Origin of the sequence: Chryseomicrobium aureum (assembly GCF_016909155.1) — a bacterium.
Classification (GTDB): domain Bacteria; phylum Bacillota; class Bacilli; order Bacillales_A; family Planococcaceae; genus Chryseomicrobium; species Chryseomicrobium aureum.
On the sequence record NZ_JAFBFG010000020.1, the window covers coordinates 1 to 56,351 of the forward strand.

Consider the following 56,351-nt stretch of genomic DNA (forward strand, 5'->3'; position numbering starts at 1 on the left):
CCTGAATCGTACAAAGGTATATCCGGAGCCCACTATCAAATATCAGATGTGAAATAGTTCAAAAAGGTCCGGCCAGGGTTTTTGGCCGGATTTTCCTATTACCAAAAGCTCTTGATAGCCTGGGGAATCAATTTTTTAGGCCACGGTCGCAGGAGTCCAAAAATCGGTGAAGTGTGTAGGTTTAAACTACGAACTTTGCTAGTAGCTTCACCTTTTAATACTTGGATTAATAAATGGAATGTCATATTTTCATCGCGTGCTAAGTAATCCTCAATGACATCGACTTCTTCTTCCATCAGCTCATATCCCTTCGTAGAGAAATAAACGACTTCAGATTTTGAAACCTCAGTAGTGGTATGGTTTGCTTGCTCGAGCTCATCTTGCAGAACATTTAGGAATTCTTCTTTTGTAAAAGCAAGGTAAGGTTGAACAAAGCGTAAGCTATCAATCGTTGTTAATTTAACGTGTTGAAAAGAAAGCAAAGTTGGCTCGATGAGGTCATGTGGAAAAACTGCCTCACGTATCGATGCTACAAGTTGATGCCCAGGGCCAAGGATATCTTGGGTAGCGACATTCTTCGTCCATAACTGAACTTGTTGAAGTTTTTGTAAAGCTTTTATTACTTTAGGAGTACCCTCTGCTAAGTCATTGAATTGTCGCTCGATTGTAGCGATACGCTTTTTAGCTTGTTCTATAGATGGTTCTTCATGGAGCACGACTTGATCTGAAAGTGGGTAGTAGCCGTACTGTAGGTCACACTCTTCGCAAGTCACAGTAAAGCTGGTGGCGGACTTTGAGATTTCAAGTTTGATCGGATGTTTACAGGCTACGTAGCGTGCTTGCTCTGGCAGTGCACGGTAAGGTCGTAACACGATTTCCACCCGATGGCGCCAAAATGCCACATCTTCTGGTGGGTTTAAAACACCTAACAGCATCGAGCGGTTTAGAACCTCGACAGCTTCAATCACATCACGCTTTTCACGAGCAAGCTCAATAAAAGGGTTTTGACTGTATGCTGCTTGTGCTTTGGCTTTCCATTGTTTTCGGGATAAAGAAATAAGTTTACCTGTAAACGCATAACGCGTGAGTTGTAACTCTAGATAGCTTTTTAGTTGTGTTTCCGATAATTTATATAAGTTTTTTGTATCAAAATGATGTGTTTGTGTAGTGAGCTGCAGTCCTTGTTTCTGTTTCTTCCACAAAAAATAGTCTGGTTGAATCAAATACGGGTAAGCGTTCGTTTCCCCAACGACTGCTAGTGGAAAGACGCCGACGGGAAGTTGAGTCAGCTTTGCGATTCGATGTTGATCTTCCATGGGGAATGCATGGAGTAACTCTTTGATGGTTGCATTTAATTGGTTTAAAAATGATTTAGATGTAGATGAGGGTAGTTCAGCGCCTATCGGTAGAAGATAGAGATGGTCAAATGGTTGATCTGTGAAGCCTACTTGAGTCAGTGACATAAAAACTCCTCCTCTCTCTTCAGTATAATGAGTTCTAGGACGATGCCCAATTAATTTGCTCTTGTAAGTTTCAAAATTGGGATACGAAACATTGTAACGAGAGGACTTATCTTATAAGATAAGAAAAAGTTTTGAATAATGGGATGGTGATGATGTGAAGTCATTTTGGCTGTCGGAAGACTTGTGGATTATTCGTTTCAATCAATCAGAAACAACGAGTGCCCATATTCGAGCTATTGAAAAAATAATTACTACTCGTTTTCAGGATGTAATTCGTGAAACCATTCCTACAACAACCACCCTCGGTATCTATGTGCATACTACATCACCCAGGACAATGATAAATAAACTCGAACACGAGTGGGAAGCCCTAGCACAAACCGCAATTTTTGATGTGGATCACCAACCGAGAATAATTGATATTCCTGTAGTTTATGGTGGAGAAGAAGGGCCGGACTTGGCATTTGTTGCCGAGCATACGGGACTGAGCGAAGAACAAGTTGTGGAAAAACATACATCTGTTTTATATCCCGTAGAGATGATTGGATTTGCACCCGGATTTCCATACTTGGCGGGATTACCCGAAGAAATTTTTGCTCCGCGCAAAGAAACACCACGTGAAAAAATAGTGGCAGGTAGCGTAGGGATTGCAGGGTCTCAGACAGGTATCTATTCAATTTCTACACCTGGTGGCTGGCAGATCATCGGGCGAACAACAGTAGAATTGTTTTTATCCAATGAAGACCCGCCTAGCCTTCTTCAGCCAGGCGACTTAGTCAGATTTGTGGCGTTAGGGAGGGATGAAGATGCTTGAAGTCATACACCCTGGTCCGTTTACTACTATTCAAGATTTGGGTCGGCACGGCTATCAACGCTACGGTGTTAGCGTGACAGGGGTCATGGATATCCAGTCGCATACTTTAGCCAATTTGCTAGTGGGGAATGAGCCAGATGAAGCAACCTTCGAAATTACTTATTCAGGTGCCAAATTCAAGTTTCATACTTCTGCACTCATCGCTATCGCTGGAGGAAACATGATGCCTTTAGTAAGTGGTGAAGCTATTCAAAGTGGGCGCCCTGTTTATGTCTCAGCAGGTAGTGTGCTGCATTTTTCAAAACTGAAATCAGGCTGTCGTGTATATCTTGCTGTTGCAGGGGGATGGGGTGTCCCCACTGTCTTGCAAAGCAAAAGTACGTTTCTTCGAGCGGGCATGGGTGGTTTTGAAGGAAGAATACTTCAGAAAGGCGATACAATCTCGTATACTACTCAGCAAAGAGAACAATCGCTATCTGTGGAGTGGCATGCAGTATCCGACCACTGGTGGAAACGCGATTTTGTGCGTGTGATGAAAGGACCAGAAATCAATCGGTTTACATCTGAACAAATTCGTCGGTTTACGAGTATACCTTATACAGTTTCTTCTCAGTCGGATAGAATGGGCTATCGACTTACAGGAGAAGCCATTCAGAAGGAAGTGTCTGAAGAGATGATTTCAGAGCCTGTCACATTTGGCACCATTCAATTACCGTCGGACGGACAACCGATTGTTTTAATGGCAGACCGGCAGACTACAGGAGGGTATCCGCGCATTGCGCAGGTCGTACGAGCAGATTTGTGTGTTCTGGCACAGAAGAAACCGGGGGATACTGTCCAGTTTGAATGGGTAGAGTTCGAGCAGGCACGCAAGCTATCCTATGCAGTTCATCATTGGACAAAAGAAGTACAAGCTAGTATTGAGATGAGGAGGAAATCACGTGCGCTCTATTGATATAAATTGTGATATGGGAGAATCTTTTGGGGCTTATCAAATGGGAAATGACCCTGCCATCCTGCCCTATATTTCATCTGCTAATATTGCATGTGGATTTCATGCGGGAGATGCACACGTCATGCGTATAACAGTAGAGCAGGCACTACTAAACAATGTCAGTATTGGAGCGCATCCAGGGCTACCGGATTTACAAGGGTTTGGCAGACGAGCACTCGAGATCTCTCCACAAGAAGCGTTTGATTATACCGTTTATCAAGTCGGTGCTATGCAAGCTATAGCAAAAAGTTGTGGTGCGGTTGTTAAGCATGTGAAAGCACATGGCGCACTTTACAATATGGCCGCACGCAATGAAGAATTAGCAGATGCAATTGTCCGTGCAGTAAAAAGTTGTGATGAACAACTTGTAATTGTCGGACTAGCGGGTAGTGACTGGATTCGAGCAGCCGAAAAGCAGGGCATGAAGTATGCGCAGGAAGTATTTGCAGATCGTAGATATGAAGCTGACGGAAACTTGACCCCACGCTCTCATCCAGATGCGTTGATTACAGATACCAACGAAGCGCTTGAACATGTTGAACGTATGGTCGTGGAAGGGATTGTAAAGACTCGTCTAGGTGAGCGACTTCCCATTCAAGCAGATACGATTTGCATTCATGGAGATGGAGAGCATGCGGTAGAATTCGCAGAAGCGCTCAACAGTCGGTTCAAACAACTTGAGATTGTTGTTCGTCATTTTTAAGTGGGAGATATGAGTAGAAATAAAAAGCGATGACGTCAACTAGCGTCATCGCTTTTCTTGTAACACGAGACTTTAGTGTTTGTAAAACTAATGACGCTTGTCTTGCGAATGTAGTAAATCTTTTTCTGCATCCGATGTTGTTGGTAAAAATGGGTCAGGGCAATAATCTGTTCTCTTCCCGTACCGGACCATTTCATAAATGAGTAAGCCATTATTCGGTTTTCCATTTACCATCCGCATAGGGACGATATCGAACAACACATAGTAAAAACTATAGAAAATATACCGATCCCAAAACGAAGGCCATACTTCAAGGACACCATTCACGAGTAAAAGATTCAGTCCAATGGCGACAAAGCTATTCATAAGGATAGGCGCGCTATAGATAACAATATAAATCCATCTATTTTTATGGGCTAGGTCATCGTATGAAAACCAGCTATAGAGATGATAATACTTTCGAATATCAAACATTCCGAATTTTAGTAAGCGTGGGCCACTTCCAATGGTGATCCGTGGATTTTTTAAGCCAAAGAAAAATCCAACAAGTACATAGGCAAATTCACGAATGAATACAACGATTGGTAGAATAATGAAAGCTGAAATCAACAGAGAGAGAAAATCGGCAAAACCAAATGTAAACATGCAACTCCTCCTTCTTGTCTTGGCAGTATAGCAGGTCTCTGTAAAATTGTAATGTCAAACCCATGAAATGGAAACGCTTACCAAAAATAAGTGTTGACGAGCGCATGAAATCCACGTATAACTAGACTAATCCTTTGATTGTAAGGAAAGTTTACATGGCGTTTATAATGGCTTCATGAAGTAAGCGTACAGTTGAGGTGAGTAGAGGAGGAAGTGAGATGAAAAGAGAAGGAAAACCTTTGGCAGTAATGGTACCGAAAGTGTTACAGCTTTTCTTAAATAGTGCGTTGATCGGTTTGGCGATCACTTTATGCTTTTTGCTCATGCGGTCACTGATTGAATTCATCCAACTCCTATGGACGATGGAATCCTACAACTATAAATTGTTTTTAGCAGATATTTTATTGTTCTTTTTATATTTTGAGTTCATTGCAATGATAGTGAAATATTTTAAAGAGGACTATCATTTCCCTTTACGCTACTTTATCTATATTGGTATTACTGCGATGACACGAGTAATCATCGTTGAACATGATAATCCTGTTCATACATTGCTGAATTCTGTAGTTATCTTCATTTTGATCGGGGGTTATTTCATCATTAATATGACGCCACGTGAAAGACCCGAACCACATCCACCGAAAAAAACCTCCCTGCATCTTAAATGATGTAGGGAGGTTCTTCATTGTGAGAACAATTTACGTAAAGTTTCTTTTAACCACTGCCCAAACGATTGCTTTGAAGCGAACTCTCTTGATCGTTCAATACGCATGGATTAAGCAGACTTTTGAGTAGACTTGAAGATGTTCCATTTAGACAAGCCTTTCACTTTGCTTGTAAATGAAGCTGTTGTGTTTTCAAGACGCTGTTCTGCATGGAAAGCTGTCTCTGATTGTTGTTCTTTTACTGATTCTCCAAATGTATAATAGTTCATCATTTTTATTCCTCCATAATTGTGTGAATTTTTAATTAAACAAGACAATTTGATAAAAACTTTAAAATTAAGCCGTTCGTTTAGATTTGATTGAAAACCACTGTGTCCAAGATGGTTTTTTAGAATGAGCTGCTGTTTGGTTTGTCAAACGCTGCTGTGCTAAAAATTGAACGGAATCTTGGTGTGCTTTCACGGACTGGTGCATTGTGTAAACATTCATCATGAGTAATTCCTCCTAAATTGTTTGAATTATTAATTAAACAAGACAATTTGATTAAAAGCACAGCCGGAAATCAATTTTCCGGTTTGAACATACAGCATAGCTCATCGGAGAGCAGTTGATTTAATTCGTGCTGGTTCAATTCGTAAAAACTCCATGTGCCGCTTGTTTCTTTTAAAAGTAAGTCGGCGTCTAAAAGAATTTTAAGATGGTATGACAGTTTTGATTGTGTCATATCGACGAGAGGTGCAAGATCTCCTACACACATAGCGCCTTTATTCGATAGGATGTTTAAAATCTGCAAACGCTTCTGATCACTAATGGCTTTAAACTTTTTTTCAAAAGTAGCTAATGTATCGGAAGAAAGTGTGTAATATGTCGTTTCTTGCATCGAATTCACCTTCTAGTAATCAATCAAATTTTCTTGATATGTTCATCATACGACCACTAAAACCGTATGTCAACTATTTCATCAAAAAATATTGATTAATTGATAATGGTGAATTTTGAGAAAATTAATTGTTAGAAAATGTCGAAAATAAGTGATGATTTTCATAGGACTACATGCTATTCTGATAAAGTAAAAGGAGGAAGAAACATGCAATCCAGTCAAATTCAATCCAGTCGAGAAACTCTATATTTTATCATTAGTTTGCTTTTTAGTATTTTGATCTACATCGTAGCAATCGTATCAGTGGTAGGAATCGCTATTGCACTTCTTGTTGCAGCATTCATAGTATACATACAATTAATGATGCTCGGTTCTATTCGAGGTAACGGAGTCCGGATTCATCAAAACCAATTCCCAGAAATCTATGCTCGTACCCAACAATTAGCACGCGATATGGGGCTAGCGAAAACACCAGATATTTTCGTGGTTCAATCTGAAGGTGCATTAAATGCATTTGCTACTCGTTTCTTAGGGCGCGATATGGTTGTCTTATACTCGGAAGTTTTTGAACTTGCGCGTGAACAAGGACAAGATGAATTAGATTTCATCATTGCGCATGAGTTGGCACACGTCAAACGTCGTCATGTGTGGAAGAATCTCTTAATTCTTCCTGCAGGTTTCATCCCATTCCTCTCTCAAGCGTATAGTCGTTCATGTGAGTACACATGTGATCGCCATGCAGCGTATATGATTCAAAATCCAGCTGCTGCTAAACGTGCCTTGACGTTGCTTGGCATGGGGAAAGGAATGTACAAAGAAGTAAATGAGGATGCTTACGTCCAGCAGATTGAAACGGAATCAAATGCAATCGTTTGGTTGGCGGAAGTACTTTCTACACACCCTCGCATTCCAAAGCGAGTGCAAGCAATTTCGCAATTTGCACAAACAGGAGAGCGCCCATATTTCCCGAACACAGGAAAAATCATTGGTGGGATGGCGATTATTACAGCTGTTGTTGGCGCGATCTATATTGGTTCTATAGTGTTGTTGACGACGAGTGGGGTATTATTAGGTAGCTTATTCGCCAGTGCTTTGGATACCCCGTTTAGTGAAGGTAGTGGCTATGATGAACCAATTGTCGAATCGGCAGGTCAAACTCCACTGATGTTGGCTGCACAAAATGGAGATATCGAAGCGATGGAATTAGCTATTGCAAGTGGTGATACACTAACAGACACTGACGAAGAAGGTTCAGACGCTTTGATGTATGCCGTATACGGGCAAGAACCAGCTGCTGTAGAATATTTGTTAGAGCAAGGTGCAGACCCTAATACTTCAGACGATTATTCCACTGCTTTAGTCACATCCGTATTCTATGGAGACCGCGAAGTGGCAGAAATGCTACTTGAGTATGGAGCAGATCCAGAACAAACGGGTCCGGATGGTATGACGATTTACGATGTGTATGGAAATGAGACTATAGAAGAAGTATTAGATGAATTATACTAATCAGAGGGCCGTCCAAGTGGGCGGCTTTTTTGTCCCACCTGATTAAACTATGCAGATCCTTATAAATGATGACCATTAATTTCAATAGTTCGACACATGATGTAGGTCTGTCGTCACTAGTTAAATCCCAATAATCTTCTATACTAAAGTAATTAGAGACTATAGAGATGGGGATTTGAGAGCATTATGCACGTTACGGCAAAATTAGTATTAACGAGTTTGTTAGTTTATATAGTTGTTTCGATGTATGGGATTTGGACCTTCATGGCAGAAGCAGACTATACAAAAGCAGATGCAGCATTAGTTTTAGGAACACGTTTAGACGGTGAAGAACCATCCTATGCTTTGCGAGAACGCATTGATCACGCGATTTGGCTCTATGAACATGAACTGGTGGAGCGCATCGTATTCACGGGTGGCCTGACAGAAGGGGGTCTCATTAGTGAGGCGGAAGCGTCTAAACTGTACGCGTTATCTGTAGGGGTTCCAGAAGACGTGATTGTTGTAGAAGACCGATCACTTGTGACACGAGAGAATATGTTGTTCACAAAAGAACTTGCAGAAGAGCTAAATCTTAGTGACTTTCTTTTAGTGAGCGACCCATTCCATATGAAACGTGCGTTAATGATGGCAGACGTGTTTGGATTGGAAGTGATGGCTGCGCCCACACCACAAAGCGTTTACACAAGTTGGGGTGAGCAGTTTCCATTCGTCCTGCGAGAGACACTTGCATACGTGGGAAACCAACTAACCTTCAATAAATCGTTTTAAAGCATTTTCTCTAGGGAAAAGATAGGTATAGACAGCTGCAATTATGCTATGCTGTGAAAGTGAAATAGATTACGAGGAGGAACCCACATGAGTACAGTACAAGTAGGCGATGTTTTTTCAATGGAAGATGAGAACGGACAAGAAGTAGAAATTGAAGTTCTTGGACTCGTTACTGTTGAAGAAGTAAATTATGCAGCCGTTGCATTCTCAGAAGATGTACAAGATGATTCGAAAGAAGACATCGATGTTTTCTTCCTTCGTGTAGAAAGTGAAGAAGAGCTGTATGAAATTGAAGAAGATGCTGAGTTTGAACGTGTATCGAAAGCATTTCAAGATCTTCAAGAACAAGCAGCAGAAGATTTAAACTAAGACTACAAAGGCACCCAGTAACGGGTGCCTTTTTGTGTGCTTAGTGATTTCGTTCTAGTGTAAACCCTATGTTTTTTAAAGCACGTTCAATATTCGCTTCTATCATCACGTTTTTTAATCGAATGCCTAATCGGTTTGTTTGCAAGACGGTTTCAGGGCGTAGTCCAGTAAGGACTGGTTTAACGCCTAAAAGGTTTAATAGGTTCGTGATTTTCATCAAGGAATCCGCTGCTGATTGATCCATTTCAGTGATTCCTGAAAGGTCTACAAGCAAATAATCCAAATTCATTTCTTGGCTGCGTGTAATGTTTCCGATCCAAGTCGTTAAGTAGGTACTGAGAAGTATACCATTCAAACTAGACAATATAAAAGAATTTCCCGGGAAATGACATCTTTAAACTAAGGACTTCTGACGGTTTCATCTCCTCCCTATTCAGTGTACTATTAAGGAAGAAGAAATAAATGAGGGATATCATGACAACGCTTCGTACATTTTCATGTCCTGTCCGCCTCACGAAGTCTGTCCAAGACGCGTTTAAACGATTTGGATGGAGTGAGACGGGGTTTTTATCGGACCAGCAGACATATAGTGTTCTCATCGAAAAGAATAAAGACCCAGAGCAGACCGCAACAAAGGTGCTGCTCTATTTTACGGCGTTTTCACACGCACAAGCAGATCATAAAGTGCCTGTTTTGACTCTACTGCTTGAAGAAAATGTTCTGACAGCTGTCCACTTTATGATGGCACCGAAGAAAGCAAGCCGTGCAACAAATTGGAGAAGAGAAGTCAATTTGACGTTCGTGCCGGATGTGCGCGTCCGAAACCCAATTCCACTAGCCTTTCGGGAATGGCTCGCAGACTTGCCCCATGCAAATGAGCGAACCGCTTATGTGAAGAGGCGAATTGCGGGTTGGGAAGGCTATTTGGCCATCCAAGAACAGCAGTTAGATATTGCGGACATACGAGCGAGCTATGAATCTGTGTCGCTTCAAAAAGATTTCCGAAAACTAACCCTTTATGGTGCTGTAGTGAAAAATGACCAGTGGAAGAATTTGCGGGAAATGGATGTAAAACTTCTAAGTATTGGTCGCGAGATCGGGAAGGTGACGAAAGTCTCACCGCGAGATCGCACGATTGAAGTGACAGTTCTCCCATATATGGAAGATGTACTTCGTCGCACACCCCTCGATCGTTTTGGGACGGATGCGGTATTTACGAATTTCGCATCAGTCAGTCAAATTCGAAGACTGCGTTCAGGGTTCCAACAGCTTGAGAAAGGGCATGCTGAGAACCCCTTGCTCGAACAAATCTTGTTTGAAGAAAGCCCACCTGTTGCACCTTTAAAAGAAATTCCGAAGATTTCCTATTCTCACCCACTGAATGAATTTCAGCGCCGTGCAGTTGAAGGTGCCCTCGCAGCAGAAGACTTGTATGTCATACAAGGCCCACCAGGTACAGGCAAGACGACCGTTATTTCCGAAATTTGTTTGCAGAACGCAAAGGCTGGATTACGAACACTTGTCGCTTCACAATCAAATCTTGCAGTAGATAATGCATTAAGTCGTTTACTAGCAAACAAAGACATTCGTATTTTACGTGTAGGGCGAACGGAGAGTATTGAAGAAGAGGGAAAACGATTTATAGAAGAGAACATCGGAGATTATTGGAGGGAAGTAACGTTAAAAACGGTCACTTCGACAGTGAATGAGCGAAAAGAGCGTCTTGAACAGTTAACTAGTGAACTAGCAGTGATTCGTCCACGCTTCGAAAAGGTCTCTCTAGAAGTCGAACAATGGAAACAAGAAGTGAAAAAGAAAGAGACGGCTGTTGCTGAACATGCCAATCTTACTTTGCAACTTGATGAGTTAAAGCAGAAAGTACAGCAACTCGAAGAAGATCGGATACGGCTATCAGGGTTCGTGCAGATGAAAGATCAAGAAGTGTCTGAACGTATGGCGCAACTTGAAAAATTAAATGAACAAGCAGCAGCATTTCCAGAGATGGTCGACCTTGAACAAGAAATTGCCCAAAAAAATGAGCAGCTCGTTGAATTGGCACGCTTGGTAGAACTAAAGAAAATTCACCAAGAAATTCAGCAAGCTACAACTAGGTTCGCTGAAGTTGAACAACCATTACAGGAACTGCAGGCTGGCCTCGACTCTGTAGAGGAGCACCAACAAACTATACGAAATTTAAAATCTGTGGCATCTTTTCAAGATGTGCTTGAAAGTGACCCGCAGTATGCAACATCTCGTGTGTTGTTTAAATTAAAGGGTATTCAAGGAATTCGAGATTTAATTAAAACGTATCATCCTGTTAAAGAACTAGTAGCACTCTACGAAAAGGCGCTGGATTACTTCATAACACGACTTGGTGAGAAACGGCGACCAATTCGACCAGTACAGGAACCCGTGTACCGAAAAGAAGAGCTGCAAAGTTATTTGGATCAAGGTAGGAATTGGATCAGGCTCGGCGAGTTGCCTAACCAAATTGGGATTGCAGAATACGTTCAGGGGTTATACGGTCGCATGCGTTATATGGCAGCCGTAAAGTCTTATTATGACGAATTAGTAGAACGAGGAGAATCTGAACTGGATCTTTTAAAGCAAGAACTCCTACACATTCACAAATTGCATAATGAACAGCTCTTGAAAGAAACAGCGGGCTTGCAAGAGCAATTTGCCACTTTGAGGAAAGTTCAGGAGGACTGGCAAGAGCAATGGGTTTCTCTAAACGGGGACCACTACCTAGAGAAAGTAGAAGCACTTGAAGATGTCACAATGTTTACAACTGAACGAGAGCTTGAAAAGCTTATAAAAATAAAGCGAACGATGGAAGAATTTGATGCTACCTATCAACAAGCGCAAGAAAACACGGGGACGGCTAAATTAGCGTATGAACAAGCGCAAGTGAATCTAGCTGAGTTTTTGGAGAGCTCATCCCGCTACGATACAGATATTCTCAAACTTGAACAAGAACGAGGGCTTTTGGAGCCTTTACTAGTTACTACACCAGAAGAGCAATTGGAAGCCGTTCAGAAAGAGTGGCTCTCTCTGCAGTTCGAACTTGGAAGGCTTGAAAAAGAGAACGCAGAGGCACCGGTGCACCAACAGCTTCAGTCACAGTGGCAGGAACTCCTCGAAAATGCGTCGGCAGAAGATGTCGATGAGATCCGTAAACTGAACGTCAAATATGCAAACGTTATTGGAACGACTTGTGTAGCGTCTGCGCGTAAAGACTTCGTAGAAAATTATCCATCATTTGATGTAGTCATTATTGATGAAGTTTCCAAAGCAACACCACCAGAGTTGCTGCTTCCGATGTTAAAAGGAAAAAAAGTGATTCTTGTTGGAGATCATCACCAACTACCGCCACTGCTCGGCGATGATACGTTAGAAGAAGTCCTAGGCAAGATGGTAGAAGAACAACCAGAGTTTGCTGGAAAACAAGAAATCGAGAACCTATTAAAAGAGTCTCTATTTGAACGTTTATATAAAAACTTACCGTCTACACATAAAACGATGCTCGCGATCCAGTACCGAATGCATGAATCGATTATGAGAACAATCAGTCCGTTCTATCAATACGAAGAAGACGAACTCCAATGCGGACTTGTGGACTCGGATGCGATGCGAGCCCACGGTCTCGATTTACCATGGGTCACTGCAAACAATCATGTGGTGTGGCTTGATACCCCGAACCAACAAGAGTACTTTGAAGAGCGAGTGAAAGGGGGACGTAGTCTTTGGAATCCTAAAGAGCTCGGCTTGACGAAACAAGCCTTACTCGATTTGAATGAAGCCATTGGTAAGGCAAAAGAAGCCGGAAAGTATCCACACGACTATCAAAAGTCAGTCGGTGTCATCAGCTTCTACGGAGAACAAGTAAAACAGCTCGACCGTCTGATTCAGCAAGAACTACGACTATCCCATCTTCACATTCGAACTGGAACGGTCGATCGCTTCCAAGGGATGGAGATGGAAGTGATTCTGTTAAGCATGGTACGAAACCATCAAGAGTCAAGAGGGGATATTGGATTTGCCAACGACTACCGACGACTAAATGTAGCGCTGTCTCGCGCGAAGGAGCTTCTTGTATTGATTGGAAGCAGTGAGATGTTCACAAAACGTGTGAAACGTGCTGCTACTAAAGAGATGTATTCCCATGTCTATCAAACCGTCCAGGAGCTAGGTGGCCATCGCTTACCGGAGGAGGTGCTGACCCATGTCAGAGTTCCAAACTAAACTGCGCAATCAATTGCTCAGAAATCCAGTCCTCACTTTAAAAGAACAACGCAGTTGGCAATTACCGGTATATACATTTGAAGTTGCGTTTAGTCCGGTACGCAGGTTTCGTTTAGATATTTTGATGCGCATGATCTTGCAAGTCATCGAGACCGTATCTGTTCGACGAGCTAGAGCCATTGCAGACTTACTCTATGTGGAAGAATTGTTTATTGAAGATTTGCTTGAGAAAATGACTCGAAATGGTTTGATTGAGCTAGGGAAAGAAGGGTACGCGTTGACGTCACACGGCTCTCGTCAACTTGCAGCGGGTGTCTTTGAAGAGGAACAAGCAGAAACTTATATGCAACTTGTTTTTAGTCCATTGCATACAAGGTTCTTACCCAATGAAGCAGATGTAGAGTTTGATGAACACACTGGAGACCCCTTTCGATACGCAAAAGAGAACGCAGTGGAAGCAGGCGAGCAGTTTTTACTGACAGGCGTCCAAGAAGCACTCGCAGATAAAGAGGAGCATACAAGAGACTTTGTTGAGACCGTCAATCATCTACTCGATTTTGATGAAGGTGAGCTTCAGTGGGTCACGTGCTATGAATTTCTGGTGCATGATACGAAAGAGAGTATGACCTATGTTCGCATCTGGAACCCACTTGTGGATGGGTGGGATGCGACACTCGAAGAAGTAATCGAACAGCAAGAAGGACTGACATGGAAAAACGCACCCACTTTCTAAGAAAGAGGGGTGCGTTTTTTACAGTCGGTAAATAAACCCTAGATGGCGTCCTGCCTGTCGATTTTGGCGATACGAAAACCCTTGTTCACTAGTGTACGTACAAACAGTTGATTGTATGATGTTCTCTTCAGGAATACCTGCTCGTAGACATTGCTCTCTGACAACAAGGCCATTGTCGATGTGAAACTTATGCGTGGACTCTTTATAGCGAATAAATGCATCTGCGTAGCCAAGTGCTTTATAACGATCTGCTACATCGACATCGACCTCAAAACGCTCCTCACTTAGGGAGGGACCTATGAAGAGGTGAAGGGTGGAAGCATCTTCTCCTTTTTCACATAGCAGATGTTCGAGAAGTGTGGGTACTAGTTCTTTTACAGTACCTTGCCAACCTGAATGGACGCTGGCAATCAATGTTGACTTCGAACTCCAAAGAAGCAATGGGACGCAGTCTGCTGTGAATGTACCTAATACAATAGAAGGTTCATATGTATACAACGCATCTGTATCCGGAATCGCCGTCGCGGTCTCAAGTACACCGCGTCCTTTATCGCTAGTTTTTACTTCATAATAGTGATTGCTGTGTGTTTGATTAGCAAGTACAAAATGATGTAAAGGTATACCAAGTTGATTGGCAAGATTCCTGCGGTTTGCCAATACAGATGCCGGATTCTCACAACTATGCAGAGCCATATTGTTTGCTTCAGGTAACGTGCCGTCGCGCAGTGTGATGCCGTAATAAACAGAACTAGTGGGTCGGTTTAATTCGTACAAAGACTCATTCCTTTCTAATTCATAAATAAGAAATCGTTCATCGTTATAAATTCATAGCTTAAATCGACAAATAAAAAGTAATTTGCTGTTAACGGGAAACTAAACGTACGTACATATTCACGTGTCTCAATATCGGAATACAAATCGGATAAGCGTCCTTGATTTGTTCGCTGCATGCGCATCATATTTTCTAAAAAGTACGGTCGGAACGCCCAGTTGGAACCACGCACATTTTCTTCGTATCTCCATGAGCCATCCTTCAAACGGAAGTTTGAGGAAACCTGTTTGCCACTCGCATCACAAATATAGAGACGGAAAGTTTCCTTATCAAAAAGCTCCTGCGCTTCTTGGAGTAATTGATCTGCATACACTTCATCTTGCCACTTCGATAGTTTTTTCAATTTGTGATGACAGGCTTCTGTGAATTTCAATCGCTGTGTGATTAGTTCTTTTTCTCGTTCGACAAAAGACTGAATTTGTGAAGGCAAAGAGACGTTGAGTTGAATAGATTCTTGCTGTTCGCAACTTGGTTTCCCTAAATAAAAGCCTTGGTAGTAGTGACCGTTGTTTTTCCACGCAAAGTACAGTTGATTGGCATCTTCAATCATTTCATAGGATAGTACCGCACCGATTCGTCGGGCAAGAACCGATAGCGTATGCAATATGTCTTGGAAGTTTTCGAGATTGGCAGAGCGAGTCAAACTGGTGTCGATTTTTAAGATGTCCGGCCGAAGAGCGCGAATACGATCAATGTTTGAACTGGCACCACCTATATGGTCAATCGCTAAGCGGATTCCGTAAGTTTTATAATAGCGCAAGAGATGATTAAGGCTTTCGAACTCTTCCTCAATGTCATGTTCTGTTACCTCTAATACGAATCGCTTTAATGCAAACCCCTTCTTTTCCTGCACGTGTAGAAAGGCAAGAAATGTCTCATCTTCCTCATCAATCAATTGCTGCGCGGACCGGTTGATCGATAGGTAACCAGGCAAGTCATTCTCTAAAAGATAATCAACAGCCAAACCGATTAAATGGTCATCCAGTTCATTTTTAAACTCTGTTGGAATGTCGCTATCTAGAAAAAAATCTCCGAGAGACGTCCAGTGGTCATCTTCTCTGTAACGGCCAAGTAGTTCGTAGCCGGCAATTTCATGGGTAATTGCACTGACGATTGGTTGAAGGGCTGGGCGGACACGATCTAGTTGGTCCATAATTTGAAGTGCATCCACTAAAATATCCTCCTCACATCTCTAGTAATTTTAGTATTATACCATTTTCACTAGCTAGGAAGAATGCAAAGAATTCGGAAAATGGGTACACTAGAAAAAACGAGTAGAAAAGAGTGGGTGAACAGATGAAGATTACAACAATCGGTATGTGGGGTGGTTATCCTGAAAAAGGTGAAGCGACCTCTTCTTTTTTAGTTGAACAGGATGGCTTTAGTTTAATCGTTGATTGTGGGAGTGCTGTATTGTCTACATTATTAACTATGAAAGACGTGCATGAATTGGATGCATTTCTCATTAGTCACTACCATCCCGACCATATCGCAGACGTAGGCGTATTACAACATGCTGCAATGATTCATAAACAATTAGGAAATCTTCACCACCCGATTCCGATTTATGCACACGCACAGGATTCTGTAGAGTTTTCAAAGCTCAGCTACAAAGGTGTGACAACAGGTATGGAGCTTGAGGCGTATGCAAGCTACTCCATTGGCCCCTTTAAAGTCTCCACTTGCCCCACTGTGCATCCGGTCTATTGTTTAGCTTTTCGTATCGAAGCGGCTGGAAAGGCTGTCGTCTTCACGGCAGATACCGAATGGACAGATGCACTTGTGACGTTCTCACAAGGAGCGAATGTATTAGTTAGTGAATCGAATGTCTACCCGCAGTATGCCGGAAAGATACAAGGTCATTTGACAGGACAACAAGCTGGCTTACTAGCGGCACAGTCGGGTGTTGAACGTTTGGTACTAACACACTTGCCTCAATACGGAGATAGAGAAATTCTTGTTGCCGAAGCGAAAAAAGAATTTTCTGGTCCGGTCGAACTCGCGTATACAAAACAGCAAATTTTATTATAGAAAGGAGTTTACCATGACAACTGCATTGATTTTAGGCGGTACACAATTTGTCGGGAAGCGTCTTGTGAAGCTACTAGTGGAAGATGGGGTGAATGTCACCATCGCAACGAGAGGACGCATGACAGATGACTTTGGAGACTCAGTAAAGCGATTGGTGCTGGACCGCACTGATGATAAAACGATAAAACATGCACTTGAAGATAAGGAATATGATTATGTTTTTGATCACACGTGCTATTCACCGATAGAAGTGCGAGAAGTTTTAGAGGCACTTGGAACGAGAATTGGAAAGTATATTTTCATCTCTTCAGTAGCAGTCTATAATGCGGGTGTGAATCTTAAAGAATCCGACTTTGATCCACGTCACTTTGACATTTACTATAAATCTCGCCATGAATATGCTGGTATGGAAGGGTACCAAGAAGCCAAACGAGCAGCGGAGGCAGTCCTTTATCAACAAGCACCTTGTCCGGTTGTAACAGTGCGTTTTCCGTATGTGGTTGGGGAAGATGATTACACGGAGCGCTTTGCATTTCATGTTCGGGCTGTAGAAGAGGGGAAAGCGATAGGGACGAAAAATCCAGACGCTCGTTTCGGGTTTATTGATTCTGCGGAAGCAGCTGAGTTTTTAAAAGCCTGTGCGCTTTCCGATTATGAAGGCCCGATAAATGCGGGGACAGATGATTCCATCTCATTGCAAGAACTGTTGGAGTATATATCCCGACATCTTGGTAAGAACTATTCGTTCGCGGAAGACTCATTACACAATCAAAGTCCTTATGATTTAGGATTTGATTTGGCTCAGACGACAAAGCATGCATCTAGAAAAGGGTTTTCGTTTTCTTCTTTGCAAGAAGTTTTAGAAAAGCAAATTGAGATTCACCAGACAGATGTCAGAGAAAGTGATGACAGAGGTCACTAGGTGTTGGCGTTTATTTCCTCTAAACTAGAGAGAAGGAGATGACGGTTATGGATACAACACATACATTTACTAAAAGAGAAGAGTTCGTGAATGCACTTATTCATGGATTAGGTATGCTACTTAGCATCTCGGCACTTGTCGTGTTAATTGTTGCAGGTGCAAAAACGGGGAGTGCTTGGCATGTCGTGAGTTTCACAATTTTTGGCGTGTCGATGTTGATTTTGTATTCGGCCTCTACATTGGTCCATAGTTTTCCACAAGGAAAAGCGAAAGACTGGTTTGAATGGCTAGATCATTCATCAATCTATTGGTTTATTGCAGGAACCTACACACCTTTTTTATTCTTAGCAGTAAAAGGTCCTTTAGCATGGGTATTGTTTGGCATCGTGTGGGGTCTGGCAATTGGAGGAACGTTATTTAAATTGTATTTTGTAAAACGGTTCGTCAAATTGTCTACCTTCTTATATGTTGTGATGGGTTGGTTGATTGTGTTTGCTTGGAACCCACTCACAGCCGCAATGACACAAGAAGGTCTCTTCTTATTAATTGCTGGGGGAGTGCTTTATACAGTAGGTGCTATTTTTTATGTGTGGAGAGGGTTTTTATACCACCATGCAGTGTGGCATGTCTTTGTACTTGCAGCAAGTGTCTGTCATTTCTTTTCTGTCTACAGTCTGCTCTAACTAACTTTTATAAGTTTCAAGAGGACTTCCCCATGGGAGTTCTCTTTTTTGTATATACATTATGTCTAATTTTCTTTTACAGTCACATTATGCGAAGGTTAGACAAAAAAACAAAACTTTACAGCGAATCAATAGCCAAAAATCAAAAACGGTTGTATAATCATTGTACAAGTATTGTATAAAGAGGAGGGGCCATCATGAGCAAGAAAATAGCAGTAGTCGGTGCTGGACCAGGTGGTCTTGCGGCGGCTATGTTACTCGCTTCTAAAGGGTTTCAAGTAGTTGTATATGAAAAGAATGAGGTTGTGGGAGGTCGCAACGCTGCCATCGAGATGGACGGTTTCCGCTTTGATATGGGTCCGACATTTTTAAGTATGATTCATATCGTAGATGAATTGTTTGAAGCGGCAGGCCGTAATATGCACGATTATATGGACTTAATCGAACTTCCTGAAATGTATCAATTAACGTTCGACGGGAAGAGAACGCTCGATATGACACGTGACCGAGAAAAAATGAAAGAACGCATTGAAGCTACGTATCCTGGAAATAGCGAAGGATATGATCAATTTTTATATGAGAGTGGGAAGAAATTAGCCGCTTTAACGCCTATTCTTCAATCACGTATGGATAAACTGATTCATTATATGCGTCCATCTGTTGTGAAAGCATTGCCAGAGCTTGAAATTGGAAAAACGCTCTATGATGTACTGAGTCGTTATTTCAATCATGAAGAGCTCAAACTTGCTTTTACATTCCAATCAAAATATCTAGGGATGTCACCATGGGAGTGTCCAGGTGCATTTTCAATCCTTTCCTATATGGAACATGCATATGGTATCTATCACCCAATCGGTGGTGTGAATCAGTTGTCTGCATCCATGGCGAAAGTGGTGGAAGAATACGGTGGGAAAGTACACCTTGGCACAGGCGTCAAAAAGTTTAAATTAGATGGCAAAAAAGTAACGGGACTGCTCTTAGAATCTGGAGAAGAAGTAGAAGTCGATGAAATAGTGGTTAACGGAGATTTTGGGCATGTGATGACAAACCTTGTTGATGAAGGTGTCTTAAAGAAATACTCACGTGAGAATCTAGATAAGAAAAAATACTCTTGCTCCACATTCATGCTCTATTTAGGCCTCGATAAAGTATATGATTTACCGCATCATAACATTATTTTTGCTAAAGACTATAAAACAAATGTGGAAGAAATTACGCACACAAAAAAACTCTCTGCAGACCCATCTATCTATGTTCAAAATGCAAGTGTGACAGATCCGACATTAGCGCCAGAGGGACAATCTGCACTCTATATTTTAGCTCCAGTCCCAAATAACGATAGTAAAATCGGTTGGCAAGAAGAACAGCAAGCCTTCCGTGACTTGGTCATCCGTACAATTGAAGAGAAATCTGAATTCAAGGATCTATCTAAGCATATTGTAAGTGAAAAAGTGTTGACCCCGGTTCACTGGGAAGAAGATATCTCTGTCTTTAAAGGCGCAACATTCAATTTGGGCCATCAACTGTCTCAAATGATGGTATTCCGCCCACACAATAAATTTGAAGAACTAGACGGCGTCTGGTTAGTCGGTGGTGGTACTCACCCTGGCAGTGGCTTACCGACAATTTTGGAGTCTGCACGCATAGTAACCAATGGAATTTTAGCGGAAGAAGGCAAAGAGCGTATACCTGTAGGCCTTTTACCTGCTTGGGAGGGAACAGCATGACGATTGCATTAATCGGTGGTGGAGTAGGCGGTCTCATGACAGCTCTCTATCTGACAGAAGCAGGACACGAAGTTACTATCTATGAAAAAAGTTCAAAACTAGGCGGTCGATTAGCCTTTGTGAAAAATGGAGAGTACAGAATCGACGAAGGTCCGACGATTGTCTTGCTACCTGATATGTTCTTAGACCTGTTGAAAAAAGCGGGGGTGGACACGACAGGCTTACGTTTATTGCGTTGCGACCCTCTTTATTCCATGCAGTTCTCGGACGGAGAAGTGTACACGAAATATGCAGATCCTATTCAGCAGCAACAAGAAATCGAGCGCTTATTTCCTAAAGATGCAGAGGGATTCAAGCAGTTCTTAACAGAAGGCAAGCAACGTTTTGACATTGGGATGACATCCTTTTTAACTAAATCGTTTTCCGTGAAAAAAGACTTTTGGACGTTTACCTCTATACGAAAGCTTCTTGCATTAAAACCATATCAATCTGTAAGTGGATTGATGAAAGGGTATTTCAAAGATTCGCGCCTCCAACAAGCGTATGCATTACAATCTCTTTATATTGGTGGAAACCCGTATCAAGTGCCAGCGATGTATTCTCTTGTCTCTTTCTCAGAGCATGAGCATGGAGTTTACTATTTGCAAGGCGGGTATGCCTCATTAATTCCTTTATTAGATAAGACGCTACGAGCGCGTGGTGTGACTATTCATTTAAATAGTGCTGTTGAAACGATTCACTTAGAGGACGGGAGAGCTACTGGCGTTAAAACGAAAAATGGATCCATTTCACATGACGCAGTAGTTTTTAACGGAGAAATGCCATTTTTGAAGGAACTTTTACCTTCTGTGCCGAATCGTACCTATATACCTTCTTCTAGTTGCTATTTAATGTACATTGGTGTCGATAGCAAGTATGAAAACCGACTTGTACATTCGTACTTGATGGGGCCGGATTTCAAAGGTCATATGGATTCTGTTTTTCGAACAAAAGAATTGCCAAACGAACCTTCAATTTATGTATTCAACCCAAGTGTCATGGACGATTCACTGGCCCCGAAAGGGAAAAGTGTTCTTTATATTCTCGTTCCGGTACCATCGGGTACTGCCATTGAATGGGAGAATGTTAATGATTGGCGAGAGCGTATTTTAGATCGTATAGAAGAAAATGGATTTCCAAACTTGCGTGAACGCACCGAGTGGATGGAGATACGTACACCGGCTACTGCCCAAGCAGAAGGCTATTTCCAAGGTGGAAACTTTGGAATTGCCCCTGTACTTGGCCAATCTGGAGTATTTCGACCACAAGCAAAACCAACAAAATTCAATAACTTGTATGCTGTAGGTGCTTCTACACACCCGGGTGGTGGAATTCCTATCGTGATGCAAGGTGCTTATTTGACCGCACAGACTGTGTTAAATGATTTGACTGTAAAAGGGGGACAACCGGATGAACGTCAAGCAAGCCTACCAAGAGTGTGAACGTGTCATTGCTGAAAATTCCCGCACATTTTACAAGGCCTTTTCCTTACTTCCTAAAGCCGACCGTCTAGCTGTATGGGCAGTCTATGCATTTTGTCGCCGCGTCGATGATCTGGTGGATGAGGGAATCGAACCAGTTTCAAGTCTGCATAAATTTGAGGTGGAGTTCCAGGCTTTCTTAGATGGCAAGTATGATGAAGCGGACCCAATGTGGGTTGCACTGGCGGACGTGTTTAAACGCTATGACATGGACCCGGAGCCGTTTAAAGAGCAACTGAGAGGTCAAGAAATGGATCTCACTATTCATCGCTATAAAACAATCGATGATCTATTAGTGTATTGCTATCACGTGGCAAGTACAGTAGGTCTGATGTTGCTACCAATCCTGGCGCCTGCTCGTAAAAATGAGCTACGCGAAGATGCCATTGCACTTGGTCTTGCGATGCAACTTACAAATATCTTAAGAGACGTTGGAGAAGACCTTGGCCGTGGGCGCATCTATATGCCAACCGATCGTTTGGCACACTTTGAAGTATCCGAATGGTGTATGCGTAAAGGTGTGATTAGTAAAGGGTTTATACAGTCGTGGGAAGAGCTAGCTGTTTTAGCAGAGCGCTACTATGACCAGGCGAACCAGTCTATTCACCTGTATCCAAAACGCTCTCAAATCCCATTAAAGAGTGCTTCTCATTTCTATCGTCATATTCTTTCTACAATTCGGGAGAAAGACTATCGTGTGTTTGATACAAAACACTTTGTATCCGACGAGCAAAAAGCAGAAATTCTAGCTGTTTTACACTAAGCACCCGACTCGGGTGTTTTTTACTAGTCATCAAAGGAGCTGTGTTCATGGAAAAGTGGAAAGATCGAGCATATCAGTTATTTCTCTTCTGGTTTGCAGTGGGAGTCATACTGGTAGGGTTTGATCTCCTACCGTCGTGGTTAGAATGGGCGAATACTGTATTTTTAGTGTTAGCTGGTGTGATGGGGATTTTTTATTTCTTTGCTTTATTTTCTCCAGGAAAAGCACTCGTCATCACACTCATCATTTATATATTTTCATCTTTTATGGAATATTTGGGCTCTGCGTATGGCATTCTGTTTGGCGAGTACGACTACACCGAACGGTTCGGTGCAAAGATTTTTGATATTCCGTTTACAATCGGGTTTGCTTGGTTGCTCGTTATTTCAACGACGCACGCGCTCGCAATGCGTATTACAAAGCGACCCGGTATTGCCACAGTAATTATTTCAAGTTTATCAGCTGTTGTGATGGATTTAATCATTGATCCGGTAGCATTCAAAGCCAATGAATATTGGATTTGGTTTGAGGGTGGTTTATATTATGACATCCCGTGGACCAATTTTATGGGCTGGTTTGTTGTGGCGAGCATTTTGCAAGCACTAATTTGGGTGATGGATTCTGAAAATCCTGCAACTGAATCATTTCCGAAGTGGGAAAAACGTGTGTATTACTTATACGGTATGATGATTTTCATGTTTATGGTTACTGCCGGGGCAGCCGGTCTGTGGCTTGCAATAGGCGTAACATTGGTTGGCGCAGTCATTCTCTATAGTTGGGCAGAGTGGAGGACACGACATGATTAAAGCAAAGCGAAATCCTGTATTTGAGCGTGTGATGCGCCAAGTGACGCTTCCTCAAATTCGTAAACAATTTCATGCTGTTTATTGGAAAGGGCCAGAATTTGATGGCACGCCTTCACTATATATCGCCAATCACTCCTCTTGGTGGGACGGTTTGCTATATTATCATTTGCGCCATACTGTTATTGATCGATCGACACATATTATGATGCACGAAAAAGGATTAAAAAAGTTTTGGTATTTTCGCTATACAGGGGCGTACTCTGTGAACAAACAGTCTCGTAGGGATATTATAGAAGCATTGAACTATTCAAAAGAAGTGATTGAACAAGGGTCCAGTGTGTGGATTTTCCCGCAAGGAGAAGAGTTTTCACAAGAAATACGCCCGCTTGTCTTGGAGACGGGTGTAGGGCACTTAGCCAATCAACTCCCGCAAACCCCTATTATACCGATTACACTGTACTACTGGTTTGGCCATCATAAAAAAGCGGAAGTGGCGATTTTAGCAGGCGAACCACTTTTATTTACTTCTCTTCCAGGGGAGACTCGTAAACAGAAGATGAAAGCGTTAGAAAAACATTTAGAGAAGCAACTGGAACTACTGAAACAAGATGTTGTGTCCGAAAGTTTAGATACATACCGTGCACTATAAGGGGGAATGGAGATGACATGGGATCTATGGTTCAGCGCACTTCTTCTCTTATTTATAGGAATAACGCTTCTGCATGCCGTCGTCTTACCAAGACCGAAACGAGATGCACGAACAAAAGGAGAACCGCTCGTTTCCATCCTCATCCCAATGCGCAATGAATTGGCGAATGTGGAAGGGTTGATTGGTTCGCTACAAAAACAGACGTATAGCAATTTTGAAGTGATTGTTTTAGACGATGAGTCGACGGACGGAACGCGTGAAGCACTTGAAGCAAGTACCGGACACGACAGTCGATTTACAATTAAGCCTGGCGCTCCTAAGCTAGATGGTTGGATCGGGAAGGTATATGCTTGCCATCAACTATCCGGTTACGCAAGTGGCGATTACTTGTTATATGTCGATGCTGACGTACGAATTGAACCGAATGCAGTACAAGATGTGTTGGCTTTTATGCAACACAATAACTTGGCACTGGTATCCGGTTTTTCTCGCTTTCTATTACCAACATGGCTGAACAAACTGCTTGTTCCGATGCAGCACTTCATTGTCTTATTTCACCTTCCGATGGGGCTTGCGCGTTTCACAAAATGGCCTCCTGCTACTGCAGCGCACGGTGGATTTATGTTTTTTGAACGTGATGCCTATGAAGCAATCGGTGGCCATGAATCAGTAAAAGGCGAGATTGTGGAGGACGTGGCGCTTTCAAAACGTATGAAAGCACATGGGCACAAAATGTGGCTTGCCAATATTACCGCTTTTGCTAGTTGCACGATGTACGAAACAAATGAAGACGTTTGGAAAGGCTTCTCAAAAAACATCTTTAACGGGATTGGCAAATCGGTACCACTTGCTGCTGTTATTATGGTGTTTTATGCGAGCTTCTATGTGCTTCCACTTTTCTTGCTAGTTGGTGCGGTTGTAGTTGCAGACCCAAGCTTACTGATTCCGTATGCATTGATTAGCATTCAAGGATTGATTGTTTACGCTACAACAAAAGAACCGCTGTATCTGGCCTTCGCCTTACCTGCATCTGCACTCGCTTTAATTGCTCTACTGGCGAACGCAATGATTTGTTCTATGCAAGGGCAGAAAGTGGAATGGAAAGGCAGGTTTTACGGATGAAGCGAGTAGCCATAATTGGCGCAGGATTAGGAGGTTTGGCAACGGCTATTACTCTTGCCAATGCCGGATTTGAAGTCGATGTGTTTGAAAAGAACACGCATGTCGGTGGAAAATTGATGCCTGTTCAACTCCGCACATATGGGTTTGATTTTGGTCCAAATACGATTACAATGCCGCATGTATTCCGGCAGGTAATTGAACAAACAGGACGGAAATCGGATGACTATTTTACGCTCATCCCATTGAAGCATCATACGACGAATCATTTCCAGGACGGATCGTCTCTTGTCTTTAGTCGTGATAAAGACTTCATGATTGAACAACTAGAGAAAATAGATCCACTTGGAGCCAAAAATTATTTTTCTTTCTTGAAAGAGCTGACACGTCTCTATGAATTATCGGAGACTCATTTCTTTCCAAAGACATTTCGGTCTTGGACAGACTATCTATCCCCAAATCTGGGGTATGCACTAACAAAAGTTCGCCCGTTAGAACCAATGGATCACTTCTTCAAACGCTATTTTTCCAATCCCAATGTACTGCAGGCTTTCGGCAGGTATGCTACGTACATCGGTTCCTCACCGTACCGAGCACCTGCTACTTTTAGTATGATTGCCTACCTTGAGCTGGTCCAAGGCGTGTACACAGTAAAAGGCGGAACGGTTTGTATTGCGCGCGCTTTTCATAAAGTAGCAAAAGAGCTAGGTGTCCGTTTTCACACAAACACAACAATCGATCAAGTAGAAATCACGGATAAGAGAATTACTGCACTGTATTGTGCAGGTGAGCAGGTGTGGTCGGGTGACGAGGTTGTGATGAATGCTGATCTTTTAAAAGCGTATCCAGAACTTGTGGCAGAGCGCGATCGTCCTTCGTTTACAGATAAACAAAGAGATGCTATGGAACCGTCCATTTCAGCCTTTGTCATCTTAGCCGGATTGTCTACTCGTTTGAAAAATGTGAATCACCACACGGTCTACTTTTCACACGATTATGAAGCCGAGTTTGATGCTTTATTCACCCGACAAGAGATGCCAGAAGACCCGACAATCTATTTATGTAACTCAAGCGTGACCGACCGTGATCGCTCACCAGATGGGGACAATTTGTTTATCTTAGTCAATGCTCCGCCACTTCCAAAAGGGGAGAAAGAGCCCTATGACATACATGAATACAAAGAGCATATTTACGACTTACTTGAAAAGAAGGGGCTGCCGATTCGAGATCATTTAGTAGTGGAACGCATCATTCCGCCTTCTGAAATTGCAGAAACGTTCGGTGCCTATCGGGGAGCTCTCTACGGGCTTTCAAGTCACCGGAAACAAGATGCTTTTTTGCGACCTCGTAATAGGAGTCGTGATATTCACAATCTCCATTTTGTCGGAGGCAGTACCCATCCAGGGGGTGGCTCACCGATGGTCACCATGTCTGGTATGAATGTTGCGAATGTCTTGATTCGCGCAAATCGATAGGGGGGAGATAGGGTGTATCAAAAAAAACAATTTGTTTATCAAAACCAAACACCGCGGAAAGTACTAGTTCGTACCTATACGGAACAGGATTTTGAGGAATTGATCCAGATACAACGTGAAAGCTTTCCGCCACCTTTTCCTGATGAATTGTTATGGACCAGAGAGCAATTAGAGAACCACCTTCGTCTTTATCCAGAAGGGGCTCTTTGCGCCGAAGTAGAAGGAAAGCTTGCGGGATCAGTTACAGGTTTACGTGTGAACTATTCTTATGAGGATCCGGATCATACATGGGAAGAAGTCACAGGGGGTGGGGATATTTCTCCCCATCAACCGGATGGCAACACACTCTATGTTGTTGATTTATGTGTGCGACCTGAATTTAGAAGTCTAGATCTTGGCAGGTTACTACTGCAAGGGTTGTATGAACGTGTCATAGCAGACGGTCTTGATCGGTTGCTTGGTGGAGGCAGGATGTCAGGGTATCACCAATATGCAGATGAGTTATCACCAGAACAATACATTGAGTGCGTACTTGAAGGAGAATTGAAAGACCCAGTCATCACCTTTATGCTACGCAGTGGTAGAACTCCGGTACGAATTGTACGAGACTATCTAGAGGATGAAGAATCCCACAATATGGCGATGCTGATGGAATGGAGAAATCCATTTAAATCATCTTAGATGTGGAGAACGCCACTCAAGAAACTCCGAGGAAATCAGACGTGCCCGTGAAGGCGCTCTTCAGCCTTTGCGGGTGCGGCTGATTCCGGAGTGTGTTTCTGGCGTTCGCAACTCGATTTCGTTTAGATGTGGAGCCGACTGTTCAGAAATTGTGCGAGATGACAGCGTGGACTGTGAAGCGTTCTTTGCTTCATGGGCCGCGATGACTTCTTGCGGGATTTCTAGGAGGCGCCACTCGATTTCGTTCAAAGTCGACACACGATGTAGTCGTTGAGTTCCACTGTGGGGCTGCTTTCCGTGGGCGCTGCGTGAGCTTCCTCGTCACAGGCTCCTGCGGGATCTCACGGCAGACTTTGATCCCACTGGAGTCATCCCCTCCATTCCACTCAACTTTAGTTTAGATGTGGAGCCGACTGTTCAGCTATATACCACACAAAGAAGGAGTTTCTCATAAGCGAGAAACTCCTTCTTTATGGTCTTGTCTATTGCTTTTCTGCGCACGCAAGACAGTACAGCTGACCATCAAGTTGCACGCCTTGTAAAAAACCGGCGTCACAATAAACAGTTTTGCCACACTGTACACAACTTCCTACGACTTCTAAAGCATTCATATTAAGCTTTCGCTTCTTCTTTCGTTGGTCCCATTACACCGGGTACCGGTAATCCAGCCTGACGAAGTAAAACCGTCATTTGTCCGCGGTGATGCGTCTGGTGATCAATCATCATGCGCAGAACTTGACCGTTAGTAGTGAGTGCTCCGTGCATATTGACTTCAGTAGTTAAAAACGTATCTGAGAATTCTTGTCCTGCAAGCTCTAAAATATGAGCCGCATATAGTTCATACTGATCAGCAATTTCAGAAGCTGTTTGAGGTTGTTGCATTGACTTTAATGCAGGAAGTTTATGTCCAATCTGTCCCATGAAATAGCTGAGCGCTGTCGTCAGATGCCAACCGAGCCAGCCAAGAGAGTTATGCCCTTCGACAATCGACTGCCCAAGCTTGTCATCTGACATCGCGCGCAACACAGCCGTTGTTCCTTCAGAGCTTCGTTGCCAGTCTGTAATAAAATCTTCTTTTACACGATACATTCCAGTTCCTCCTTTTCAAGTCATCTCTATTAGTATACCTTTCTATAGAAAAAAAGCCTTCTCTCACGTTTTGCAGAGAAGGCAAGAAAATTAAGCAGTAGTGAGCGCTTTGACTGGCATAGCCGGGCCGAAAAACTCATAATGAATTTGCTCTTCGGAGAAGCCAAGTGCAACAAGATTGGCAATCATACTTTCCATGAACCCGACCGGTCCACAAACGTAGATGTCTGCACTTTTCGGAAGCTCAGCGAGTACATCACGTGTGATGAAGGCGTTGTCTGTATCTGAGAAGAAAGATTGATACGTCAGTTCTTCATGTGATGCAGAGAGTTGTTGAAGTTCTTTTACAAATGCAGCTTCTTTCTCACTGCGCGCTGCGTGTAGGAAAGTAATTTCACGAGCAGACGCACTTTGCAACAAGCGTTCTGTCATACTCATTAGTGGCGTGATACCGACACCTCCTGCAAGCATAATAACAGGTGTGCTGCAATCTTCGTTTAGCACAAATTCCCCAGCTGGAGGCGTCACTTCGATCGTGCCGCCTACTTCAAGTTGTTCGTGTAAGTACACGGAGACTTTTCCGTTTGGATCTTGGTCGCTTTCACGTTTTACAGAGATACGGAAAGATTCTTCATCTGCCGCTTTAGACAGACTGTATTGACGAATCATCATATATGTTTCACCTGGGATATGAACGCGAACGGAGATGTATTGTCCAGGTTTGTATGCAGGTACTTTTGAGCCGTCAGCAGGTTGTAAATAAAATGAAGTGATTGCGTCACTCTCTTGAACTTTACCGACGACTTTGAACTCTTTAAATAACTTCCAGCCATTTTGTTGCTGTTCTGCTTTTTTGTACATGCCTGCTTCTACAGAAATAAATACGTCTGCAATAACGCCGTACGCTTCTGCCCAAGCGTTAATGATTTCTGGTGTTGCGGCGTCTCCAAGGACAGTCTTAATCGCTTTTAGTAAATATTCCCCAACTATTGGGTACTGTTCTGGGACGATTCCAAGACTAACGTGTTTATGCGCAATTTGCACAACAGATGGCAAAATAGTTTCTAAATTATCAATATGAACAGCGGCTGCATAAACCGTGTTAGCAAGCGCCGTCTGTTGACGTCCTTTGGCTTGATTTGCATGGTTAAATACATTTAATAGTTCAGGATGTGCCTCGAACAGTGAACGGTAAAATTCAGTTGTAATTGTAGTGCCGTGCTGAGCGAGTACAGGTGCAGTTGCTTTAATGATTGATCTTGTTTCTAGTGATAACATGTGTAAAACAGCTCCTTTTCTCTTATTGATTTCAGCATACTCCTATTCAACGCCGAAACAAATATTAAAAATACCACTTTAAAAAAATAGACACATTTGTTGTCACAAGTTGTTCACCTGTGCGATAGTGAGAGAAAGAGGTGAGAAACATGCGAATGACGATGTATACGGACTTTTCTTTACGTCTGCTTATCTATTTAGCGATTCGACCAACAGGAGAAAAAGCGACGGTGCCTGAAATCGCCGAATCGTATGGGATATCTAAAAATCATTTGATGAAAGTAGCGCAGCATTTAGCGAAACTTGGATACATAGAGAGTACGCGAGGAAGAGGAGGAGGCGTCCGACTACTTCAAGACCCCCAAGCAATCAATGTCGGAAAAGTCGTGCGGCAGATGGAAGACGATTTTCATATAGTAGAGTGTTTTGATCGAGAACGGAATAGTTGTCCAATTACGCCCGTTTGTTCATTAAAACACGCATTAGGAAAGGCGCTTCAAGCTTATTTGGCTGTATTAGATGACTACACATTACAAGATCTAGCGGGAAATCCATTAGAGCTTCTACAATTTTTACGACAAAATAAGGCGGTCACCTGAGAACGGTGACCGCCTTTTGTTATGGACTGACAAGCTTCAATCCAATGACACTTGCAATAATCAATGCCAAAAAGAATAAGCGCATCGGTGCGACAGACTCTTTGTAAAAAATCATTCCTAAAATCGCGCCTCCTGCTGCGCCAATCCCTGTCCAAATCGCATAGGCCATTCCCATTGGTAATGTTTCCATCGCGATGGATAAAAATAAGAAGCTACCGCTAAAGCTAGCAACTAAAAGTAAGGCAGAAGAGAGATTCTTCTTTTCGTGGAGACGAGCCATCATAGCGACGCCCGTCATTTCAAGTAGTCCAGCAACAATCAAAGCAATCCAAGCCATTATGATTCAGCTCCTTGTGTCGTCTGTTTAAGTCCAATGATTCCAAGTAACAATACTCCGACTAAAACAACTTGCATAAATCCAAGTGGCTGGCCAAACAATGCTGCGTCCATTAGGACAGTTCCTACCGTCCCGAGTCCTACAAATACTGCATACGCTGTGCCTACGGGTAAGTAACGTCCAGATCGTATTAATAGACCGAAACTAATTATGATTGCGACAATCGTTAGTGCCCATTCTCCAAAACTTGCCGCGTGCTTCAATCCAATTACCCAGCCGACTTCAAATACAGCAGCGACGATTAATAAACCCCATTCTTTCATCTTTTTCCGTCTCCTCTCAAAAGTAAAAGCCTGAAAGACACTGCTTCCGCAGTATCTCCCAGGCTTTTGTCCCTCCGTGTACATGGCCAAGCCATGCGTTTTCTCTCGGACCAGTCAAAGCAGTGCTTCCGGAACCCTAGAAAACTTTCGTGTCTTTCAGTTGCTCATAGTATACTAAATCTAACTAAAAAAGAAAAGGGAGAGGGTCTACATGCAACAAGTCGATTACCTCACACCAATTGGTCGATTGGTGATTACAGGAGACGAGGAAGCCGTCTATAGTGTGCTATTTGAAGAGGGAGAGACACTTGACTATCCGGTAACAGATGGACTTTCCACTCCACTAAAAACAGCGTATGAGGAGATAGATGCGTATTTTCAGGGGACAGGGAAGGCGTTCACGTTTAAAATGGCTCCTCAAACTGGAACACCTTTTCAACGAGAAGTATGGGAAAGTTTGAAGACGATTCCGTATGGTGAGACGGGTTCGTATCTTCAAATTGCCACTACCATTAACCGCCCGAAAGCCGTGCGCGCAGTTGGTGGGGCCAATGGACGAAATCCATTTACAGTTGTACTGCCTTGTCATCGCATCATTGGAGCAAGTGGCAAGATGGTCGGATACACAGGAGGCCTATGGCGAAAAGAATGGCTCCTTGCGCATGAACAAAAACATAAAACCAGTTTGGCCGATTAAGTGGCCAAACTGGTTTTTCATTACTTCACAGGTGTACGCAGTTCCACTCGACGAATCTTTCCGGAAGTCGTCTTCGGAAGTTCATCAATGAACTCTACGATACGTGGATATTTGTAAGGGGCTGTGATTTCTTTTGTATGCGTTTGAAGTTCTTTCACAAGAGCGTCTTTATCTGGGTATTGATCGGCATCACGAAGAACGATAAAAGCTTTCACGACGCTTCCACGAATCTCATCCGGAGCGGCTACTACCGCACATTCGCGAACTGCTGGATGCTTTGTAAGAGCATCTTCGACTTCGAAAGGACCGATTGTATAACCAGAACTGATGATGATATCATCACTACGCCCTTCAAACCAGAAGTAACCGTCCTCGTCTTTCGTTGCTTGGTCACCCGTTAAGTACCAGTCGCCGCGATAAGCAGCAGACGTGCGGTCTTTATCATTGTAATACCCTCGGAACAAAGCAGGTGCTGTCTTATGCACTGCGATGTCTCCCACTTCTCCCGATTTTACAGGGTCCCCAAATTCATTAATGACATCCACTTGATTGCCTGGAGTTGGTTTCCCCATTGAACCTGGACGAACTTCCATGTCCTGTAAAGTCCCAACAAGTAATGTGTTTTCAGTCTGACCATAGCCATCACGCACGTTTAAGTTGAATGCGTCTTGGAAAGCTTCGATGACTTGTCGGTTCAGTGGCTCTCCTGCAGATACGGCACTGCGAAGGGCATGTAAATCATAGGACTTTAGATTCTCTACTTTGGCAATGATTCGGTATTCTGTTGGCGTACAGCAAAGAACATTGATTTTCTCGTCTTGCAAAATCTGTAGATAGGTCTCTGCATCAAAACCACCGTGGTAAACAAAAGCGGTTGCGCCAAGTGTGATAGTCGATAAGAATGGACTCCAAATCCATTTCTGCCAACCAGGTGCTGCAGTTGCCCAGACGACATCTCCCTGTTGAACGCCTAACCATTCTGTTGCTGCTGTGCGCACATGAGCGTATCCCCAAGCGTGGACATGTACCACGCCTTTTGGATTTCCTGTCGTGCCTGAAGTGTATGAGAGGAATGCCATATCTTCACGATGTGTATCTTCCCCAGAATAGTCTTCTGGCTGACCAGCAGCCAGCTCTTCTAATGATACCCAGCCATCTTCTTGACCACCAACGATGAACTTGTTGTCTAGCGCAGGGTAGCTCTCTGTAATTAAGTTCGTTTCAGCAGTCGTTTTGTGAAACGCAACGATACCTTTTGCACCGGAATGTTCCATGCGGTATGTTAAATCTTTTTTACGAAGCATCTCCGAACACGGGATAGCGACAATACCCGCACGTAATGCAGCAAGATAAGTCATGTAGGCCTCTGGAATTCGTGGAAGGATAATCAATAAGCGATCTCCTTTTTCGATTCCGCGACTTTTAAAAGCTTGCGCATACTGGTTCATCTTACTAAAAAGTTCTTTGTACGAAACGTCTCGGCGGTTTCCTTGATCATCCATCCAACGAATAGCAAGACGTGATTCATCGTTTCTGTAGGCTTCTAATTCACTTGTGATATTGTACTGTTCTGGTGCAAGTAAGTGGTCAAAGTTCATAGGTGATTCCTCCAGTTTCATGATGTGATAGCGCCTGTTGGCACGACTAAATAATAAATACTAACGAAGAAAACAAATACAGTAATGGCGGCAATACCTGCTTTTACTTTTGAGAATTGCTGTGTCGTCTGCAACGTTTTCCAATGGAAAATAAGCATCCAAAACACGCCAATAGTTGCAAGTACAATGCCGAGTGCGTTCATCTGCCATCCAGTTAAAAGCGGGACAGCTAGAAGTCCTGGGAGCAAGCTGATGGAAACGAAGGGACGAATTCTCCCCATCACACCTTCGCCACCAAAGCCTCGAGCACCTGCCCAGACAACTAAAGTCAGACCTATTCGGGTAAGCCATGCCATCATCAGTCCTGAAACCATGAAAATCAATGGGACAATTGCCCATTTGAGTGCAGGTGTTTCAAAACTCAGGATGTAAGACCTGTTGGCTATGAGTAAAAGACTCCCATATAAAAGCCCCGTCAAGAGCAGCACAAGGCCGCCCTGGACGTGTGACTTTTCAGAAGAGGAAAAGTTCTTGAACGCAGAATCACGTAGCGTCAACAGTTGTAAGATCATGATGGTTCCTCCTTTTTTACATGCCCCACGGTAAAAGGGCCCAAATTGCTACAGCTAATGAAATTGCTACAGTAATGAATGCCCCAATCGTAGAGTTGTAGCGGTACGACTGCACATCTTTCCATCCGTGAATCGATTCAACCAACTTCTCGTCACGATCGCGCGTTAAATTCTTTTGAAGTGCAGGAATACGGTTCGTAATGTATGAGACAACAATCAATAAGATAAAGCTGATTGGCACAGCAAGCATTGCACCTGATAAGCCCATGCCATCCGTTACAGCGTGCCCAGTCAAAGCAAGACTTGGGAACACGAAAGGTGAGACGGCAATATAAATCGCTCCCCCGACAATAGAAGCAGCCATGGCCCCGTACTTGTTTGCTTCTTTCCACCAAACGCCGACAATGATCAAAGGTGCATTGGTGACACCTGCTAATCCAAATGCCCATAGTATACTTACAACGAGGAAGGCAGGTGGTTCAATTGCTAACAAGATACTGATGAACCCACCTACAAAGATTGCGATATAGCTTAGACGATAGTTTAAGCGTTCATGAATATTCGGTTTAAGGGTCTTGATAATATCTTGAGAAAGAAGAGCTCCGATAGCTAGCAAGTTTCCGCTTAGTGTTGATACACCCGCTGAAATCGCACCTGCAATTACAAGAGCAGTGACCCATTCCGGATTGTAAGCAAGGTTCAAAATGATTGTTAATTTATCTGCATCACCTTCCGCGATGTTCAGACCTTCTACGCTTGTTGCATAAACGCCAGTGAAGCCCATCGCGTACGTAGCGGAGAACACAAGACCAAGAACAAAGGCAAACCACACCATTGCGCTGCGAGCACTCTTTAAGCTCGAGGATGTATAAACACGCATTGCTAAGTGAGGTAACCCTAAAGCACCAATTGTTAATGCAGGAATAACTGAGAAATACCATTTGGTTGGGTACTGGTAGTCAAAGAAATCCGGTACGGCTTGCAGCATCGCAGGGACCATATCTGCATAAAGAAGTGGTGGGAAGAACCAACCTTCTGTTCCAATAGCTTTCATAATAGCGCCGAGAGGTACGATAAACATAAGCGTCATGATGACCATTTGAATAGCGGCATTGTTTGTTGCACCAGCCATTCCGCCGACAGTTATGTAACCTACAATAATTAATCCACCTACAAACAAACCTGTTAAATACGGAATGCCGAGAAGCGTTTCAAACGTAACCGCAATCCCGATCATCTGTCCAAGTGCATACATGATAGAGACTAAAATCATAAAGAGAGCGGCGATGATAGAAGCTTTCACTCCATAACGTTCACGTACAAAGTGTGTCGGTGTGAAGGCACCCATACGGCGAAGTGATGTTCCATAAATGATAGTGATCAATGGTATCGCTAAAATCAATTGAATCCATAACATGATAAATGGAACTTTCAAGTTTAAAATAAGTGCGGTAATTCCTAAGAATGTGGCTAAACTCATATAAGTGGAGGCCATGGCAAGTCCATTTGTAAAGGCTCCAACATTTCCGCCACCTAAGTACAAGTCTTTTGCTGACTTTGCTTTTCGGTTAGATAAATACCCTACTACATAAAAAAGTAAGAAAGTTAGTGCTACCACGACCAACCCTAAAATCGGATTGGATAACTGCCATGTGCCATCAGTCATGTTTCACGCCTCCTTCAATCTCCGCATCAATTTCATCATCAATCCGGTTACCGATTTTACCAGCAATGATTGTTAAGAAGAAGACTCCGAACCAACCCATCAGAATGGGAATGATGTACGTGACTGGAAAGCCAAATAACATGGCATCCGTTGGAAAAATAGAGAAGAATAGGCCAGCATTCCCCATGACAACAAAAGCGAGTGCCATCCAAATCGTAAAGCGAACTTCTTTTTTGTAAGCTTTCATAGTGTTCCCCCTTATTCATGTGTACTTTCTCCAAGATGTGACCGAGCGTTCGTTCATTTTACGACTGAGCGTTCGCTCAAAATCAGACCAAGCAATCCCCATTGCTTTTTAAAAAGTCTCTTTGATTGTAAGCGGTTTCCCAAAACACAGTCAACCTATTTTTTTATTATTTAAACTATTTAAATAATTATTTGATAGAAACTAATAAACGATTAAAATTTAGTGAAAATGGGTATGTAATTGGTAACAACTAATTGAGGTGAGGTGATTGGATGTTCCGAGAAGAAAAGAAAAATGAAGACTACACGACGAATGAAGATGAACATAAAAAACGAGTGATCAGAGAACTTGAGGATAAAAAACTCAAGCTATCTTCAAATGATATGGATGCTGACAAAAATGAAGACACGGAAGTAGTAGATCCTCAACCGCGGATCAATACGGAGAATTTATAATAAAGAGCCCCTTGCCAATCAAGCTGCAAGGGGTTTTTGTTATGTAGAGCGAAGTTTTAAAATACCGAGTTGCCCTTTGTCACGTTTCTGTGCAAGCTCTGTCAGAGTAGACGTGCCATAAGACTGTTCAGCGAGTTGCCGGAGGTTAGCTTGTGTCTTTTCATCCAAAACCAACTGACCTTGATGAGCCCATGACTTTTCCATCGTAGGTCCTAAGTGTTTCATGAAAGCACCTGCTCCACCTTCACCGCCACCTAAATGCATGCCGAGCATCGGACCAGTTACAGCCCAGCGCAGTCCAATTGAATCTTTGACGATTTCATCCATTTCGGCCATCGTGACAACTCCTTCATTTGCGAGGTGCATCGCTTCGCGAAGTAGTGCAAATTGAAGGCGGTTTGCCACGAATCCGAAGATTTCTTTCTTGATCAACTGCGGTTGTTTACCAAGTGATGCATAGAATTGCATCGCTTGGTCAATCGTTTCTTCAGAAGTGGAACTGCCCGGTACGACTTCTACTAACGGCATAATGAGTGGGGGGTTAAACGGATGGCCAATCGCCACTCTAGATGCATCGTTCATCAATTGTGAAATCTCACTTGCAGGTAGCGTGGAAGAAGATGAAAAGAATAGTGTATGTTCTGGCGCATATCGTTCCATATCTGCATACAATTGCTGTTTAAACGATAGATTCTCTGGACCATTTTCTTGTACGATGTCTGCTTGCTGTACCGCTTCTTTAAGTGATGTTGTGAGTTTCAGTTGCCCTTGTTCATGTAAACCTAAAGAATCCAGCGTAGGTTTTAGTGCTTCTTGGTGACGTTGCCAAATTGCGGGTAAGTCTTCACGAATATCTGTGAGTGTCACAGAGTGCCCGTGACTCAAAAATAAACTAGTCCAGGATAAACCGATTGTTCCGGCACCTACTACAGTTACTGCTTTTTTAATCATTTGAAAGACCTCCTTTTCTTAATCCTATCATAAAGACTATCAATTGTTTCCTATACCTTAGAGCGGTATAATTACAGGTATCTAAATGTTTAGGAAGGGGATGACGAATGACATTTACCGTCGACTCAGCAATATTTGTATTATCAATTTTACTGATAGTAGGTGTAGCGACAACCAAATTTTCATCTCGTCTTGGATTACCATCTCTTGTTCTTTTTATTGGTGTAGGAATGATTGCAAGTCAATACATTTATTTTGATAATGCAAAAATCACACAACTTGTAGGGATCCTTGCGCTTATTGTTATTTTGTTTGAGGGAGGAATGCAAACAAAATGGCGGACGATGCGAACGGTTCTTCCTGCTGCAACCTCACTCGCGACTATTGGAGTGCTCCTTACAACAGTCGGGATTGGTGTTGTAGCCAAGTTTGTTCTAGGCCTCTCATGGTTAGAGGGGATGTTATTTGGTGCAATTGTAGGATCTACGGATGCTGCAGCTGTTTTTGCTGTTCTTGGGAATAAAAATATCAAACCGAACATCACATCTACACTTGAAGTAGAATCCGGAACGAACGATCCGATGGCAGTATTTTTAACGATTACATTTATTAGCTTGATCCAAGCAGAGGCGGGGCCGTTGCTCTCATTAATTGGCTCATTCTTTTGGCAGATGGGAATCGGTTTACTAGTCGGTCTCTTAATTGGGCGACTTTCGGTATGGGCCATCAATAAGATCAATCTCGATTCTTCTGGTCTCTACCCTGTTCTCGCAATGGGGTTTGCTATTTTCACATATGCTTTTACAACTGCGATCGGAGCAAGTGGGTTACTTGCAGTTTATGTAATGGCTGTGGTCCTTGGAAATATGGATCTAACCTATCGCCACTCAATTTTCCGTTTCAATGAAGGGTTTGCGTGGATGATGCAAATTTGTATGTTTATATTGCTTGGTCTGCTCGTATTTCCAAATCAGTTACGAGACGTGATTTGGCAGGGGCTTTTACTTGCTCTTATTTTAATGTTCGTAGCACGACCTCTTGGGGTTTACATTAGTTTGTTGTTTAGCCAATTTAATGCAAAGGAAAAACTCTTCATTTCCTGGGCAGGTTTACGCGGAGCAGTCCCAATCGTATTGGCCACCTATCCACTACTAGCGGGATTAGAGAATGCTGATTTATTGTTCAATGTTGTATTTTTCGTAGTTTTACTTTCTGCATTATTCCAAGGAGCAACTTTAACGCCTTTTGCAGAGAAGCTGGGGTTAGTGGGCCCGAAAACTATTCAAGTACCCCATAGTTTAGAGTTGGTCTCAATAGGAAAAACAAATACAGAAATCATTGAAATCGTGATTGAAGAGAATGCTACAATTGTCGGGCAAGAGCTAAAGAATGTAGAGCTTCCGACCGATACACTCATTACCGCGGTAATTCGTGGTAACCGTGTAATTACACCTCGTGGAGACACTTTTATTGAAGCGGGAGATGTACTGTATGTATTGGTACCGAAAACGAATCGTTCTGCAATCAAGAAATTGTTTAGACAGTCAGAAAACGAGCAGTAACTTGATTTACAGAAAAATGATAAAATTAAGCTAATAAAAATTAAGGGGTGACCTCAATGGGGTGTCAGGGGTGTCAAGTGAGTAATCTAAGCTACACTTTTCGATTTAAAGAACAACATAATCTTCTATTAGTTCCAGCTGTAATAGCTTTCTTAGAAAGAAATGAAGTACCTGTCAAATCCCAAGAAAATGAAGTGACTCTTCCCGAACATCACGTACCGGAAGTCGTCAACTTCTTTGAGGATCATCTTGAATTAGAACATATAGTGTTCAAAACAGAGCAAACGGACTGGTCTCCACTCTCAAATTTAAGTGGTTTTCTTGAAATGGGTTGGATCGATGAAATTATTCTTCAAGAGCGAGTGGAGTGTCATTTTCAGCCCATCGTACGTTCAGATGGTGCATTGTTTGGATATGAACTATTAGCACGTTTTACAGATTCTGAAGGGAATCCTATTTTTCCTAACGAAGCATTTGCAGCTGCAAAATCTCGTGGACGTTTATACGCTTTAGACCGGATGTGTCGAATGGCAGCTGTTCGTCATGCTGCTAGATTGGATCGAGTGAAAGCCTTTATTAACTTTATTCCAACATCTATCTACTCTCCTGAGTTTTGCTTGCGCAGCACAATGCAACTTGCCAGCAAATTAAATGTGGATCCGCAGCAATTAGTATTTGAAGTTGTAGAAACTGAACAAGTTGATGATGTCCAACATCTAAAGAACATACTGACGTACTACAAGGAAAAAGGGTTTATGTATGCACTAGATGATGTAGGAGAAGGGTTCAGCACACTAGAACTCTTAAAAGGAATTGAGCCGCACTACATGAAATTGGATCGTCAGTTCGTAACAGACGTGCATGCAGATGCGAACAAACAACGGGTTGCTAATGCATTTTTGCAACAGGCTCGTAAGATGGGAACAATTCCATTGGCAGAAGGAATTGAAACAAAAGAAGAATATGATTGGCTAAAAGCTGCTGGTTATGTGTTGTTTCAAGGATATTACATAGGAAGACCACAGGCAGAACCTGCATCTCAAGACGCTCTCAATTTCTGAGGCGTCTTTTTTTAGTGGCATCTACGAAAAGAGTCATGTAAAATGTTTAATTATAAACATCAAGGAGGATTTCAAATGGTAAAAATGAAGAAGAAACGTAAAAAAATTAAAAATCAAATCTTGACGACGATGCAACAAGCATCTTCTTTAGAGATTCAAGAACAGTTTCAACGTGTGACTTTGGAGTGGAGTAGAGCGATGGAGGCAGCATTTGCTGATCATTCTATTACATTTACACAATTCAATGCATTACGGAAAATTAAAGAACATCAACCATTGCACCAACAACAATTGAGCGACCTACTTTCTGTAACAAAAGGAAATGTAAGCCAAATGATAACGAGACTTGAAAAGGTCGGACTTGTGCAAACGGAGAAATCTGGGAACTTAAAACTACTTTCTCTGACTTCTAAAGGTGAGGAAGAAGTTTCTCGTCTAAACGATACGGCTGTAAGCGCAGATAAAGAATTTTTAACGTGCTGGACACCTGAAGAACAACAAGTGCTGAATGGTTTAGTGAAGAAAGCGCTTTCATAATAATAAGAAATTTCTGAAAATTATATGAAAATATGAAAAGGTGGGCAACTAGAATGGAAGAAACGATTACCCGCCTGGAAATAGACGGGAAAGAAATTATTCTAATTGGTGCTGCACACGTTTCAAAAGCCAGTGCTCTTGAGGTGAAAGAAGTGATTGAGAGAGAGCGCCCAGATGCAGTGTGTATTGAGTTGGATCAACAGCGCTACCAGTCTATACAACAAGGTGACAAGTGGAAGAACATGGACATCTTCAAAGTCATTAAAGAGAAGAAGGCAACTATGCTTTTGATGAACTTAGCGATTTCGTCTTTTCAAAATCGTATGGCGAAGCAATTTGATGTCACTCCTGGAGCTGAACAGATTCAAGGTATTGAAAGTGCGAGAGAAGTCGGGGCTGAGCTTGTACTAGCTGACCGAGACATTCAAGTGACGTTTGCACGTATTTGGGCAAACTTAGGGTTTTGGGGCAAATCGCAACTTCTAGCAGGTGTTGTCTTTGGGATTTTTGAGAAAGATACAATTACAGAAGAAGAGATGGAAAAAATGAAACAGCAAGATACGTTGCAAGCAGTTCTTGCTGAGTTTACCGAATCATTCCCTCGTCTAAAACAACCCCTTATTGATGAACGAGATCAATATCTGGCGCAAAAGATCAAAACAGCACCCGGAAACAAGATAGTTGCCGTATTAGGAGCTGCTCACGTTCCAGGTATTACTAAAGAGATTCACCATACTCATGACCTAGAAAAGCTGTCTGAACGTCCACCGAAATCGATTGTCCCAACGATTTTAGGTTGGGCTTTACCTGCCATTATCATCGCGTTGATTGTAGCAACATTTTTTGTGAATCCCGAAGCTGGCGCAAATCAAGCGCTGAGCTGGATACTCTGGACAGGCACGATGGCTGCAATTGGAGCTGCTGTTGCTTTTGGACACCCATTAGCGGTTCTATCTGCATTTTTCGCAGCACCTATCACAGCCTTGCATCCGATTTTGGCTTCAGGATGGGTGTCGGGACTTGTTCAAGCGTTTATGCGCAAGCCGACAGTGGGAGACTTTGAACGATTGTCTGAAGATGTCTTCACCGTGAAAGGTTTCTGGCGTAACAAAGTAACACGTGTTCTATTGGTGGTTGTATTAACGAATATCTTTGGCTCGATTGGAACAATTGTTGGTGGGGCAGATGTGATTCGCCAGTTTTTCGCCAATATTGGATTATAGAAAGTAGGCAGTAAGATGATGGCACCATTTTATATTTATACGTATGGATATAATCCAGAAGAGGGCGCACTTGCAGAAATGGAGATTCGAGCTTTTTTCGGTCAATCAACTGTGGGCAAAGTGATCGGATCTTCTGTATCCATCGACCCTTCTCGAAGTGTGTTCATTCGGGAGAAGTTACATGTCTTAAAATCAGCGGTAAGTGTTGACGAAATCATTGAGAGTGCAAAGGACTTTGGAGACGCACAGGAGTCTTACAAAGTTGTATTCATGAAGCACGAAGGGACGACATCATTTTTAAATGAACAGCGCCTCCAACTTGCACGTACCATAGGGAATGAGATGCCGGGTCCCCTAGAGATGAAGACACCTGATCAAGTGTACGCCGTTACAGTTTATGAGGGACGATGGTATTTCGGGCTACTCGAGAGAAGTCGGCCAGTTTGGATGGAGCACGTAGCAAAACCACAAGGGTATTCAACGGCTTTAAATGCGAGAACGGCACGGACGCTCGTCAATATTGCGAACCCCCATGCGCGCGACCTTGCCTTAATCGATCCATGTTGTGGTATTGGCACGGTTCTAGTGGAGGCAGCATCAATGGGGATGTTCGTCAAAGGAAGAGATAAAAATCCACTTGCTTGTGTCGGAGCGCGTGAAAATCTTGAACACTACAATTACCCGGTTCCTATTGATGTAGAGATACGAGCAATTCAAGAGGAAGAAGGTCACTATGATGTGGCATTTTTAGATCTTCCCTACAATCTCTACACGCACTCTACGGAAACGCAACAACACGACTTAATTAGACATGCCGCCCGACTTGCGGACAAAGTAATTATCGTGACGATTGAGTCTATGGATACGGCGATTGAAGCGGCGGGCCTCAGAGTAGTGGATAGAGCTACTACGACCAAACAACGCTTCACAAGAGAAATAGTAGTATGCGAAACGTCTAATCGGTAACCACCGATTAGGCGTTTTTGTTTGACTTCAAAACATTTTATTGAAATATTCCATATAATCTGACAAAATAGAAGGTGGGAGAAATGTAAGCGTATTCATTACGCAAATTAACCAAAGGAGAGATAAGAATGGTTTATAAGTTTCCGAATACGGACGGCGCAGTCGTTCACTTCAAAGAGCAATACGATAACTACATTAATGGGAAATGGACTGCTCCAGTCAAGGGTCAATATTTTGAAAATGTAACACCTGTAACTGGGAAAGTATTTACGAAGATTGCCCGTTCAACTTCTGAAGACATTGACTTAGCACTAGATGCTGCACATGCTGCAAAGGATAGTTGGGGAACTACTTCTGTTGCAGAACGCGCAGTGATTTTAAATAAAATTGCAGACCGCATTGAGGAAAACTTAGAACTACTTGCCGTTGCTGAGACATGGGATAACGGGAAAGCTGTTCGTGAGACTCTAAATGCAGATTTACCACTTGCTATCGATCACTTCCGTTATTTTGCAGGTGCGATTCGAGCACAAGAAGGAAACTTAAGTCAAATCGATAACAATACGGTAGCGTATCACTTCCACGAGCCACTTGGAGTTGTAGGGCAGATCATTCCTTGGAACTTCCCGATCTTAATGGCAGTATGGAAACTTGCGCCGGCACTAGCTGCTGGAAACTGTGTAGTACTGAAGCCAGCTGAACAAACTCCGGCTTCAATTCTTGTATTAATGGAATTAATCGAAGACATATTACCTCCAGGGGTTATCAATATCGTGAATGGATTTGGATTAGAAGCTGGGAAACCACTTGCTTCAAGCCCGCGTATTGCAAAAATCGCTTTCACAGGTGAGACGACTACAGGTCGCTTGATCATGCAGTATGCTTCTCAAAACTTGATTCCTGTAACACTTGAGCTTGGTGGGAAATCGCCAAATATCTTCTTCGAGGACATCATGGACAAAGACGATGCTTTCCTGGATAAAGCAGTTGAAGGATTTGTTCTCTTCGCACTGAATCAAGGAGAAGTGTGTACTTGTCCATCCCGAGCGCTTATCCAAGAATCAATCTACGATAAATTTATGGAAAAAGTTCTGAAGCGTGTAGAAGCGATTGCTACAGGAAATCCACTTGATCCGAACACAATGATGGGTGCACAAGCATCAACAGAGCAAATGGAAAAAATCTTGTCGTACCTAGATATCGGGAAGCAAGAAGGCGCAGAATGTTTAGCGGGTGGAGAGCGCAACGATTTAGGTGGCGACTTTGCAGAAGGCTACTACATCAAGCCGACTGTTTTCAAAGGACATAATAAGATGCGAATCTTCCAAGAAGAAATTTTCGGACCGGTTGTATCGGTTACGACTTTCAAAACAAAAGAAGAAGCTCTTGAGATTGCAAATGATACATTATATGGCCTAGGTTCTGGTGTGTGGACACGTGATATGAACACAGCATACCGTTTCGGCCGTGGCATCCAAGCAGGTCGTGTATGGACGAACTGTTACCATGCGTATCCTGCACACGCAGCATTTGGAGGATACAAGATGTCTGGTATCGGACGCGAGAATCACTTGATGATGCTCAGTCACTATCAACAGACAAAGAACCTACTTGTATCGTATGATGAAAACAAACTAGGATTCTTCTGATCTCCTAGTAGGAGGTGAAGACGATGACAGAACGCGTTGTAGCGACAGAAGCCGCCCTTGATTTGATTGCGCTGCTCACTGACAAGCACGGCCCTGTAATGTTTCATCAGTCTGGAGGGTGTTGTGATGGATCTTCTCCAATGTGCTACCCAGAAGGGGACTTATTGATTGGAGACCAGGACATTTATCTCGGTGAAATCGGAGGTGCCAAGTTCTATATCCATAAAAATCAATTTGAGTACTGGAAACATACGCAATTGATTATTGATGTGGTGGATGGACGAGGTGGGATGTTTTCACTAGAAGGTGTGGAAGGTAAACGATTCCTCACAAGGTCCCGGGCATTCACGGCAGAAGAGAATAAAGAGCTCCAAAATACCTAATCGAATGGCTCCTCCTTTATGGGAGGAGTTTTTTTTGTATAATGGAGGCATGGACAAGGAGGATGACCATGCAAATCGAATCATTTGAAGTGGAAAAACTACATGACCCAACTGGAATTGTAGAAGGAGACCGCTATGAATTTTTAATTGGCCTCGTATATGACGAGGAGGATGAACTATTTGAAGAGACCGACTCCATTGATGTACGTGTCATCTTTGCAGACGATTCAAAAGGACAGCGAATTGCTCAAGCACATTTTATTGACCGGACAACCGCGAAAGTGCTAGATTTTGAGCTGGAGCAAGAAGAGTTAGAGACACTCCTGGCGTTTTGCCAAGAGCACTACAAAGAGGGGTGACGAAATGAAGTTTTCACATATTTTGCCTGTAATCGGAATTGAGCAAAAACGAAATGAACAAGATATCGAAATTACAGGGCTTGCTTACAACTCCCGTAATGTGAAGCCTGGAGATGTATTTGTTTGTATGCGCGGAGTAAAGGCAGATGGTCATACATTTGCCAAATCAGCAGTTGAGGCGGGTGCTGTAGCGCTAGTTGTGGAAGAATTTATTGATGGGGTAGATGTCCCTCAATACCGCGTGAAGGATGCGCGCAGCAGTTTGGCGGCGCTTGCCGATGCATACTACTCTCACCCGACACAGCATATGAAAACAATCGGAATCACAGCTACAAACGGAAAGACGTCCACGTCATTCATGGCCAATGCTATTTTAGAAGAGCATGGGCTTCAAACTGGTCTCATTGGGACAGTTGTTGTCAAGATTGGTGACAAGGCGGAGCCTTCAGAATTAACCACACCAGAATCTCTGGATCTACAACGCTATTTTTCTGAAATGGTGGAATCAGACATCCAACACGTCGTAATGGAAGTATCTTCTTCAGCACTCGAACTAGACCGAGTTGGCAGTGTTGATTTTGATATTGTGACATTCAATAACATCAGCCGTGAACATATCGACCTGCATTCTTCATTTGAGAACTATGTGATGCATAAATCAAAGCTTGTCACACGTGCAGGCGTTGATAAAGTAGCGATCTTGAATTTAGATGATTCCTATTCTGCAGCTTTGCAAGATCAGACAGATGCTTTTGTAGTGACAATCGGTGTGGAAAGTGAAGAAGCGGATATTCGTTGTGTAGACCTTGATTTATCAACAGGACGTGCAGAGTTCACAGTGTCGATTGCAGACACGCTTGAAACACCGCAAGGTACAATTCCACAAGGTGATTTTAGAGTATCGTTAGGAACACCAGGCTATCATTCTGTTTATAACTCGCTAGTGTCAATTGCGATTGGATTATTATGTGATGCCCCAATTGAGACGATTCAACGTGCGATGAAAAACTTTGCAGGGGTTGAACGTCGTTTCGAGATGATTTTTGAAGAGAGCTTCAAAATCTTTGATGACCACTTTGCAAACAGCGGAAATATCGATATTACCCTTAGTACGCTTGAAAAGATGGACTACAAAAACTTGAAGCTTGTGTATGCGATTCGCGGAGATCGAGGTGTTACAGTGAATCGTGAAAATGCGGAGGCAATTGTTCGCTGGGCACCTAAGCTTGGGCTGACAGAAGTCATTGCAACCAGCAGTAAATCCGATGTCACGGCAAAAGATGTTGTGGCAGAGGAGGAGAAAGCTGTATTCCTTGATGTCATGGAAGCTGCGGGAATCAAAGTTCATTTGTTCGATGAGCTCCCAGAAGCAGTTCGACAAGGGCTGCACCAAGCAGAAGACAACGATGTTGTTTTGCTAGCAGGGTGCCAAGGGATGGACTATGGTGCAAAGTATGCTTTAGAAGAACTTTCTTCAATGCATCCAGAATTAGATAAAGAAAAGTTATTCAAACCGCTCGCTACACGTGTGGCGGGGGTATAACGAAAAGACCTGAAGCGATGGCTTCAGGTCTTTTTTTACCACTCAATATCGTCATAATCTGGATAATCCGCTGTTAATTTGATGTTGTGCACAGCGCTCTTTGTTTTATTTGCTTCTGCAACAACTTTTTGTTTAAAGACTTCATAATCATTCCCACCAACGATGATGCTGCGTGCGATTTTCGGCAGCAAGACTTTGCGTTCTTCTTTCGGTACATTTAAATAAGACAAAGCCAACATATCGACGTACTGGGTTGCATAATCTTCTGTTGAACGTTCGGGTGACAAAAGCGCTTGCTTCACATCCGAAAAATCCTCGTCTGGCATCGCGATTTCTAAGGCTTCGATGACTTTTGCTTGAAATAAGCGGACTTCCATCGTGTAGAGATGAAGATGTGGGTGCTTGATGTTCTTGCTGCGCAACAAGACAAAATCATTTAACCCAAATGCTGTGAATAGAAGTTCTGGCCATAACATTTTATAGCCAAAGTATACGTTGCGCTCTGGAGTGATCATTCCTTTTTCTTTTAGTTGATCACGAGTTGCTCCATTGGAGACAACTATTACTTCTTCTTTCCCTTTACGTGCCGCAGCTAATTTGATTAATGCCGCGGTAAGGCGATCATGTGTACTTTGATAATCGTAGAATTTATTAGTGTCTCCAATTAGATCGAAAGCCGCCGTAAGGAAAGCGTCGAAATCCCAAATGTCTCCGCTGATGGTTGCGCCTGTTGCATAAGGTGTAGATTGAATCGTTAACATCCTGCATCTCTCCCTTTATGAACGTTTCGGTTGATAGTTGAGCAGTTTGAACAGTTCCTGCTTTTCGTCTTCCGTTAAATTACGCCATTTACCGATGGGTAAGCTTCCAAGTTCGATGTTCATGATACGCACGCGTTGTAATCGTTTAATAGTGAACCCGAGCGCGGAACACATGCGGCGGATTTGTCGGTTGAGCCCTTGGGTCAGAATGATGGAAAATGTATACGGCCCAAGTTTTTTCACTTTTGCTGGCTTTGTGACGGTATCTAAAATCTTCACGCCCGTTGCCATTTTTTCTAAAAATGTCTCCGTCAGACGTTCATTCACTGTCACGATGTACTCTTTATCATGCTCATTTTCAGAGCGAAGAATTTCATTGACGATGTCGCCGTCATTCGTCAAAAGAATTAAGCCATCCGAATCTTTATCGAGCCGTCCTACGTGAAAAATACGCTTTTCATGATTGACGAAATCAATGATGTTTCCTTCGATATGGCGCTCTGTCGTACTCGTAATTCCTACAGGCTTGTTTAAAGCTAGATAGACGAGCTCTTGTTCTTGAGAAATCACTTTCCCGTCGACCTTTACTTCATCGCCAGCCTCTATTCGACTTCCTAGTTCTGCAGGCTTGCCATTGATCATTACACGGCCATCTAAAATCCACTGATCGGCCCCTCTGCGAGAAACAATTCCTGCTTCAGCTAAATATTTATTGATACGCATGGCGTACCTCCTTATTGATTTTTGAATAATTTAAACCAGCCTTTATAAGTAAACCAGGTGAGCATTCCACCTGCAATCATAAACATGAATAACAATACCCCGTAATAGCCTAACGACCAATTAAGTTCCGGCATATTTGTAAAGTTCATCCCGTAAACCCCTGCGACGAATGTGAGCGGGATGAAGACGGTGGATACAATTGTAAGTGTCATCATGATTCGGTTCATTCGGCTAGCGTTCATCGACATATGACTATCCCGTATATCCGCTGTCAAATCTCGATTGGAATCGATCATTTCAGATAGTTTGATAAGGTGATCGTAAATATCTTCGAAATAGGTGCGCTCTTCCTGCGAAAAATTCAAGCGTGAAGACGCAAGCATTCTATAAAGTAAATCTCGCATTGGATTGATTGTTCGTCTCAGGTGCAATAAATCACTACGAATTTCGAAGACTCGGTTCATAGAAAATTGGTCATGATGCCTGGACATGTCATCCTCGACAATATTTAAATAATCCTCAATTTTGTAGATGATGGGGAAGTAATGATCCACTACTTTATCGATGATTTGATACAGAGCGTGCATAGCGCCTCTTTTCCAAGACTTCGTACTATGAATAAGACGGTCAAGTGCCTCGTCAAGTTCATGCATTTCTTCATAATGGAACGTTACGACAAAATTTCCTCCAACAAAGACGTCTAACTCTTCTGCTTCCATCGTCTTTTCGTTATATGTATGTAGCACAAAAAAGGTATGACGGTCATAATTATCGAGTTTAGGTCGCTGCAAATCATGCAGGCAGTCCTCTATTGCGAGCGGGTGAAATTGAAAAAAGTCTCGTAATAGATTTTGCTCGTCAATGGAAGGGTTGCTAATATCGACCCAATACCACTCGAACAAATTATCTTGTAATTGATCCAAAGAAAAGTTTTGAATCAGTTCGTGATCCGTTGTCACTCCTACTGTGCGAATCATAAAACCACCTCCTGCTTGTTCTATCATACCCGCTTCTAGCGGAAGTCAAAAGTATTTCTCGTCAATGAAATGATAGCAAAACACGAACCATCTTCTAATTAGGAGATGGTTTTTTCGTGTTTCTTTTGAAAAAGGGTTGCAATTCAATATAAAAGCGAATAATATTGTTAAGTATCTCAAAAATGTTCGTATTTAGGAGAGTTCATATGTTTCGTTTACAGCAACATGGCACAACTGTTAAAACAGAAGTTGTAGCTGGAATTACCACTTTTCTTACAATGGTTTATATAGTCATCGTCAACCCCGTTATTTTGGCGGAAGCAGGCGTTCCGTTTGATCAAGTTTTCTTAGCCACTATCATAGCCGCCGTCGTTGGTACGTTATGGATGGCGCTATTTGCGAATTATCCGATTGCCATCGCTCCAGGAATGGGATTAAATGCTTTCTTCACCTATACAGTCGTTATTTCCTCGAATGGACAAATCGATTATTTAACGGCTTTCTCTGCAGTGTTCATCGCCGGTATTATCTTTGTTATTTTGTCATTAACGTCTTTACGTGAAAAGTTGATTATCAGCATTCCATCCAACTTGAAGCACGGTATCACGGCGGGAATCGGATTGTTCATATCATTTATTGGACTGCGCATGTCTACAATCGTTGAAGCGCATGAAACGAACTTAGTGAAACTCGGGGATTTAACAAGCCCAGCTGTTCTACTCACGTTGTTTGGTCTACTTGTGACACTAATTTTGATGGTGCGCAATGTGTACGGCGCCATCTTTTACGGGATGGTGGCGACAGGGGTCGTTGCCTTCTTCACCGGTCAATTGAAGTTCGATGGATTCTTTGAAATCCCTTCCTTACCAGAAGGCATTCTTGTTTGGAATCCCGTCACAGCTTTTTTAGACGTCATTCAATTCGGCATGCTTGGGATTGTCGTGTCCTTTGTATTAGTGACCTTGTTTGATACAACCGGAACAATGGTCGGCGTTGCCAAACAAGCCGGGCTCATGAAGGGGGAACGTCTTCCACGAGCTCGTCAAGCACTCCTTGCCGATTCTGTTGCGACTACGGTAGGTTCTATGTTCGGAACGAGCCCAACGACTGCCTACATTGAGTCTTCTTCAGGAGTAGCTGTTGGCGGACGTACAGGTCTGACTACATTGACTGTAGGAATTCTCTTTATCATCGCTGCGTTTCTCGGTCCATTTGTTGCGGCTCTTTCTGGAGTGGCGGCGATCACAGCACCAGCTTTGATTATCATTGGGTCATTGATGATTGGGGCTGTGAAGCATATTGAGTGGGATGCGTTTGATGAGGCATTTCCTGCATTCATTGTAATTTTGGCAATGCCGCTCACGTCGAGTATTGCAACAGGAATCGAACTTGGGTTTATCATCTATCCGATTCTAAAAATAGTGCAAGGCCGTTATAAAGAAGTACATCCACTCCTTTATATCTTCGCTGTCTTGTTCTTGTTCCAGCTGATTTATCTTCCCCATTAATATAGAGAAGCATGCCGATTTCTCGGCATGCTTTTTTATTTGGAGTCAAAACAATTGCACGCTACAAAGTGAATTCGTATAATAAAGTCAAAGATAGTCAAAGTCAGTAGGAGGTGACACCATGAAAAATATCTCAGATATTATTGAAGGGTATTTGAAAAGTATTATCGAATCTACTAATCAAGGGCAGATTGAAATAAAACGCAATGAAGTCGCGGAGAAATTTCAATGCGTCCCCTCGCAAATTAATTATGTAATTAATACACGGTTCACTGTAGATCGTGGCTATATAGTTGAAAGTAAGCGAGGTGGAGGTGGGTATATACGTATCTTCCGCTTAGAGGCGACCGAACAGACAGATGTCATTCGGGATATGTTAGATGCTCTTGAAAACGGGGCATCTGAATCCATGGTGGAAGACATGGTCTACCGCCTGCTTGACTTAGACATGATTTCAAAACGAGAAGCAAAACTAATTGTTGCGGCGTGTGCACGGTCTACCTTGTCAGTTCCGTTGCCACTACGTGATCAATTGAGAGGGCGGGTCGCTCAAGCGATGCTTCTTACGTTACTTCACGAAAAGGAGGGTCGCTGATGATTTGTGAAAACTGTAAACAACGTCCTGCACATGTCAAAATGACGGTTACGCAGAACGGAGAACCATTCACGCGACATCTCTGTGATGTCTGTGCAAGTCAGTTACACCCTTTTCAAAACCAGCAAGATCCATTAACGGTTCATCAACTGCTCACGAACTTGTTTACACCTGAACAAACAAAAACACAAGCTAGTCGTGAAAAAAGTCAGTGGAGCTGTCCGAATTGTGGCTGGACCTATGAACGCTTTGTGCATCGCGGGAAATTTGGCTGTGCAGAATGTTATGAGACATTTGGCAATGCCTTACCCCCTGTCATGAAGCGACTACACAACGGCAATGCTGAACACATCGGCCAAGTTCCAGAAGCATATGAAGAGACGCGCGATTTGAAGCGTCGCATTGAAGACATTCGGTCTCGTATGCAACAAGCAATCGCTGAAGAAGAGTTTGAAACAGCCGCCACTCTCCGTGACCAAGCAAGAGAGCTTGAGGCGAAACTCTCAAAAGGAGGCGATTGACAGTGGATATGAATCGCTTTTTAAAAAATCAAGTGACCAGTTGGATGGAAAGCTCAGGAGAATATGCGGATATTGTCATGAGCACGCGCATCCGATTGGCTCGAAATATAGAAGGTTTTAAGTTTCCTCTGGCATTTACTGAGGACGAGGCGCATAAAATCGAACAGACTGTCTCAGGCATTTTGCTTGACCAGGAAAACTTATCGCACGAGTTTACGTCTTATCAGATGAAGCAATTAGATGCACTCGATAAACAAGTCTTGATTGAAAAACATTTAATCAGCCCAAGCTTAATTGAATCTGAGCATGAAGCGGCAGCTGTCATTTCTGAAGATGAATCTCTTAGCATCATGATCAACGAAGAAGATCATTTGCGCATACAGTGCATACTCCCTGGTCTTCAATTAGAAGAGGCGTACAAACAAGCGCGGGAAATCGACCGGACACTTGACCGCAATGTTCGCTATGCGTTTGATGAGAAGTATGGTTATTTAACGACATGCCCGACCAATACAGGAACAGGTCTCCGTGCGTCCGTCATGATGCACTTGCCGGCCTTGACCGCTACGAAACAAATGGCTCGTATCGCACCTATCATCAACCGTCTTGGCATGGTTGTGCGAGGCATTTATGGAGAAGGCAGTGAAGCTCTCGGGAATGTCTACCAAGTATCCAACCAAGTAACACTAGGTAAAGCGGAAGTCGAGATTTTACAAGAACTGAAAGGCTTGACGACCCAATTGATTGAAAAAGAACGGGAAGCGCGCGAAGCACTGCTTTCCCATTCACGCATAACGCTAGAGGATAAGTTGTTTCGCTCACTAGGCACACTGCGCTACGCCCGGATGTTGACGACAGAAGAAGCAGCACAATGTCTATCCGACGTCCGGTTAGCAATCGACTTAGCTATCATTCCAAACGTCAACAAAACGATTTTGAATGAATGTATGGTATTTATGCAGCCTGGATTTTTACAGCACTATGCCGGTTCTACATTGTCCCCGAAAGACCGCGATGTGTTTCGGGCAAAAATGATTAGGGAACGGTTGACTATAGAAGAAAAAGGAGAGAACTCATATGATGTTTAATCGTTTTACACAGCGCTCACAAAAAGTACTTCAACTCGCTCAAGAAGAAGCGATTCGTTTAAAGCATGAAGCAATTGGCACTGAACATATTTTGTTAGGTCTGATTCGTGAAGGGAACGGCATTGCGGCGAAAGCGTTAGAGGCTAGTAATGTCGACCCAAAAGCGATTGAAGAAGGCATTGAAGAATTAGTCGGAACGGGCGAAAAAGATGTCGGTCCGATTGTGCACTATACACCACGTGCTAAAAAAGTCATTGAACTCTCAGTCGACGAATCACGTAAACTTGGCCATTCTTATATTGGGACAGAACATTTGTTACTTGCACTGATTCGTGAAGGGGAAGGTGTAGCGGCTCGCGTTCTAAGTAACGCTGGTATCAGCTTAAACAAAGCACGTCAACAAGTGCTTCACTTACTCGGTAGCAGTGAACAAGCAAACAATTCATCTTCGACATCGTCTGCCGCAACTGCAAGCACGCCAACGCTTGACGGTCTTGCGCGTGACCTTACACAGATTGCACGTGAAGGCACATTGGATCCAGTGATTGGTCGTAGCAAAGAAATTACGCGTGTGATTGAAATTTTAGCGCGTCGTACAAAGAACAACCCAGTGCTTATTGGAGAGCCTGGTGTTGGTAAGACCGCAATCGCAGAAGGACTTGCGCAGCAAATCGTACACAACGAAGTGCCTGAAATCTTGCGTGACAAACGCGTTATGACACTGGATATGGGGACGGTTGTAGCAGGTACGAAATACCGCGGAGAATTTGAAGATCGCTTGAAAAAAGTAATGGATGAAATTCGCCAAGCAGGCAACATCATCTTGTTCATTGATGAACTTCACACATTGATTGGTGCAGGGGGAGCAGAAGGTGCGATTGACGCATCTAACATTCTAAAACCAGCACTAGCACGTGGTGAACTGCAATGTATCGGTGCGACAACACTTGATGAGTACCGCAAATACATTGAAAAAGATGCGGCTTTAGAACGTCGTTTCCAGCCAATCCAAGTGGACGAACCATCTGTTGAAGAAGCGATTCAAATCATCTATGGTCTGCGCGACCGTTACGAAGCGCATCACCGTGTGAAAATCACAGATGCAGCGGTAGAAGCGGCAGTTAAAATGTCAGACCGCTATATTTCGGACCGTTTCCTACCGGATAAAGCAATTGATCTGATTGATGAAGCAGGGTCGAAAGTACGCCTACGCTCATACACGACACCGCCGAACTTAAAAGAGATGGAACAACAACTTGAAAGCTTACGTTCTGAGAAAAACGCAGCCGTACAAAGCCAAGAGTTTGAAAAGGCTGCATCGTTCCGCGATAAAGAACAAAAGTTAAAAGAAGAACTTGAGAAATTGAAAGACAACTGGAAAGAAAAGCAAGGGAAAGCAGAAACAGAAGTGACTGTCGAAGATATCGCAACTGTCGTTTCGATGTGGTCAGGTGTACCGGTCTCAAAACTGGCGCAAACGGAGTCAGACAAACTGTTGAAACTCGAAGATACATTGCACAAACGCGTCATCGGACAATCGGAAGCAGTCGATGCCATTTCTCGTGCGATTCGTCGAGCACGTGCTGGACTTAAAGATCCAAAACGTCCAATCGGTTCATTTATTTTCTTAGGGCCAACTGGTGTTGGTAAAACAGAACTTGCGCGTGCACTCGCTGAAGTAATGTTTGGAGATGAAGATTCGATGATTCGTATCGATATGTCTGAGTACATGGAGAAACACTCGACATCTCGCTTAGTCGGTTCACCTCCAGGGTATGTTGGCTTTGATGAGGGGGGTCAATTGACGGAGAAAGTGCGTCGCAAACCTTACTCTGTCATCTTATTAGATGAAATTGAAAAAGCGCACCCAGATGTATTTAACATCTTGCTTCAAGTGTTAGAAGATGGGCGTTTGACAGATTCGAAAGGACGTACAGTCGACTTCCGTAATACAGTGGTCATCATGACTTCAAACGTCGGAGCAGACGCTGTGAAGTACAACAAGTACGTTGGTTTCAATCTTCAAGAAGCAGGTTCTTCTAAAGACTATAAAGACATGAAGTCAAAAATGCTTGAAGAGTTGAAAAAAGCATTCCGCCCAGAGTTCTTGAACCGTCTCGATGAGATGATTGTGTTCCACTCATTAGAGCGCGAACACTTGAAAGAGATTGTCACACTTATGGCGAATCAGTTAACGAAACGCCTAAAAGAGCAAGATATCGAGCTGGAACTTACAGAAGCAGCAAAAGATAAAATTGCTAAAGAAGGGTATGACCCAGACTACGGAGCACGTCCATTACGCCGTGCGTTACAAAAGCACGTTGAAGATCGTTTATCAGAAGAAATTCTAAAAGGCGAAGTGCTGACAGGTCAATACATCATCTTTGATGTTGAAAATGATGAATTTGTCGTTCGTACAGAAAAAGCTCAAGCTGAAACTGTAACGGAATAGAAGCACGTTAGCACCCCGTTTCTTTGCAGGAATGGGGTGCTATTTTTCGTATAGAAGAAAGTACGGTATACTGAGAACTAGAACACCCGTTCCTAAGGAGGACTTTATGGCAAAGAGAAAAACAAAATTTATGTGTAATGATTGTGGCTATGAATCACCAAAATGGATGGGAAAATGTCCAGGGTGCGGTCACTGGAATACGATGGTGGAAGAAGTGGAGGTCGTCAGCAAAGGGCCGAAACGTTCTTTTGTAACATCTGATGGACCGAGTATGAAAGCGACGCCGATTGTTTCGGTGGAAACACAAGAAGAACCACGAGTGGATACGTCACTTGAAGAACTGAACCGTGTGCTAGGTGGTGGGATTGTCCCAGGCTCCTTAGTCCTTATCGGTGGAGACCCGGGGATCGGCAAGTCTACGTTACTCCTTCAAGTATCTTCGCTCCTCGCGAATAAAAATATGCGCACACTCTACATTTCCGGAGAGGAATCCGTTCGCCAAACTAAATTACGTGCGGAACGACTCGGGGTCGCATCGAGCGAGCTGTATCTGTATGCAGAGACAAACCTTGAACTGATCAATGAAACGATTGAACAAGTAGAACCGAAGTTTGTCATCATCGACTCGATTCAAACTGTTCATCATCCAGATGTCACGAGTGCACCTGGTAGTGTGTCTCAAGTGCGTGAATGTACGGCAGAAATGATGCGTATTGCGAAAACGAAAAATATTGCCATCTTCTTGGTTGGTCACGTGACGAAAGAAGGGCAGATTGCAGGGCCGCGTCTTCTTGAACATATGGTGGATACCGTATTGTATTTTGAAGGAGAACGTCATCATACGTACCGCATTTTACGCTCACAAAAAAATCGTTTTGGGTCCACGAATGAAATTGCGATTTTCGAAATGGTACAAGCGGGGTTAAAAGAAGTGTTGAACCCGTCGGAACTGTTCTTACAGGAACGGTCGCACGGAGCGCCTGGTTCGGCAATTGTCGCGTCAATGGAAGGTACCCGACCGATTTTGGTTGAAATCCAGGCGCTGGTCACCCAGTCGAGTTTCAACTATCCAAAGCGTATGGCAACAGGTGTCGATCAAAACCGTGTTTCATTGTTAATGGCCGTGTTAGAGAAACGAATGGGTATGCTTTTACAGTCGCAAGATGCTTATATCAAAGTAGCGGGTGGGGTAAAGCTCGACGAACCATCCATTGACCTTGCCATACTAGTAAGTGTTGTCTCTAGTTTCCGCGACACCGGTGCAAACCCAACAGACGTCTTTATCGGTGAAGTAGGACTGACAGGTGAAATCCGTCGCGTGTCTCGTATTGAACAACGCGTGCAGGAAGCGGCGAAACTTGGTTTCAAACGTGCGATTGTGCCGGCGAGTAATTTAGGAGGTTGGGATTATCCAGCGGGCATCAGTGTGATTGGTGTAGAGACTGTGAATGAGGCTATGAAATTAGCATTTAATTAGATGTGGAGAACGCCATTTTTTAGTAGGTTCAATCTCTGGCGATCCGGCAGTGAGTTCCCAGGGGAGCATACCGGAGCCCAATGTCATCAAGCTAACAATACATTTTCTGTAAGTTATATTTCTGACTTTCCAAACAAATTACTTGACTTTTCAAA

Annotated in this window: 59 protein-coding genes and 1 riboswitch; of the genes, 38 read left to right on the plus strand and 21 right to left on the minus strand. The window is 43.0% G+C overall.

The window, feature by feature from the left end:
* Positions 1–98: 98 nt before the first annotated feature.
* Positions 99–1,463: an RQC-minor-2 family DNA-binding protein gene (locus JOD03_RS11695; RefSeq protein ID WP_204591342.1), complete on the minus strand. Its 1,365-nt coding sequence runs from the start codon at positions 1,461–1,463 to the stop codon at positions 99–101.
* A gap of 154 nt (positions 1,464–1,617) precedes the next feature.
* On the opposite strand from JOD03_RS11695, the gene pxpB reads away from it, so the two are divergent.
* The 3 genes from pxpB to JOD03_RS11710 are packed head-to-tail and all read left to right on the plus strand — an operon-like array spanning position 1,618 to position 3,974.
* Positions 1,618–2,277: a 5-oxoprolinase subunit PxpB gene (gene pxpB, locus JOD03_RS11700; protein ID WP_204591344.1), complete on the plus strand. Its 660-nt coding sequence runs from the start codon at positions 1,618–1,620 to the stop codon at positions 2,275–2,277.
* Positions 2,270–3,232: a 5-oxoprolinase subunit C family protein gene (locus tag JOD03_RS11705; protein ID WP_204591346.1), complete on the plus strand. Its 963-nt coding sequence runs from the start codon at positions 2,270–2,272 to the stop codon at positions 3,230–3,232. The genes pxpB and JOD03_RS11705 overlap by 8 nt, the downstream gene beginning before the upstream one ends.
* Positions 3,219–3,974, plus strand: coding sequence for a 5-oxoprolinase subunit PxpA (locus tag JOD03_RS11710; protein ID WP_204591348.1), 756 nt, complete (start codon positions 3,219–3,221; stop codon positions 3,972–3,974). Before JOD03_RS11705 ends, JOD03_RS11710 begins: the two co-directional genes overlap by 14 nt.
* A gap of 87 nt (positions 3,975–4,061) precedes the next feature.
* Here JOD03_RS11710 and JOD03_RS11715 read toward each other — a convergent pair whose 3' ends face one another.
* Positions 4,062–4,619 (minus strand): hypothetical protein, encoded by a 558-nt coding sequence (locus tag JOD03_RS11715; protein WP_204591350.1) that lies wholly within the window; start codon positions 4,617–4,619, stop codon positions 4,062–4,064.
* Positions 4,620–4,837: 218 nt separating this feature from the next.
* On the opposite strand from JOD03_RS11715, the gene JOD03_RS11720 reads away from it, so the two are divergent.
* A complete protein-coding gene (locus JOD03_RS11720) occupies positions 4,838–5,287 on the plus strand; it encodes a phosphate-starvation-inducible protein PsiE (protein ID WP_204591352.1) in 450 nt (149 codons plus the stop codon).
* 107 nt (positions 5,288–5,394) lie between these two features.
* On the opposite strand, the gene JOD03_RS11725 is transcribed toward JOD03_RS11720, so the two are convergent.
* The 3 genes from JOD03_RS11725 to JOD03_RS11735 all read right to left on the minus strand — a co-directional run bounded on the left by JOD03_RS11725 (position 5,395) and on the right by JOD03_RS11735 (position 6,164).
* The gene (locus JOD03_RS11725) at positions 5,395–5,556 is read right to left on the minus strand and encodes a hypothetical protein (RefSeq protein WP_204591354.1); all 162 of its coding nucleotides are present in this window, start codon (positions 5,554–5,556) and stop codon (positions 5,395–5,397) included.
* Positions 5,557–5,620: 64 nt separating this feature from the next.
* A complete protein-coding gene (locus JOD03_RS11730; protein ID WP_204591356.1) occupies positions 5,621–5,776 on the minus strand; it encodes a hypothetical protein in 156 nt (51 codons plus the stop codon).
* Positions 5,777–5,846: 70 nt separating this feature from the next.
* Positions 5,847–6,164: an ArsR/SmtB family transcription factor gene (locus tag JOD03_RS11735; protein ID WP_204591358.1), complete on the minus strand. Its 318-nt coding sequence runs from the start codon at positions 6,162–6,164 to the stop codon at positions 5,847–5,849.
* 207 nt (positions 6,165–6,371) lie between these two features.
* On the opposite strand from JOD03_RS11735, the gene JOD03_RS11740 reads away from it, so the two are divergent.
* The 3 genes from JOD03_RS11740 (at position 6,372) to JOD03_RS11750 (ending at position 8,813) form a co-directional block, all read left to right on the plus strand.
* On the plus strand, positions 6,372–7,673 hold the full coding sequence (locus JOD03_RS11740) for a M48 family metallopeptidase (RefSeq protein ID WP_204591360.1): 1,302 nt from the start codon (positions 6,372–6,374) through the stop codon (positions 7,671–7,673).
* 186 nt (positions 7,674–7,859) lie between these two features.
* On the plus strand, positions 7,860–8,444 hold the full coding sequence (locus JOD03_RS11745; protein ID WP_204591362.1) for a YdcF family protein: 585 nt from the start codon (positions 7,860–7,862) through the stop codon (positions 8,442–8,444).
* Positions 8,445–8,531: 87 nt separating this feature from the next.
* On the plus strand, positions 8,532–8,813 hold the full coding sequence (locus JOD03_RS11750) for a DUF1292 domain-containing protein (protein ID WP_204591364.1): 282 nt from the start codon (positions 8,532–8,534) through the stop codon (positions 8,811–8,813).
* A 40-nt stretch (positions 8,814–8,853) separates the two neighbouring features.
* Here the strand turns inward: JOD03_RS11750 and JOD03_RS11755 are convergent, their stop codons facing one another.
* Positions 8,854–9,177 (minus strand): STAS domain-containing protein, encoded by a 324-nt coding sequence (locus JOD03_RS11755; RefSeq protein ID WP_204591366.1) that lies wholly within the window; start codon positions 9,175–9,177, stop codon positions 8,854–8,856.
* Positions 9,178–9,287: 110 nt separating this feature from the next.
* On the opposite strand from JOD03_RS11755, the gene JOD03_RS11760 reads away from it, so the two are divergent.
* Both JOD03_RS11760 and JOD03_RS11765 read left to right on the plus strand, forming a co-directional pair.
* A complete protein-coding gene (locus JOD03_RS11760; RefSeq protein ID WP_204591368.1) occupies positions 9,288–13,058 on the plus strand; it encodes a DEAD/DEAH box helicase in 3,771 nt (1,256 codons plus the stop codon).
* Positions 13,039–13,791: a hypothetical protein gene (locus JOD03_RS11765; protein WP_204591370.1), complete on the plus strand. Its 753-nt coding sequence runs from the start codon at positions 13,039–13,041 to the stop codon at positions 13,789–13,791. Before JOD03_RS11760 ends, JOD03_RS11765 begins: the two co-directional genes overlap by 20 nt.
* Positions 13,792–13,809: 18 nt before the next feature.
* On the opposite strand, the gene JOD03_RS11770 is transcribed toward JOD03_RS11765, so the two are convergent.
* The gene (locus JOD03_RS11770; RefSeq protein WP_239584970.1) at positions 13,810–14,565 is read right to left on the minus strand and encodes a purine nucleoside phosphorylase YfiH/LACC1 family protein; all 756 of its coding nucleotides are present in this window, start codon (positions 14,563–14,565) and stop codon (positions 13,810–13,812) included.
* A 14-nt stretch (positions 14,566–14,579) separates the two neighbouring features.
* Complete coding sequence (locus JOD03_RS11775; RefSeq protein ID WP_204591372.1) at positions 14,580–15,794, minus strand: EAL-associated domain-containing protein; 1,215 nt, start codon at positions 15,792–15,794, stop codon at positions 14,580–14,582.
* Between the two features lie 125 nt (positions 15,795–15,919).
* Between JOD03_RS11775 and JOD03_RS11780 the strand changes: the two genes are divergently transcribed.
* From JOD03_RS11780 to JOD03_RS11830, 11 genes are all read left to right on the plus strand, one after another.
* The gene (locus JOD03_RS11780; protein ID WP_204591374.1) at positions 15,920–16,654 is read left to right on the plus strand and encodes an MBL fold metallo-hydrolase; all 735 of its coding nucleotides are present in this window, start codon (positions 15,920–15,922) and stop codon (positions 16,652–16,654) included.
* 13 nt (positions 16,655–16,667) lie between these two features.
* Positions 16,668–17,576 carry an NAD-dependent epimerase/dehydratase family protein gene (locus JOD03_RS11785; RefSeq protein ID WP_204591376.1) on the plus strand — a complete coding sequence of 303 codons (909 nt, stop codon included), beginning with the start codon at positions 16,668–16,670 and terminating at the stop codon, positions 17,574–17,576.
* Positions 17,577–17,623: 47 nt separating this feature from the next.
* A complete protein-coding gene (trhA, locus tag JOD03_RS11790; protein ID WP_204591378.1) occupies positions 17,624–18,259 on the plus strand; it encodes a PAQR family membrane homeostasis protein TrhA in 636 nt (211 codons plus the stop codon).
* Positions 18,260–18,456: 197 nt separating this feature from the next.
* On the plus strand, positions 18,457–19,986 hold the full coding sequence (locus JOD03_RS11795) for a phytoene desaturase family protein (RefSeq protein ID WP_204591380.1): 1,530 nt from the start codon (positions 18,457–18,459) through the stop codon (positions 19,984–19,986).
* The gene (locus JOD03_RS11800) at positions 19,983–21,467 is read left to right on the plus strand and encodes a phytoene desaturase family protein (protein ID WP_204591383.1); all 1,485 of its coding nucleotides are present in this window, start codon (positions 19,983–19,985) and stop codon (positions 21,465–21,467) included. The genes JOD03_RS11795 and JOD03_RS11800 overlap by 4 nt, the downstream gene beginning before the upstream one ends.
* A complete protein-coding gene (locus tag JOD03_RS11805) occupies positions 21,436–22,269 on the plus strand; it encodes a phytoene/squalene synthase family protein (protein ID WP_204591385.1) in 834 nt (277 codons plus the stop codon). Before JOD03_RS11800 ends, JOD03_RS11805 begins: the two co-directional genes overlap by 32 nt.
* 47 nt (positions 22,270–22,316) lie before the next feature.
* Positions 22,317–23,075, plus strand: coding sequence for a carotenoid biosynthesis protein (locus tag JOD03_RS11810; protein WP_204591388.1), 759 nt, complete (start codon positions 22,317–22,319; stop codon positions 23,073–23,075).
* Positions 23,068–23,724 (plus strand): lysophospholipid acyltransferase family protein, encoded by a 657-nt coding sequence (locus JOD03_RS11815; RefSeq protein WP_204591390.1) that lies wholly within the window; start codon positions 23,068–23,070, stop codon positions 23,722–23,724. The genes JOD03_RS11810 and JOD03_RS11815 overlap by 8 nt, the downstream gene beginning before the upstream one ends.
* Before the next feature lie 12 nt (positions 23,725–23,736).
* Complete coding sequence (locus JOD03_RS11820) at positions 23,737–24,846, plus strand: glycosyltransferase family 2 protein (RefSeq protein ID WP_204591392.1); 1,110 nt, start codon at positions 23,737–23,739, stop codon at positions 24,844–24,846.
* Positions 24,843–26,318 carry a phytoene desaturase family protein gene (locus tag JOD03_RS11825; RefSeq protein ID WP_204591394.1) on the plus strand — a complete coding sequence of 492 codons (1,476 nt, stop codon included), beginning with the start codon at positions 24,843–24,845 and terminating at the stop codon, positions 26,316–26,318. Before JOD03_RS11820 ends, JOD03_RS11825 begins: the two co-directional genes overlap by 4 nt.
* Positions 26,319–26,330: 12 nt before the next feature.
* Entirely contained in the window at positions 26,331–26,999 is a 669-nt protein-coding gene (locus JOD03_RS11830; RefSeq protein WP_204591396.1) for a GNAT family N-acetyltransferase, read from the plus strand.
* 60 nt (positions 27,000–27,059) lie between these two features.
* Here JOD03_RS11830 and JOD03_RS11835 read toward each other — a convergent pair whose 3' ends face one another.
* From JOD03_RS11835 to hmpA, 3 genes are all read right to left on the minus strand, one after another.
* Positions 27,060–27,257 (minus strand): hypothetical protein, encoded by a 198-nt coding sequence (locus JOD03_RS11835; RefSeq protein ID WP_204591398.1) that lies wholly within the window; start codon positions 27,255–27,257, stop codon positions 27,060–27,062.
* A 354-nt stretch (positions 27,258–27,611) separates the two neighbouring features.
* The gene (locus tag JOD03_RS11840) at positions 27,612–28,088 is read right to left on the minus strand and encodes a DinB family protein (RefSeq protein WP_204591399.1); all 477 of its coding nucleotides are present in this window, start codon (positions 28,086–28,088) and stop codon (positions 27,612–27,614) included.
* A 90-nt stretch (positions 28,089–28,178) separates the two neighbouring features.
* Entirely contained in the window at positions 28,179–29,366 is a 1,188-nt protein-coding gene (gene hmpA, locus JOD03_RS11845; RefSeq protein ID WP_204591401.1) for an NO-inducible flavohemoprotein, read from the minus strand.
* 149 nt (positions 29,367–29,515) lie between these two features.
* Between hmpA and JOD03_RS11850 the strand changes: the two genes are divergently transcribed.
* The gene (locus tag JOD03_RS11850; protein ID WP_204591402.1) at positions 29,516–29,965 is read left to right on the plus strand and encodes an RrF2 family transcriptional regulator; all 450 of its coding nucleotides are present in this window, start codon (positions 29,516–29,518) and stop codon (positions 29,963–29,965) included.
* Positions 29,966–29,984: 19 nt separating this feature from the next.
* On the opposite strand, the gene JOD03_RS11855 is transcribed toward JOD03_RS11850, so the two are convergent.
* Together JOD03_RS11855 and JOD03_RS11860 are read right to left on the minus strand one after the other, a co-directional pair.
* Complete coding sequence (locus JOD03_RS11855) at positions 29,985–30,302, minus strand: DMT family transporter (RefSeq protein WP_204591403.1); 318 nt, start codon at positions 30,300–30,302, stop codon at positions 29,985–29,987.
* Positions 30,302–30,625, minus strand: coding sequence for a DMT family transporter (locus JOD03_RS11860; RefSeq protein ID WP_204591404.1), 324 nt, complete (start codon positions 30,623–30,625; stop codon positions 30,302–30,304). The genes JOD03_RS11855 and JOD03_RS11860 overlap by 1 nt, the downstream gene beginning before the upstream one ends.
* A gap of 53 nt (positions 30,626–30,678) precedes the next feature.
* A riboswitch (guanidine-I (ykkC/yxkD leader) is annotated at positions 30,679–30,776 on the minus strand.
* Between the two features lie 60 nt (positions 30,777–30,836).
* On the opposite strand from JOD03_RS11860, the gene JOD03_RS11865 reads away from it, so the two are divergent.
* Positions 30,837–31,322: a methylated-DNA--[protein]-cysteine S-methyltransferase gene (locus tag JOD03_RS11865; RefSeq protein WP_204591405.1), complete on the plus strand. Its 486-nt coding sequence runs from the start codon at positions 30,837–30,839 to the stop codon at positions 31,320–31,322.
* A 20-nt stretch (positions 31,323–31,342) separates the two neighbouring features.
* Here the strand turns inward: JOD03_RS11865 and mbcS are convergent, their stop codons facing one another.
* The 4 genes from mbcS to JOD03_RS11885 are packed head-to-tail and all read right to left on the minus strand — an operon-like array spanning position 31,343 to position 35,405.
* Positions 31,343–32,920 (minus strand): acyl-CoA synthetase MbcS, encoded by a 1,578-nt coding sequence (mbcS, locus tag JOD03_RS11870; RefSeq protein ID WP_204591406.1) that lies wholly within the window; start codon positions 32,918–32,920, stop codon positions 31,343–31,345.
* A 17-nt stretch (positions 32,921–32,937) separates the two neighbouring features.
* Positions 32,938–33,492, minus strand: coding sequence for a YIP1 family protein (locus JOD03_RS11875; RefSeq protein WP_204591408.1), 555 nt, complete (start codon positions 33,490–33,492; stop codon positions 32,938–32,940).
* A 16-nt stretch (positions 33,493–33,508) separates the two neighbouring features.
* Entirely contained in the window at positions 33,509–35,158 is a 1,650-nt protein-coding gene (locus JOD03_RS11880; protein ID WP_204591410.1) for a sodium:solute symporter family transporter, read from the minus strand.
* Entirely contained in the window at positions 35,151–35,405 is a 255-nt protein-coding gene (locus JOD03_RS11885; RefSeq protein ID WP_204591412.1) for a hypothetical protein, read from the minus strand. The genes JOD03_RS11880 and JOD03_RS11885 overlap by 8 nt, the downstream gene beginning before the upstream one ends.
* A 272-nt stretch (positions 35,406–35,677) precedes the next feature.
* Here JOD03_RS11885 and JOD03_RS11890 point away from each other — a divergent pair, with 272 nt between their 5' ends.
* Positions 35,678–35,860, plus strand: coding sequence for a hypothetical protein (locus JOD03_RS11890; protein WP_204591414.1), 183 nt, complete (start codon positions 35,678–35,680; stop codon positions 35,858–35,860).
* A gap of 39 nt (positions 35,861–35,899) precedes the next feature.
* Here the strand turns inward: JOD03_RS11890 and JOD03_RS11895 are convergent, their stop codons facing one another.
* Positions 35,900–36,811, minus strand: a complete 912-nt coding sequence (locus JOD03_RS11895) for a 3-hydroxyacyl-CoA dehydrogenase NAD-binding domain-containing protein (protein WP_204591416.1) — start codon at positions 36,809–36,811, stop codon at positions 35,900–35,902.
* 107 nt (positions 36,812–36,918) lie between these two features.
* Between JOD03_RS11895 and JOD03_RS11900 the strand changes: the two genes are divergently transcribed.
* The 9 genes from JOD03_RS11900 to JOD03_RS11940 all read left to right on the plus strand — a co-directional run bounded on the left by JOD03_RS11900 (position 36,919) and on the right by JOD03_RS11940 (position 46,094).
* A complete protein-coding gene (locus JOD03_RS11900) occupies positions 36,919–38,373 on the plus strand; it encodes a potassium/proton antiporter (protein ID WP_204591418.1) in 1,455 nt (484 codons plus the stop codon).
* A 77-nt stretch (positions 38,374–38,450) separates the two neighbouring features.
* Entirely contained in the window at positions 38,451–39,434 is a 984-nt protein-coding gene (locus JOD03_RS11905; RefSeq protein WP_338032475.1) for an EAL domain-containing protein, read from the plus strand.
* A 75-nt stretch (positions 39,435–39,509) separates the two neighbouring features.
* Complete coding sequence (locus tag JOD03_RS11910; protein WP_204591422.1) at positions 39,510–39,971, plus strand: MarR family winged helix-turn-helix transcriptional regulator; 462 nt, start codon at positions 39,510–39,512, stop codon at positions 39,969–39,971.
* Positions 39,972–40,024: 53 nt separating this feature from the next.
* Positions 40,025–41,194, plus strand: coding sequence for a TraB/GumN family protein (locus JOD03_RS11915; protein WP_204591424.1), 1,170 nt, complete (start codon positions 40,025–40,027; stop codon positions 41,192–41,194).
* A 15-nt stretch (positions 41,195–41,209) separates the two neighbouring features.
* Positions 41,210–42,160, plus strand: a complete 951-nt coding sequence (locus tag JOD03_RS11920; RefSeq protein ID WP_204591426.1) for a TRM11 family SAM-dependent methyltransferase — start codon at positions 41,210–41,212, stop codon at positions 42,158–42,160.
* Positions 42,161–42,288: 128 nt separating this feature from the next.
* Positions 42,289–43,809, plus strand: a complete 1,521-nt coding sequence (gene adh, locus JOD03_RS11925) for an aldehyde dehydrogenase (protein WP_204591428.1) — start codon at positions 42,289–42,291, stop codon at positions 43,807–43,809.
* Positions 43,810–43,832: 23 nt separating this feature from the next.
* Complete coding sequence (locus JOD03_RS11930; protein ID WP_204591430.1) at positions 43,833–44,192, plus strand: DUF779 domain-containing protein; 360 nt, start codon at positions 43,833–43,835, stop codon at positions 44,190–44,192.
* 68 nt (positions 44,193–44,260) lie between these two features.
* The gene (locus JOD03_RS11935; RefSeq protein ID WP_204591432.1) at positions 44,261–44,551 is read left to right on the plus strand and encodes a DUF6509 family protein; all 291 of its coding nucleotides are present in this window, start codon (positions 44,261–44,263) and stop codon (positions 44,549–44,551) included.
* Positions 44,552–44,555: 4 nt separating this feature from the next.
* Positions 44,556–46,094, plus strand: coding sequence for a Mur ligase family protein (locus tag JOD03_RS11940; RefSeq protein WP_204591433.1), 1,539 nt, complete (start codon positions 44,556–44,558; stop codon positions 46,092–46,094).
* A 35-nt stretch (positions 46,095–46,129) separates the two neighbouring features.
* Here the strand turns inward: JOD03_RS11940 and JOD03_RS11945 are convergent, their stop codons facing one another.
* Genes JOD03_RS11945 through corA form a run of 3 tightly spaced genes read right to left on the minus strand, consistent with a single transcriptional unit; the run spans position 46,130 to position 48,555 of the window.
* Positions 46,130–46,855, minus strand: coding sequence for a DUF6904 family protein (locus tag JOD03_RS11945; protein ID WP_204591434.1), 726 nt, complete (start codon positions 46,853–46,855; stop codon positions 46,130–46,132).
* A gap of 15 nt (positions 46,856–46,870) precedes the next feature.
* Positions 46,871–47,578, minus strand: a complete 708-nt coding sequence (gene rluF / locus JOD03_RS11950) for a 23S rRNA pseudouridine(2604) synthase RluF (protein ID WP_204591435.1) — start codon at positions 47,576–47,578, stop codon at positions 46,871–46,873.
* Between the two features lie 11 nt (positions 47,579–47,589).
* Positions 47,590–48,555 (minus strand): magnesium/cobalt transporter CorA, encoded by a 966-nt coding sequence (corA, locus tag JOD03_RS11955; protein WP_204591436.1) that lies wholly within the window; start codon positions 48,553–48,555, stop codon positions 47,590–47,592.
* Between the two features lie 206 nt (positions 48,556–48,761).
* On the opposite strand from corA, the gene JOD03_RS11960 reads away from it, so the two are divergent.
* From JOD03_RS11960 to radA, 6 genes are all read left to right on the plus strand, one after another.
* Entirely contained in the window at positions 48,762–50,063 is a 1,302-nt protein-coding gene (locus JOD03_RS11960) for an NCS2 family permease (RefSeq protein ID WP_204591437.1), read from the plus strand.
* Positions 50,064–50,184: 121 nt separating this feature from the next.
* On the plus strand, positions 50,185–50,658 hold the full coding sequence (locus tag JOD03_RS11965; protein ID WP_204591438.1) for a CtsR family transcriptional regulator: 474 nt from the start codon (positions 50,185–50,187) through the stop codon (positions 50,656–50,658).
* Positions 50,658–51,179, plus strand: a complete 522-nt coding sequence (locus JOD03_RS11970; RefSeq protein WP_204591440.1) for a UvrB/UvrC motif-containing protein — start codon at positions 50,658–50,660, stop codon at positions 51,177–51,179. Before JOD03_RS11965 ends, JOD03_RS11970 begins: the two co-directional genes overlap by 1 nt.
* Before the next feature lie 2 nt (positions 51,180–51,181).
* A complete protein-coding gene (locus JOD03_RS11975) occupies positions 51,182–52,267 on the plus strand; it encodes a protein-arginine kinase McsB (RefSeq protein WP_204591442.1) in 1,086 nt (361 codons plus the stop codon).
* Complete coding sequence (locus tag JOD03_RS11980) at positions 52,257–54,719, plus strand: ATP-dependent Clp protease ATP-binding subunit (RefSeq protein WP_204591444.1); 2,463 nt, start codon at positions 52,257–52,259, stop codon at positions 54,717–54,719. The genes JOD03_RS11975 and JOD03_RS11980 overlap by 11 nt, the downstream gene beginning before the upstream one ends.
* Positions 54,720–54,825: 106 nt before the next feature.
* Positions 54,826–56,196: a DNA repair protein RadA gene (radA, locus tag JOD03_RS11985; protein ID WP_204591445.1), complete on the plus strand. Its 1,371-nt coding sequence runs from the start codon at positions 54,826–54,828 to the stop codon at positions 56,194–56,196.
* The last annotated feature ends 155 nt before the right edge of the window (positions 56,197–56,351 follow it).

What these genes read in the sequence shown, in the direction of transcription:
- JOD03_RS11695 (WP_204591342.1), bottom strand. Translation starts at nt 1,463, where the DNA reads ATGTCACTGACTCAAGTAGGCTTCACAGATCAACCATTTGACCATCTC.
- JOD03_RS11705 (WP_204591346.1), top strand. Translation starts at nt 2,270, where the DNA reads ATGCTTGAAGTCATACACCCTGGTCCGTTTACTACTATTCAAGATTTG.
- JOD03_RS11715 (WP_204591350.1), bottom strand. Translation starts at nt 4,619, where the DNA reads ATGTTTACATTTGGTTTTGCCGATTTTCTCTCTCTGTTGATTTCAGCT.
- JOD03_RS11720 (WP_204591352.1), top strand. Translation starts at nt 4,838, where the DNA reads ATGAAAAGAGAAGGAAAACCTTTGGCAGTAATGGTACCGAAAGTGTTA.
- JOD03_RS11725 (WP_204591354.1), bottom strand. Translation starts at nt 5,556, where the DNA reads ATGATGAACTATTATACATTTGGAGAATCAGTAAAAGAACAACAATCA.
- JOD03_RS11730 (WP_204591356.1), bottom strand. Translation starts at nt 5,776, where the DNA reads ATGATGAATGTTTACACAATGCACCAGTCCGTGAAAGCACACCAAGAT.
- JOD03_RS11735 (WP_204591358.1), bottom strand. Translation starts at nt 6,164, where the DNA reads ATGCAAGAAACGACATATTACACACTTTCTTCCGATACATTAGCTACT.
- JOD03_RS11740 (WP_204591360.1), top strand. Translation starts at nt 6,372, where the DNA reads ATGCAATCCAGTCAAATTCAATCCAGTCGAGAAACTCTATATTTTATC.
- JOD03_RS11745 (WP_204591362.1), top strand. Translation starts at nt 7,860, where the DNA reads ATGCACGTTACGGCAAAATTAGTATTAACGAGTTTGTTAGTTTATATA.
- JOD03_RS11750 (WP_204591364.1), top strand. Translation starts at nt 8,532, where the DNA reads ATGAGTACAGTACAAGTAGGCGATGTTTTTTCAATGGAAGATGAGAAC.
- JOD03_RS11760 (WP_204591368.1), top strand. Translation starts at nt 9,288, where the DNA reads ATGACAACGCTTCGTACATTTTCATGTCCTGTCCGCCTCACGAAGTCT.
- JOD03_RS11765 (WP_204591370.1), top strand. Translation starts at nt 13,039, where the DNA reads ATGTCAGAGTTCCAAACTAAACTGCGCAATCAATTGCTCAGAAATCCA.
- JOD03_RS11780 (WP_204591374.1), top strand. Translation starts at nt 15,920, where the DNA reads ATGAAGATTACAACAATCGGTATGTGGGGTGGTTATCCTGAAAAAGGT.
- JOD03_RS11785 (WP_204591376.1), top strand. Translation starts at nt 16,668, where the DNA reads ATGACAACTGCATTGATTTTAGGCGGTACACAATTTGTCGGGAAGCGT.
- trhA (WP_204591378.1), top strand. Translation starts at nt 17,624, where the DNA reads ATGGATACAACACATACATTTACTAAAAGAGAAGAGTTCGTGAATGCA.
- JOD03_RS11795 (WP_204591380.1), top strand. Translation starts at nt 18,457, where the DNA reads ATGAGCAAGAAAATAGCAGTAGTCGGTGCTGGACCAGGTGGTCTTGCG.
- JOD03_RS11800 (WP_204591383.1), top strand. Translation starts at nt 19,983, where the DNA reads ATGACGATTGCATTAATCGGTGGTGGAGTAGGCGGTCTCATGACAGCT.
- JOD03_RS11805 (WP_204591385.1), top strand. Translation starts at nt 21,436, where the DNA reads ATGAACGTCAAGCAAGCCTACCAAGAGTGTGAACGTGTCATTGCTGAA.
- JOD03_RS11810 (WP_204591388.1), top strand. Translation starts at nt 22,317, where the DNA reads ATGGAAAAGTGGAAAGATCGAGCATATCAGTTATTTCTCTTCTGGTTT.
- JOD03_RS11815 (WP_204591390.1), top strand. Translation starts at nt 23,068, where the DNA reads ATGATTAAAGCAAAGCGAAATCCTGTATTTGAGCGTGTGATGCGCCAA.
- JOD03_RS11820 (WP_204591392.1), top strand. Translation starts at nt 23,737, where the DNA reads ATGACATGGGATCTATGGTTCAGCGCACTTCTTCTCTTATTTATAGGA.
- JOD03_RS11825 (WP_204591394.1), top strand. Translation starts at nt 24,843, where the DNA reads ATGAAGCGAGTAGCCATAATTGGCGCAGGATTAGGAGGTTTGGCAACG.
- JOD03_RS11840 (WP_204591399.1), bottom strand. Translation starts at nt 28,088, where the DNA reads ATGTATCGTGTAAAAGAAGATTTTATTACAGACTGGCAACGAAGCTCT.
- hmpA (WP_204591401.1), bottom strand. Translation starts at nt 29,366, where the DNA reads ATGTTATCACTAGAAACAAGATCAATCATTAAAGCAACTGCACCTGTA.
- JOD03_RS11850 (WP_204591402.1), top strand. Translation starts at nt 29,516, where the DNA reads ATGCGAATGACGATGTATACGGACTTTTCTTTACGTCTGCTTATCTAT.
- JOD03_RS11855 (WP_204591403.1), bottom strand. Translation starts at nt 30,302, where the DNA reads ATGGCTTGGATTGCTTTGATTGTTGCTGGACTACTTGAAATGACGGGC.
- JOD03_RS11860 (WP_204591404.1), bottom strand. Translation starts at nt 30,625, where the DNA reads ATGAAAGAATGGGGTTTATTAATCGTCGCTGCTGTATTTGAAGTCGGC.
- JOD03_RS11865 (WP_204591405.1), top strand. Translation starts at nt 30,837, where the DNA reads ATGCAACAAGTCGATTACCTCACACCAATTGGTCGATTGGTGATTACA.
- mbcS (WP_204591406.1), bottom strand. Translation starts at nt 32,920, where the DNA reads ATGAACTTTGACCACTTACTTGCACCAGAACAGTACAATATCACAAGT.
- JOD03_RS11875 (WP_204591408.1), bottom strand. Translation starts at nt 33,492, where the DNA reads ATGATCTTACAACTGTTGACGCTACGTGATTCTGCGTTCAAGAACTTT.
- JOD03_RS11880 (WP_204591410.1), bottom strand. Translation starts at nt 35,158, where the DNA reads ATGACTGATGGCACATGGCAGTTATCCAATCCGATTTTAGGGTTGGTC.
- JOD03_RS11885 (WP_204591412.1), bottom strand. Translation starts at nt 35,405, where the DNA reads ATGAAAGCTTACAAAAAAGAAGTTCGCTTTACGATTTGGATGGCACTC.
- JOD03_RS11890 (WP_204591414.1), top strand. Translation starts at nt 35,678, where the DNA reads ATGTTCCGAGAAGAAAAGAAAAATGAAGACTACACGACGAATGAAGAT.
- JOD03_RS11895 (WP_204591416.1), bottom strand. Translation starts at nt 36,811, where the DNA reads ATGATTAAAAAAGCAGTAACTGTAGTAGGTGCCGGAACAATCGGTTTA.
- JOD03_RS11900 (WP_204591418.1), top strand. Translation starts at nt 36,919, where the DNA reads ATGACATTTACCGTCGACTCAGCAATATTTGTATTATCAATTTTACTG.
- JOD03_RS11910 (WP_204591422.1), top strand. Translation starts at nt 39,510, where the DNA reads ATGGTAAAAATGAAGAAGAAACGTAAAAAAATTAAAAATCAAATCTTG.
- JOD03_RS11915 (WP_204591424.1), top strand. Translation starts at nt 40,025, where the DNA reads ATGGAAGAAACGATTACCCGCCTGGAAATAGACGGGAAAGAAATTATT.
- JOD03_RS11920 (WP_204591426.1), top strand. Translation starts at nt 41,210, where the DNA reads ATGATGGCACCATTTTATATTTATACGTATGGATATAATCCAGAAGAG.
- adh (WP_204591428.1), top strand. Translation starts at nt 42,289, where the DNA reads ATGGTTTATAAGTTTCCGAATACGGACGGCGCAGTCGTTCACTTCAAA.
- JOD03_RS11930 (WP_204591430.1), top strand. Translation starts at nt 43,833, where the DNA reads ATGACAGAACGCGTTGTAGCGACAGAAGCCGCCCTTGATTTGATTGCG.
- JOD03_RS11935 (WP_204591432.1), top strand. Translation starts at nt 44,261, where the DNA reads ATGCAAATCGAATCATTTGAAGTGGAAAAACTACATGACCCAACTGGA.
- JOD03_RS11940 (WP_204591433.1), top strand. Translation starts at nt 44,556, where the DNA reads ATGAAGTTTTCACATATTTTGCCTGTAATCGGAATTGAGCAAAAACGA.
- JOD03_RS11945 (WP_204591434.1), bottom strand. Translation starts at nt 46,855, where the DNA reads ATGTTAACGATTCAATCTACACCTTATGCAACAGGCGCAACCATCAGC.
- rluF (WP_204591435.1), bottom strand. Translation starts at nt 47,578, where the DNA reads ATGCGTATCAATAAATATTTAGCTGAAGCAGGAATTGTTTCTCGCAGA.
- corA (WP_204591436.1), bottom strand. Translation starts at nt 48,555, where the DNA reads ATGATTCGCACAGTAGGAGTGACAACGGATCACGAACTGATTCAAAAC.
- JOD03_RS11960 (WP_204591437.1), top strand. Translation starts at nt 48,762, where the DNA reads ATGTTTCGTTTACAGCAACATGGCACAACTGTTAAAACAGAAGTTGTA.
- JOD03_RS11965 (WP_204591438.1), top strand. Translation starts at nt 50,185, where the DNA reads ATGAAAAATATCTCAGATATTATTGAAGGGTATTTGAAAAGTATTATC.
- JOD03_RS11970 (WP_204591440.1), top strand. Translation starts at nt 50,658, where the DNA reads ATGATTTGTGAAAACTGTAAACAACGTCCTGCACATGTCAAAATGACG.
- JOD03_RS11980 (WP_204591444.1), top strand. Translation starts at nt 52,257, where the DNA reads ATGATGTTTAATCGTTTTACACAGCGCTCACAAAAAGTACTTCAACTC.
- radA (WP_204591445.1), top strand. Translation starts at nt 54,826, where the DNA reads ATGGCAAAGAGAAAAACAAAATTTATGTGTAATGATTGTGGCTATGAA.